The organism is Streptomyces sp. NPDC014734, from assembly GCF_043083325.1.
In the GTDB taxonomy this organism is placed as follows: Bacteria; Actinomycetota; Actinomycetes; order Streptomycetales; family Streptomycetaceae; genus Streptomyces.
The window spans coordinates 57,672-115,342 of the sequence record NZ_JBIBYN010000026.1; the positions used below are offsets into that span (position 1 = coordinate 57,672).

Consider the following 57,671-nt stretch of genomic DNA (forward strand, 5'->3'; position numbering starts at 1 on the left):
CTGGATCTTCCTCATCAACATCCCCATCTGCCTGATCGGCCTGGTGCTGGCGTGGCGGGGACTGCCGGAAAGCCCGGGACGGAGCAAGTCCGGACTCGACGTTCTCGGCCTGGTCCTCCTGTCCCCCGCACTCGCGGGCATGCTCTACGGACTCTCCCAGGTCGGCGCCAGGGGCGGCTTCGCACACGCCTCGGTGATCGTTCCGGTCGCGGCAGGCCTGATCCTGCTCGCCGCCTTCATCCGCCACGCGCTGCGCAGCGATGAACCGGTCGTCGACGTGCGGTTGTTCCAACTCCGTTCGTTCACCGGTTCCGGCGTGCTGCTCTTCATCTCCGGCCTGTCGCTGTACGGAGTGATGATGCTGCTGCCCCTGTACTACCAGCAGGTCGGCGGCCACTCGGCGCTCAAGACCGGCCTCCTCCTCGTCCCGCAGGGTGTCGGCAGCCTGCTCACCCGTGGCCCCGCCGGGCGCCTCACCGACAAGCTGGGGCCGCGCCCGGTCGTCCTGGTCGGCATGACGCTCACCGTGCTGGGCATCGCCGCGTACACCCAGGCGGCCCACAGCCCGAACTTCGTGGTTCTCAGCGCCTCTCTGGTCGTCCTCGGTGCCGGACTCGGCGCTGCCACGGTGTCCGTCATGACCGCGGCCTTCCAGGGTCTGCAGCCCGGCCAGATTCCGCACGCCAGCAGCGCGACGCGGATCCTGCAGCAGGTGGGCGGCTCCTTCGGTACCGCCGTGCTCGCCGTGATTCTGCAATGGCAGCTCTCCGGGCACACCCAGGACGCCGCCGGACGGGCCGCGGCGTTCGGGAACACCTTCTGGTGGGTGCTCGGCTTCGCCGCGGTCTCCGTCGCCCCCGCCATGCTTCTGCCGCACCGGGCGCGCAGGCCCCAGCCGCAGGGTGCGGTTCCGGCCGAGGCGACCGGCGAGTCCATGTCCAAGTAGCGCATCGTGCCCTTGTCGCTCGCGCAGGAGCCGACGCCTTCTCCGCGAGCGCCGAGAGCCCGTGCGGTTTCCGTCCGCGACCCGCCCCGGACGGAGAGCACCGGGCAGAAAGAGGCACCCGCCGGCCGCGGTGTCGTCGCTGCGACGCACAGGCGGGGCGGGCGGGTGCAGACATACGCGCGCGGGTGTTCCGCGGATGAAGGAGATCACCCGCGGAACACCCGCGCGAGGACTGGGCGCATCAACCGATCTGGCCGAGCATCGCGGCCAGCTGCCCAAGCGTCCCACCGGCGGCCGCGCCGCCGATGATGTTCGGGTAGTCGTACCACTCGACGATCTCCCCGTGGCAGACCCTCAGCACGCCGATCGAGGAATCCAGCTCGAACGCCTCACCGGTGACATTCGACTTGCCCTTGATCTTGAACTGCATGACGACGACCTCGGGGTCCTTGCCCTCGTGGAAGGTCGGGATCACTTCCTGGAGCTCCAGCGCGCTCGCGGCCTCGTTGGAAGCGACGGCCCGCATGTGCTCCATGATGGCGGCCCGCCCCTCGATTCGAGCCGGAGCTCCGGGCAGGGCGAACGGAGTGATGTATGCACTGTTCTCAGCGAACACATCAGGGGTTTCCTTCGTCAGCATTCCGGCGGAAATTCGCTCGGCGACTTCCCGAGCCGTCGCATGCTTGTGGAATTCGTTCACGAGAACTCTCCTGGTCCGTAGCGCCGCAGCGCTGCATGTCGGAACGGACCGAACGCCGGAAACGCAACCGGAACGATCAGCCCGGTTGAAATATACGGGGCGTGCGCCCCGGTAGTCAATATACGGACAGTCACCAGACGACCGGAAGCTCGTAGACCCCATAGGTGTTCGCATCGCCCTTGTAGGGCAATTCGTCCGCCGGTACCGCCAGGCGCAGAGTGGGAATGCGCCGGAAAAGGGTGGTCAGGGTGACCTCCAGCTCCATCTTGGCCAGGTTCTGGCCTATGCACTGGTGCGGGCCGTGTCCAAATGCCAGGTGCTGACGGACATCCCGGGTGATGTCCAGCCTCTCGGGTGCCTCGAAGGCCCCCGGATCCCAGTTCCCCGCGAGGGAGAGCGCCATTACTCCCTCGCCCGCCGGAATGGTCTCGCCACCGATTTCGATGTCGGCAAGCGCCACCCTGGAACCCGCCGTGTCGGAGATCGAGAAGTAGCGCAGCAGCTCGTCCACCGCCTGGGAGGCCAGCGAGGGATCGGCCGTGAGGGAGGCGAGTTGTCCGGGATTCTCCAGCAGTCCGATGACACCCAGCCCGATCATGTTGGCCGTTGTCTCGTAACCGGCGATGAGCAGCAGCGCCGCCAACGCCACCAGCTCCCCGTGCTCCAGTGTTCCCGCCTCGCGGTTCTTCACGATCAGCCTGCCGATCAGGTCGTCACCAGGCTCCTCCTCCTTCGTCGCGACCAGCTTGTCGAGGTACGACATGAGCTCGCCGTTGGCCTTCTGACGCTCCTCCAGGCTGCTGTTGTGATTGATCTGCACCTTGGTGCGGCTCTCGAAGAAGTCGCGGTCGGCGTAAGGGACACCCAACAGTTCGCACAGGGCGAGCGAGGGAACCGGAAGCGCCAGTGCCTGCACCAGATCCGCGCGAGAGCCCTGGGCGAGCATCTCGTCGACGCGAGCGTTCACTATTTGCTGGATGCGGGGCCGCAGCTTCTGCACCCGCTTGACGGTGAACTCAGGGATGATCAGCCGCCGCCGGGCGGTGTGCTCGGGCGGATCGAGACCGATCAGCGACTGGCTGAACCGGAAGAGCCCGCGCAGCGCCTCCGGGTCCTCGATCGGGTAGGGCAGCGGGAAGCCGGGGTGGGTGCGGTCGGAACTGATCCTCGGGTCGGCCAGTGCGCGGCGCGCCAGCTCATGACTGGTGATCAGCCAGACCGGCCGACCGGAAGGCAGCATGTGCCGGGCCACCGGACGCGCCTCGCGGAGCTGCTCGTACTCACCCGGCGGGCGCAGCGGGCAGGATCGAGCCATGGGGTAGGAGTGGATCTCGGTGGTCTCGACTTCGCTCATGGGTCATCCAATCGGTTCGCGATTCACCGGTACGGGCCGCGCGCCCTCCGGCAGCGGACGGGGGCCGTCGGCCGATGTCACGGGGAGCGCAGCGTGTCGAGGAGTTCGTGGTCACCGGTGACCACGGCATTGCTCGGCCGCCCCCACAGCGCCCGGTACACCGCGTCGGCGCCGCCGGTGACGGACGCGGACCGCTCATGGGGCTCGGCCGCGTCCACCACCTGGGGAACGGCGTCCGGCCGCACCCTGACGTGCCATGTCCGACCGGTGTCCGTCGCGCGGTACGTCACGCTTCCCGCGATGGTGATCGGATCCCGGCGCGGGACGAAGGCGGGGACCAGGAGGGTGAGGTATTCCTCGATGCCGTCCATCGCCAACTCGGTGTCGAACGACACCGATCCGAGCATCCCCCCGGTTTCCCCGCCCGCGCGCGCATGCTCGGCGTCCAGGCGGTGGACCGCCGTCTCGTGCGCCACCACCCTCAGCCAGAAGACAGCTGTCCTCGCCGCGGCGGGCGAGAAGACCCATGCCCGCGTCGCGGCCGGGTCGATTCCGTTCAGGCGGTCAAGTAGCTTGCCGCGGGCGGTGTCCCATGCCTCCAGCGCCGGGTCCCAGTCCTTCGGCGGCTGTCCGAAGTCGGGCATCGGGCCGTCCGGAGGACTGTCCATCCCCGTCGTCGCTGCCCCGTAGGCCCACGCCATGTGGCTGAGGATGTCGTTGCTCGTCCATCCGGGACAGGTGGCCACCGGCACACCGGGACCGACGTCGAGAAGAACACCGCGCAACGCCTCGGACTGCCGCTCGATCGCGTCGATGAGAGCATCATGTCGCATGGAGCACGCCTTCCTGTTCCTTGTGAGTGGGTCGGTGAGAACTCATGTGCCCGGGACCCCCGGTCGGGCCTCGCGCATCAGCAGAGCGCCGGCCGGACAGAGCGAGACGGCGGTCCTCGCCGCCCGCTCGTCGTCCTGTCCGGGCTGACGCAGGACCAGGACGAGCCCGTCGTCCTCGTCCTGGTCGAACAGCTTCGGTGCGGTCACCGCACACTGGCCGGCGCCCACACAGACATCCCTGTCGGCTTCGATCTCGATCATCCGCGGACTCCCGGTCTCCGGTCGGCCTTTCCGTTGCGCGCGCGCAGCAGCCGCAGCACCAGGCCGAGGGCGCCGCTGCGCGGATCGCGCACACCGTGCATGCGCAGGATGGACAGCAGCGCCCACATGCGCGTTTCCCTCACGTGCTGCGGCGATCCGTGCACGTCGTCGTGTTCGACCAGGTCCAGCCGTCGGGCATGCTCACGCAGCAGGCTCACGTCCCCGGCGGGGACGATCTCGTCACGCAGGCTTGCGCTGTACGCGATCGGCAGGTCCAGCGAGGCGATCAGGCCGGGGCTGAGGGCCCATGGGGCCAGGAGGCCGGGCAGCGCGTCCGCCGAGGTGGTGGTGAGGTGGGCGAGGGTGTCGACGGTGATCCGCGGCAGGTGCCGCTGCCGGCCGAGGCCGGTGAAGAAGGCGCTGACCGGGGCACCGGCCGTGACCACCCCCCGGATACGTGAATCCGCCGCCGCCGCACGCAGTGCCAGGTGCCCACTGAAGCTGAGGGCCATGGCGTATGTCGAGGACACCTGTGCCCGGCCTGCCACGGCGTCGAGGATCCGGGGCAGCATCCGCCAGCTGTCCTCGTCGTAGCGCAGACCGTTCTCACCGACCCCGGGCATCTCGGTGACCACACCCGCCATCTTGAAACGGGTGACGGCGGCGAGGGCCGGCGCCCACTGTTCCTTGGTGCTGACGATGCCGCCGCACATCAGCACCAGGGGGCGCGGCTCGGTGGCGGACAGACCACCGGCCCAGCACGTCACCCTGCCGCCCGGTTGGTCAAGTTCGAGTCGTTCGATCCGGTGGTCGGCAGCCCATTCGGAGAAGGTCCGCACACACTGGTCCTGCGCGTCCTGCCGGGCTGGACCGTCCACGTAGGGGAAGCGGGCCATGGTGTAGTGCCGTACGGCGTCCAGCAGTCGGCCACGCGCCCGCAGGCTCTCGGCCCGGCGCGTCCACTCCCCGGTCCAGTCTCCGGGCCCGACGCCCTCGTCGCCGGTGATGCCGTCGAGGATCTCCTGGTAGCCGGCGATGCGCTGGGCGCGGGCGTGCGTGCGTACGAAGTGCTTGAGCTCCAGGACGTCGTTCACCCGTCGCTCCCCTCCGCCACCGCCCGGCGGACGGCGGGAGCGACTCCGGTGAACGACTCAAGACGGTTCCGGAGATCGGTGAGGACGTCGGCGGCCTCGGCACCGTCGATCACCCTGTGGTCGAATGCCAGGTTCAGCCGCGTGACGGGGGCGATGGCGAGCTGCCCGCCGCGGGCCACGGGGCGCTCGGTGACACGCCCCAGTCCGAGAGTGACCGTGGTTCCTCCCACGGACTGGAATCCGTCGACCGCGCTGTGACCCAGCGAGCTGACGGCCAGGGTGCCCATCCGGCGAGCGCGAGCGCCCAGTGGGCGGGTCGCGGCCCTGAAGGCGGCCGCGCCGAGTGGCCATGGCAACCGTTGCAGGACCCGGGTTCCGCCGAACTCGCGCATGGCAGCCGGGTCACCGTCGCGGTAGCGGTCGACCTCGCGCTGAATGTCGTCCAGCGTGGCGGTGTGCACGCCCGGCACGATCGCGGAGAGCACGACCCGGTGCCCGCCGAGCCGTTTGTCGAGGGCGACCTTGGCGTCCACCGAACCGTACCGCGCCACTCTGGGCCGCAGGCGGCCCCGCAGCGCCGCGTTGGCCTCCGGATGATCGTGGAGCACCCGGCCGGCCGTGTGGAGCACGTACGTCACCCATGAATACCTCCGGCCCCGCTGTCGTGCTGCGGCACGGTGCTCCCGTACCGCGGTCATGTCCACTTCGGTGTCGAGGAAGACGGGTGAGAGTCCGCGGGCGTACTCAAGGAAGCGGAGCGTGTGGCGCCGTTCACGGGGCAGCGGTGTGGTGTCCGTCACTTCCCCTCCACCAACCTGTACAGGGAGCCCAGGTCGGGCGCCTGCAGAACGTCCGGGAAGGACAGGGCGCTGCCGGTCTCCCGTTCCAGTACGGCGATCAGCCGCAGCAGGTGGAGCGAGTCCCATTCCGGGACCTGGTCGAAGCCGACGTCCAGATGGCCGGCGGTGATGGGAAGGCCGATTTCGTCCCGGACTACCGCGACGAATTCATCCATGCTCTTCACAGCCGGGTGCTCCCTTCGAAATCCTCGGTGAGCCGCAGATGGTCCGGCGGGTCGGCGATCTCCGTCAGGTCGTGCCGGAAGACCGTCTCGGTGCCGTCGTCAAGGATCTGGACGAAGCCGGATCGCGGGTAGAAGCTCCGCACCTTGTCGTTCTTGGCCGTCGGCCGGTATGCCGCCTGCACGGCTCGGGCGCCGCCGGCGCGGGCGTGGCGCAGCACGGCCGACAAACAGGCGTTCTCGATACCCCGCGAGAACACCCGGCAGCTCAGCAGGAAGTTGTCGAGGTACGCGGTCTCGCCGTCGTGCCGGAGGAAGACGGCCCCGACGACTCCGTTGTCGCCGAAGCGGTCGCCCGCGTGGATCGCCAGGACGTGGTGGCCGGAGGCCGCGGCGAACTCGCTGACCTCCTGGGGCTGCAGGCGACGGTTCGTCAGGTTGAACTGGTTGGTGCGCAGGGTGATCTGGGAGACCCTGTTGTGGATTTCCTCCCCCGCCGCGGCCAGCCGCACATCGATCCGCAGCTCGCGCAGATAGTCCTCGATCGAGGAGAAGCTGTGCAGAAAGTCCTTCCGGGACAGCTCCTGGCGGTATTTCAGGGTCCGGGAATGGTCCTCCCGGGTCAGTTCCCGCACGTCGAACCAGCCGTCTCGCAGCAGTGTCCCGATGTGGTGCGCGGGATCCTCGCCGAGCTGCACCACCTCGGTATCGGGAAGTTCGCGTCCGACCAGGCCGCATTCGTAGGGGCTGTCGTCGGTGAACACGAAGCTGTCGGTGCCGAGGTTGAGTGCCGCGGCGAGGGCTTTGATGTTCTCGTGCTTGGGCTGCCAGTTCGCGGTGACCGAGACGAAGTCGTCCTCCCGCAGAACCATGTCCGGATGCTCCCGCAGCACCTGCTGGACCGGTTCGATGTCGTTCTTGCTGACCGCCGCCAGCAGCACTCCCTGCGAACCGATCTGCCTGACCACCTTCTGGAAGGCCTGGAACGCCCGGCCCCGGTACCCTGCCGCGACTTCGATGCCCTCCGGGCCGTCGTCGCCGAGCACACCGCCCCACAACGTCTCGTCCAGATCGACCACCAGGCACTTCTTCGTCCGTCCGGTGATCTGGCGGGCCAGGTGCCCGACCTCGCGGGCGTAGGCGCGCAGCAGGTCCGGGGACAGATGAGCCCCCGCGTACACGCTCAGCCGGGGATCGCGCACGGCGAGCCCCTCGGCGGCCGGCACGGTGAGGTCGAGGGCGACGACCGAGGAGTGGGTGTCGCCCAGGCGCAGCAGCCGGGCGGATGCCTCGTGCCACATCGCGGCGAGCCGGGAGCGGGAGCGGCTGGATACCAGCTGTGCCGTCATGTCCCGGAGCAGCGGCATGGTGTTGACGACCAGCGTGGCACCGCTGGTCTCCTGGAACGTCGATGCCAGCCGGTCCAGGAGTGCCAGTTTCCTCTCCAGCACCTGTTCGACGTCTTCGGGGCCCCACGGGACCGGCACCTCGTCGAAGACGACATACGGGTCGAGGACGCACAGCACGAGGTCCGGGGCGGCGCGGTACACGTCGCTTCCGGTGTCGGAGAGTTCGAATACGTAGGAGTCGAATTCGGTGAGGTGTGGGCGCAACAGCAGCCCGTGCCGGGCGAGTTCCGCGGTGAGCGGCGCGATCAGGGCCGAGAGCGTGCCGTGACCGGTGATCGCGACCGTCATGGTCGGCTGGTCCGCGTGGTGACGCAGTACCTCGTCCGGATCGAGCCGGGAGAGCAACTGCCCCACGGTGGCGAACTGTTCCTCGGGCACGTCCCGCAGGAGCGCCCGCACGCGAGGGTACTCGGCGGCGAGCCGCCCCTCGTGGTGGAGCTCCCTGATGATCTCGGCCGGGTTTCTTTGCGGTTCCGTCCGGTGGACGGTGGGGTCAGCCGTCGTCGGGGGGCCGGTGTCATTCATCGCTTCAGGCCATTTCCAGAGTGAAACCGGACTTGATCCACTTGCTGGACTCCACCGCCACGGCCACGGCGCGGTCGCCCGCCCCCATGCGGGGCAGCAACCGTTCCAGTTGGAAGAACGGCAGCGCGTTGGCAGTGTTGCCGGTCTCCGCGACGCAGCTGATCTCCTGGGCCCGCGGCAGCCCGAGGTGGCTGACGATGCGGTCCGTCATCCGGGCCGAGAGTTGCGGCGGCAGCAGCCAGGTGACGTCGGAGGCCCGCCAGCCCTGCCCGTCGAGGAGTTCCTTGAGCGCCTCGGCACTCAGCAGGGGGACGTTCTCCTCGATCGCCTTGAAGTCCTCGTGGAGCGCCGACCGCTTCTCCTGCCTGTCGCCCATCCCGAACCATTCGACGATCTGGCCGGGTGCCTTGCCGTGCCCGGCGCACCGGACGAGGACGCGGCGCAGCACGGGCGTGCCGGGTACCGGTTCGGCGGTCAGGACGGCGGCCCCCGCTCCGTCGCCGAAGAGAACGGTGTTGACCATCTCTCCGGGAGGAAGCTTGCCGAAGTCGAGGTCGAGGTCGATGTGTTTGGCGCACATCTCGCCCCCGATGACAAGAGCGGTGCGATGCCGTCCGGTCAGCAGCATCTGATGGGCGATGTCCAGGGCCTGCATGGCGCCGGTGCAGCCGGACTGGATCTGGTAGCCGGCCACTCCGTCGATGCCGAGCCGGTCGGCGACCACGTTGACGGTCGTCGGCAGCAGCGTGTCGGGCATCGAGGTGCCCATGATCAACAGGTCGATGTCACCGGGCGCGACGCCGGCCGCCTTCATCGCCTCTCTCCCCGCCTCCTCGGCGAGGTCGGCCAGGGAGAAACGCACCTCTCCGGTGTCCAGGTCCATGGACAGGTGCCGGGTGCGGGTACCGATGAACGTATCCACCCATTGCTCGAACACCCCGCTCGCGCGGAAGAACGTGCCCAGTCTCGCGTTGTCGACCGGCGGGCCGGGCAGCTTCGTGGCCACGGATCCGATGCGGATGTGTGGGACGGACATGGTGGTCCTTTCAGGGGCTTCCTCGGCCGGACAGCTGTCCGCACGGGTTGAGCGCCGCAGCCGTCGTCTCGGCTCCATCCTCGACAGTCCGGCAAAGTCGCGCTAAAGCCCGGCTTCGTCAACGGCCGGCCAGCACACGTCCGTCGTCGTCGGTCAGGATCGCCTGGTGCAGTTCGCGGAGCCGTCGGCAGGGTTCCAGTCCGAGGTCGTGCCGCAGCACGTCACGCGCCCGCTGGTAGATCCGCAGCGCGTCGGCACGGCGGCCGGTGCGGTGCAGCGCCGTCATGAGGCTTTCGTAGAACGCCTCGTGCAGCGGGTGCTCCGAGACCAGGGAGTACAGGAAGCCGATGAGCTCGTGGTCCCGGCCCAGTGCGAGGCTGGAGGCGACCATCATCTCGATGCACTCCAGGCGCAGCTCTTCGAGCCAGGTGACGAACCCGCTGACGATCCGGCCCTCCCCCACCCCGCCGAGCGCCGGGCCGCGCCACTGGCCGAGGGCCGCCTCGAAGCGGGCCACGGCCTCCTCGTGCTCCTGGGCCCGCACGAGGTCCCGTCCTTCACGAAAGAGCCGCTGGAAGACATGGAAGTCCAGCTCGTCGGACCCGAGATCCAGCAGGTAGCCGGGGGAACGGGTGACGATGGGACTGTTCCTTCGCCCGCGGGGCCCCAGAAAATTGCGCAGTTGCGAAATGTACACATGCAGGGCGGCGGTGGCCCGGCAGGGCGGGTTGTCGGCCCACAGCTCGTCCACCAGCTGATCCACGGACAGTACCTGCCCCGAGCGGATCAGCAGAGCGGCCAACAACGCTTCTTTCTTCCGTGCACTCAACGTGTGGCAACCGCCGGCGCGCACCACGCGTAACGATCCCAGGAGTTCGTATCGCACTCTTCCCCCTTGCCATTTGAATTCGCAGAAAGAATCGACCACCGTACTCGGCGCGCAAAATGACTGCACCGAGACTCGCAGGACACCTGCTGGAGCAGCAATAAGAGAAACCACCTACAGCCGACGTCCAGGCGTTCCACTTCGACGGCGCGGCACCCCGGAACCACCCGGCGGGGCACACCGGGAACGGACAGTGGGATATGCGCCCCGTACGGCGCGGCACAGTCCGGAGACCAGCACCTGACTCGACGTCGGGCCTCGCACCACGCCCTCCGATCCCACTCCGGATAGATCACAACGTGACGTAGATCACGAACACGCGGGTGTCAGTTTCGCCCCCTACGGCCAAGAATGACCGCACATAAAGCCGAATGAGAGAATCACCCCTCCCGATTCCCAGGCAAACCGCTCGCCCTCTTCAGAAAATCTTTAGCGTTGACGCTTAGCGTCAAAGACGCGCATTCCTTTGGGTGAATCCTCAGGAAACCGATCGCGAAGAGAACGGCGAGGGACGACATCATGACGAACACCGATAAGCCCAACGCCATACTGAAGGGCGGGCCTTCCCACTTTCCGGAGCACATGCGCATCCGCCACCTCACCGACCCGACGGAAAAGGTGAAGGTCCTGTTCGGCAACCGGTACGAGCACTTCGAAGCGACCTCGGAGACCACCGACCAGCCGGTCGACGGGCTGCAGGTCTTCGTCTGGGTCGATCACACCTACGTCGCCGAGTAGGGGCTGTCCGTAATCCGTGGTGGATCGGCGCGCGGCGTCGGATGCGGTGCGCCGCAAGGCGGAGGGGTATCCGCGTGCTGGAGTATGCGGACGTTCCGACGACGCCGCGAGGCGCCGTAGCTGCCGTCGCGCGCCCGCAAGGGATTACGTGACAGCCCTTGGGGCGGCCATCCGGCGGAGGGGGGGGGGGGGGGGGGGGGGGCGCCCGCGGCCCCCCCCCCCCCCCCCCCCCCCCCGCGTCCCGGTCCGGTGTCACTCCATGTCGCTGCCGCGGCCGAGCTCCTGGTCGATGAAGTCGAAGATCTCGTTCGCGCTCGCCGACCGGATGTGGCCGTCCACCTCGTCGGGCTGGTCCGACTCCTGGCGGCTCTCCCACCGCGTCCCCAGCGCCTTGAGTCGTCGCAGGACTTCCGAGCGGTCCGCCGGGCCGAAGTCGGCGGCGAGCAGCCGGGCCTCCAGCGCGTCCCACTCGGACAACAGCCGTTCCCTGGGCGACGCCTCGGGCGGGGCCAGCTCGTGGTGCAGGTATGCGGCAAGTGCGGCGACCGTAGGGTGATCGAAGATCAGCGTCGGAGGCAGTTGTCGGCCTGTCGTCGCGTTCAACCGGTTCCGCAGCTCGACACCGGTCAGTGAGTCGAAGCCCAGGTCCTTGAAGGCCCGTGCCGGGTCGATGGCCGCCGGGCTCCCGTGGGCCAGGACGACCGCGACCTCCTCCCGGACCAGGTCGAGCAGCGCGGCCGTCTGCTCTTCCCCGGACAACTGGGCCAGGCGCTCCGTCAGGAGCCGGCCGCCGTCCGCGGGTTCGACGGCCGCGGCGGCCCTGCGGGTCGAGGCGCGGACGAGTCGGCCGAACACCGCGGGGATGGTTCCGGCACCGGCCCGGGCCTGCAGGGCTGCGGTGTCGAACCGGGCGAGCACGGCGACCGGGAGCGGTCCGCGCAGTGCCTCGTCGAACAGGCCGAGCGCCTCTTCCGTGGCAAGCGGCGCCATACCGGCGCGGCTCATCCTGGCCCGCTCGGCCACACCCAGTTTGCCGGTCAGCGCGCTTTCCCGCTCCCACAGTCCCCAGGACATCGAGGTGGCCGGCAGCCCGTCGGCGTGACGGCGCGTGGCCAGGGCGTCGAGATACGCGTTGGCCGCGGCGTAGTTCGCCTGCCCCGGGTTGCCCAGGGTGCCAGCCAGCGAGGAGAACAGGACGAACGCGGAGAGCTGCGAGTCGCGGGTCAGCTCGTGCAGATTCCGGGCGGCGTCCACCTTGGGCCGCAGGACCGCCTCGACCTGTTCGGCCGTCAGCCCGTCGAGCCCGGCGTCGTCGGTGATTCCTGCCGCGTGCACGACGGCTGTCAGCGGATGCTCCCGGGACAGCGAGTCGAGCAGCGCCTTCAGCGCGTCGCGGTCGGCGGCGTCACAGGCGGCGATGGTCACCTGGGCACCGAACGCGGTGAGTTCGGCGGCGAGTTCGGCGGCTCCGGGAGCTTCGGGTCCCCTGCGGCTGGTGAGCACGAGGTGCCCGGCGCCGTACGCGGTGATCAGGTGGCGGGCGATCACCGCGCCGAGAGTGCCGGTACCACCGGTGATCAGTACAGTTCCGTGGCTGTCAAGCCCGGCGGGCACGGTCAGCACCACCTTGCCCACATGCCTGGCCTGCTGCACGTGCCGGAACGCCTCGGCGGCACGCTGGATCGGCCGGCAGGTGAGCGGCATCGGCCGGAACACCCCGCGCTCGAACAGGTCGAGCACCTCGGTGAGCATCTCGGCGATTCGGTCCGGATCGACGAGGGCGAGGTCGAACGCCTGGTAGGTGACGCCCGAGTGGTGCGCTGCGACCTCCTCCGGATCGCGGATGTCGGTCTTGCCCATCTCCGCGAACCGGCCGCCGCGCGGCAGCAGCCGGAGCGAGGCGTCGACGAACTCGCCGGCCAGCGAGTCGAGCACCACGTCCATGCCCTCGCCGCCGGTGGCGTCGAGGAAGCGCTGTTCGAATTCGAGCGTACGGGAGTTGGCGATATGGGCGTCGTCCAGTCCGCTCGCGCGCAGGACGTCCCACTTGGGCTCACTCGCGGTGCCGAAGACCTCCGCTCCCAGATGGTGGGCGATCTGGACCGCTGCCATGCCGACGCCGCCCGTCGCCGCGTGGATCAGGACCTTCTCGCCCGGCCCGAGCCCGGCCAGGTCGACCAGCCCGTGGTAGGCGGTGAGGTACACCGTGGGCACTGCCGCTGCCTGTTCGAACGACCAGCCGTCCGGGATCCGGGCTATCCGGCGCCGGTCACCGATCACCGTCGAGCCGAAGGACGGTGCCAGGAGGCCCATGACCCGGTCCCCCACCGCGAGGTCGGTCACCCCCGGCCCGGTCCCGATGACCACGCCCGCGCCCTCGCCGCCCATCACGGCCTCGCCCGGGTACATGTCCAGCGCGATCAGGACGTCGCGGAAGTTCAGCCCGGCGGCACGGACGGCGATGCGGACCTCGCCCTCGGCCAGCGGCCGTCCGGCATCGGTGTGTCCGGTCAGTGTCAGGTGCTCCAGGGTGCCGCGCACCGCGGCGTCCAGCCGCCAGTCCCCGGCAGTCGGCACGACGAGCTGTCCGCCGTCACCGGCCCGGTCCATCCGCGGCACCCGTGCCCGGCCGTCGCGCACGGCGACCTGGGACTCACCGGTGGCGAGAGCCAGCCGGACATCGTCTCCCTCGTCCGTTCCGCTGTCGGACGGGTCACGGTCCATGAGTACGAAGCGGTCCGGGTTCTCCGCCTGCGCGGTGCGCACGAGTCCCCACACCGCCGCGGCGGCGGCATCGGCGACGGCTTCGTCCGGCCCCGTGGCCACCGCCCCGGTGGTGAGAACGGCCAAGCGGGACGCGGCCCACCGATCGTCGGCGAGCCACCGGCGCACGAGAGCGAGCGCCCGGTGAACTGCCCGGTGGACCTGGTCCGCGGTGTTGTCGGTGTCCGGGTCCCGTGCTTCCTCGTCCCAGCGGATCACCACGGTCGGCGGTGTGCCGTCGTCGGCATCGAGCGAATCGGCGAGGGCGGACAGGTCGGCCCGGGGGGCAAACGCCCAACTGCCCGGTGCGGTGCCGGTCGTCGGCGACGGCATCCACTCCAGGTGGTACAGCGGCGGCCCGGCGGTCGTGGCCGGCCGCGGGCCGCCCACCGAGAAGGGGCGCAGCCGCAACGACTTCGCCTCAAGAACCGGAGCACCGGCGGGGTCGGTCACCGTGACGGCCACCGCGTTCTCGCCGACCGGGGACAGCGTCACCCGGACCGCGCCGGCGTCGGTGGCGTGCAGGGTGACACCGCTCCAGGAGAAGGGCAGCACGAGCTCGGGGACCGTGCCCGGTCCGGCACCGGAACGGAACAGCAACGCGTGCAGGCTCGCGTCCAGCACCGCCGGATGTATGCCAAACCCTTCGGTGTCCAGGCCCTCCGGCAGCGCCACCTCGGCGTACAGGTCGTCGCCGAGACGCCAGCAGCGCCGCAGTCCCCGGAATCCCGGCCCGTAGGCCAGGCCGATCCCGGCGAGCTCGTCGTACATGCCGGAGGTCTCCAGCAGGGTGGCGCCTTCCGGCGGCCAGGGTGCCGGGTCGGCCGGGGCCGGGGGGCGGCCGGTGGTTCCGGTGCGGCCCAGAAGGCCGGCCGCGTGCCGGATCCATGGCCGCCCCCCTGCGTCCGGGGCCTGTGCCCCGTCCGAGGCGCGGGTGTGCAGGCCGACCGGCCGCCGTCCGAGTTCATCGGGGGCGCCGACCACGAACTGAACGTGGATCTCCTTGTCCTGCGGCAGCACCAGCGGCTCTTCCAGGGTGAGTTCCTCGATCCGGTCGCAGTCGGCGTGCCGGCACGCCTCCAGCGCGAGGTCGACGAACGCGGTCGCCGGCAGCATGACGGTGCCGCCGACGGCGTGATCGGCGAGCCAGGGGTGGGTCCGGACGGACAGGTTCCCGGTGAGCACGAGCGTCCCGTCACCGGCGATGTCGAGGGCGGCGCCGAGCAGCGGGTGGGAGGCCGGGTTCTGGCCGAGTCCGGTCGCGTCCACGACACCGGCGGGGGCGTCGAGCCAGTAGCGCTGCCGTTGGAACGGATATGCGGGCAGCTCGACGTGGTGCCGTCCGGTACCGAACAGCGGGGTCCAGTCCACCGCGGTGCCCCGCGTGTACAGCCCGGCCACGGCCAGGAGCACTCCTTGCGGAGCGGCCACGCCTCGGCGTGCGGTGGCGATCTGCGCGGCGTCCGTTTCCGCGGTCAGGCTCTCCGCGACCATCGGGGTGAGCACCGCGTCCGGCCCCAGTTCGAGGTGGTTCACCACGCTCTGGGACTCCAGCTCGCGCACACAGTCGGCGAACCGGACGGCCTCGCGCACATGCCGCACCCAGTGGTCCGCGGAGGACAGTGCGGTGACCTCGGTCTTGCCGGTGAGAGCGGAGACGACCGGGATCCGCGCCTCGGCGTAGTCCAGTCCCGCCGCCACGTCCCGGAAGCGTTCGAGCATCGGATCCATCAGCGGTGAGTGGAACGCGTGGCTCACCGCCAGCCGCTTGGTCCTGCGGCCCTTGGCGCGAAAGTGTTCGGCGATCGCGGTGGTCACGGTCTCCTCCCCGGAGATCACGACCGAGTCGGGACCATTGACCGCCGCGATTCCGGCTGTCCGACGGTGTGCCTCCAGCAGTGGCAGCACCTCCTCCTCGGTGGCTCGCACGGAGAACATCGCCCCGTCCCCCGGCAGTTCCTGCATGAGCCTGCCGCGAGCGGCCACCAGTGCCGCCGCGTCGGGAAGCGACAGCACCCCGGCCACGTGCGCCGCGGTCAGTTCACCGATGGAGTGCCCCGCCAGCCGGTCCGGGACGACTCCGAAGCTCTCCAGCAGCCGGAACAGAGCGGTGCCGTACGCGAAGAGCGCGGGCTGGGTGCAGTCGGTCCGGTGCAGCAGCGCCGCCTGTGGTGTCCCGGGAGCGGCGAACATGATCTCCCGGAGCGGATGGTCCAGGTAGGGGTCGATCTGGGCGCACACCTCGTCCAGCGCGGCGGCGAACACCGGGAAGGCCCGGTAGAGGTCGCGTCCCATACCGGGTTGCTGCGAGCCCTGTCCGGTGAACAGGAACGCGGTCCGGCCGGCCGGTCCCGGCCTGCCGGTCACCACGGCGGGCGACGGCCGCCCCTCGGCCAGGGCCGTGAGTCCGGCCCGGAAGTCGTCCGGGCCGCCGACGATCACCGCACGGTGGTCGAAGGCGGTGCGCGTGGTGAGCAGCGCGTGGCCGACGTCGGCGGCGTCCAGCCCCCACGCCGACGCCGTGATCAGCTGTCCGGCGCGGGCCCTGAGCGCGGCTTCGGTCCTGCCGGACAGCAGCCAGGGCAGCACCTCGCAGGCCGGCGCCGATGCCGCGTCCGGGTCCGGTTCCGCCCCGGGGCGGGCCGCCGGCGGCGCCTCCTCGACGATCACATGCGCGTTGGTACCGCTGAGCCCGAACGACGACACGGCGGCACGGCGCGGGGTGTCCCCGGTCCACGGCCGTTCCTCGGTGAGGAGGCCGACCGCCCCCTGTTCCCAGTCGACGTGGGTCGACGGTTCGTCGACGTGCAGTGTCGCGGGCATGATTCCGTGGCGCATCGCCTCGACGGTCTTGATGACACCGGCGACACCGGCCGCCGCCTGGGTGTGCCCGATGTTGGACTTGACGGAACCGAGCCACAGCGGGCGGTCGACGGCACGACCGCGGCCGTAGGTGGCCAGCAGTGCCTGCGCCTCGATCGGGTCGCCCAGCGTGGTGCCGGTGCCGTGCGCCTCCACCATGTCGATGTCCGTGGCGGACAACCGGGCGTCGGCGAGAGCCTGTCGGATCACCTGTTGCTGCGACGGGCCGTTGGGCGCGGTGAGCTGGCTGCTCGTGCCGTCCTGGTTGACCGCCGAGCCGCGCAGCACTGCCAGCACCCGGTGGCCCGCGGCCCGCGCGTCCGAGAGACGTTCGAGCAGCAGCATGCCCGCGCCCTCCGACCAGATCGCGCCGTCGGCCGCTTCGGCGAAGGAGCGGCAACGCCCGGTGGCGGACAGCCCGCGCTGACGGCTGAACTCGATGAACGGCTGCGGGGTGGCCATCACGGTGGCTCCGCCGGCCAGCGCCAGCGAACACTGCCCGGAGCGCAGCGCACCGATCGCCAGATGCATTGTGACCAGGGAGGACGAACAGGCTGTGTCGACCGTGACGGCGGGGCCGCGGAGGCCGAGGGTGTAGGAGACGCGCCCGGAGGCAATGCTCCCGGCGCTGCCCGTGCCGAGGAGTCCCTCGAACTCGGCGGGCGCCGGCCTCGCCCGTGAGGCGTAGTCGTCGTACATGATCCCGGCGAACACCCCGGTGTCGCTCTCGTGCAGGGTGGCCGGGTCGATTCCGGCCCGTTCGATCGCCTCCCATGAGGTCTCCAGCAGCAGCCGCTGCTGCGGGTCGGTGGCCAGCGCCTCACGCGGACTCATCCCGAAGAACTCGGGGTCGAAGTCGGCGGCGTCGTGGAGGAATCCGCCTTCCGTCGCGTACGTGGTACCGGGGTTGTCTGGATCGGGGTCGTACAGGCGGTCCAGGGCCCAGCCCCGGTCGGACGGGAAGGCGCCGATCGCGTCGACTCCCCCCGCGACCAACTGCCACAGCTCGTCCGGGGTCCGCACCCCGCCCGGGTAACGGCACGCCGTCCCGATGATCGCGATCGGCTCGTGGGACTGCTCCTCGGCATCGTTCAACTTCTGCCGCACCTGCCTGAGTTCGGTCGTGGCCCGCCTCAGGTAGTCACGGAGCTTGTCTTCGGTGGAATTCACATCCGCCCCCCAGGGGTCTTCCGGTACGGTCGCTCGGTGGTCGTGGTGCCCACTGGTCAGGAACTCCCCAGTTCGTCGTCGAGCACGGTGAAGAGCTCGTCGTCGGACGCGTTCGTGAGATCGCCGCCGACCTCGTCGGTGTCGGTGTCCCGGCCCCGCCGCCAGGTCCGCAGCAGTGCTTCCAGCCGGAGATCGATCGTGCCGCTCTCCGCGCCGCCGGACGGCAGTGCCGCGAGCGCCGCCTCGATACGGTCGAGGTCGGCCAGTACGCCCGTCGGCGCCTGCGTTCCGTCGGGTGCCAGCCTGCTTCCGAGATGGTCGGCGAGTGCGCTGACCGTGGGATGGTCGAACAGGACCGTGCTGGGCAGCCGCAGCCCTGTGATCCTTGACAGTCGGTTGCGGAGCTCGACCGCGGTGAGCGAGTCGAAGCCGATTTCGAGCAGCCCGCGCCGTGTCTCCAGGCTCTCGGGACTGGGGTGCGCGAGCACGAGCGCGGCTTGGCGCCGTACCAGGTCGAGCAGGGTCTCGCGCCGTTCCTTCTCCGGCATGCCCGCCAGCCGCTCGGCCAGTTGGCCGGGGCCGAGCGGCGCCGGCCCCTTCCCGGCGGCTCGCCGGTGGCTCGTTCCGCCGACGAGACCCTGGAGGAGTCCCGACAGGGTGCCGTCACCGGCACGGGCGGACTGTGCCGTGAGGTCGAACCGGGCCGCCAGCACGGCTGGTTCGGTCGCTCCCAGCGCGGCGTCGAAGAGTGCCAGCCCTTCCTGCGTGGGCATGGGGGCGATCCCGCTCCGGGCCAGCCGGTTTCGGCCCGCCTGTCCCAGTCGCTCGGTCATGTCGCTGGTCTCGGCCCACAGTCCCCAGGCCAGCGACACCGCGGGCAGCCCCTGGTCCCGCCGGAACGCGGCGAACCCGTCCAGGAAGGCGTTGGCCGCCGCGTAGTTGGCCTGGCCCGCGCTGCCCAGGGTGCCGGCGGCCGAGGAGAACAGCACGAACGCGTCGAGCCCGGCCTCACGGGTCTGCTCGTGCAGGTTCCAGGCCGCGTCGGCCTTGGGCCGCAGAACGGTGTCGATGCGCTCCGGGGTGAGTGTCTCCAGCGTGCCGTCGTCGATGACCCCCGCCGCGTGGATCACCGCGGTCAGCGGATGCCCTGCCGGAACCGATGCGAGCAGTCGGGCCAGTGCGGCAGGGTCGGCGATGTCACAGGCCTGCGCGGTGACGTGGGCGCCGAGCGCGGTGAGCTCACCCACCAGGTCGGCGAGGCCCGGCGCGGCGGTACCGCGTCGGCTCGCCAGCAGCAGATGCCGCACCCCGTGCGCGGTGACGAGGTGTCGGGCCACCAGGCCGCCGAGGGTGCCGCCCGCTCCGGTGACCAGCACCGTGCCGTCCGGGGAGAGACGGGCTCCGGTCACGTCGGTGGTGCGGACGGGTTCCAGCCGTGGCCGGTGGACCGCTCCGGCGCGAATAGCCGACTCAGGTTCGCCGGTGGCCAGGGCGGCCGCGAGGCCGCGCGGGTCGGTGCCGTACTCGTCGGTGTCGATGAGCGCCAGGCGTCCCGGGTACTCCCGCTGTGCCGCACGTACCAGGCCCCAGACAGCCCTCGTGGCCGGGTCGACCCGATCGCCGGCGGCCACGGCCACCGCCCCTGAGGTGAGCACGACCAGCCGCGCGGTCATGAACCGTTCGTCGTCCAGCCACGCGCGCAGGCAGGTGAGCGTTCGATGGGTGACCGTGCGGGTCCGGCCGGGCAGCGGCTCGGCACCGCCGCCTTCCGGATGCGGTTCGACGGGCAGGATCACCTGGCCGGGCAGCGGCGCGCCGCGGTCGACCGCGAGCGCGAGCCCGGCCAGGTCCGCGAAGCCGTCCGCCCCCGGCACGGCGAGGCCTCCGAGCGTGGCACATCGGGTGTCGACAGCGGCTTCCGGGACCGCGACGGCGGCCCAGGTGACCGCGGTGAGAGGGGCGGGGCGAGGCCGGGCACCGGCCAGTTGCCCGGCCTCGACCGGCCGGGTGACCACGGACTCGACCGACAGCACCGGTGCGCCCGTGTGGTCGGCGAGCGTCACCGACCAGGCGTCGGGCCCGGACCTGCGCAGGCGGACCCGTGCGCCTGCCGCACCGACGGCGTGCAGCGTCAGACCGTTCCAGGAGAACGGCATCCGCAGTTGCCCGCCCTCCTCGCCCAACGTCCGCAGTGCGGCCACGTGCAGGGCGGTGTCGAGCAGGGCGGGATGGATGCCGAAGCCCTGGCCGTCGGTGTCCCCGGTGCCCATGACGTCCTCGGGGAGCGCGACCTCGGCGTACAGGTCGTCGCCGTGCCGCCAGGCGGCTCGCAGCCCCTGGAAGGCCGGTCCGTAGCCGATTCCGTATCCGCGGAACGCGTCGTACGGGTCGTCCAGGTCCACCGGGACGGCGCCGGGCGGCGGCCAGGCGGCGAGAACGGCGGTGGGTTCGCTCCCCGCCGGCGCGGTGAGTGTTCCGGACGCGTGCCGGGTCCAGCCGTCCGTGCCGGCGTCGGACCTGGAGTGCATGGTGACCGGACGGCTTCCCTGGTCGTCGGCCTCCCCGACGGTGACCCGCAGGTGCAGTGCACCGGCGGCGGGCAGGACCAGCGGCGCTTCCAGGGTGAGGTCCTCGACGCCGGCGCAGCCGACGTGGTCGGCGGCGTGCAGGGCGAGTTCCGCGAACGCGGCGCCGGGCAGCAGCACCGAGCCCAGTACCGCGTGGTCGGCGAGCCAGGGACTGGTGTCCAGCGACAACCGGCCGGTGAACACCACGCCCCGCTCGTCGGCGAGTTCGACCGCGGCACCGAGCAGCGGGTGGGGGCTGTCGCTCTGGCCGAGGCCCGCGGCATTCTGGTCCCTCGGTGCGTCGAGCCAGTAGCGACGCCGGTCGAAGGCGTACGTCGGCAGGCCGGCGAGCCGGACCGTTCGGCCCCCGGACAGCCTCGACCAGTCCACCGCGACACCGTGGACATGGGCCTCGGCGGCCGACAGCAGGAAGCGTTCGAGTCCGCCGTGCCCGCGGCGCAGCGTGCCGAGCACGACGCCGCTTCCGGCGCCGTCGCCGGCCGCTTCCCAGGTGTCACCGATACCGGAGGCGAGGACCGGGTGCGGGCCCATCTCGATGAAGGCACGGTGCCCGTCGGCCATCAACGCCCTCACCACCGGTTCCAACTGCACGGTGCCACGCAGGTTGTCGTACCAGTAGCGGGCGTCGAGCGTCGTGGTGTCCTCGATGCGTCCGCCCGTGACGGTGGAGTGGAACGGCACGTCGGACGGGCCCGCGGTGGTGCCGTCGAGCGCCTCCACGAGTTCGTCCCGGATCACCTCGACGTGCGGGGTGTGGGAGGCGTACTCCATGGCGATCCGGCGAGCGGGGATGCTGGTGGCCGCGCAGTGGGCGAGGAGTTCGTCCAACGCCGCCAGCTCACCGGCCACCACGGTCATGGCCGGGCCGTTGAGAGCGGCGAGGTGGATCCTGCCCTCCCAGGCGGACATCAGCTCAAGGGTCTCCGAAAGGGGCAACGGGACGGAGACCATGCCGCCGGAACCGGTCAGCCGTGCCGCGATCCTGCCGCGCAGGGCGACCACCCGGGCGGCTTCGTCGAGCGACAGGGCACCGGCCACGCAGGCGGCGGCGATCTCCCCCTGGGAGGTGCCGATCACCGCGTCGGGCTCGACGCCCAGCGAGCGCCACAGCTCGGCCAGCGACACCATCACCGCGAACAGAGTGGGCTGCACCACGTCCACCCGGTCGATGCCCGGCGCGCCGTCCGCGCCGCACACGACGTCGAGGAGTGACCAGTCGGTGTACGGGGCGAGCGCGTCGGCGCATTCACGCATGCGTCGCGCGAACGTCGGGGACTCGGTCAGCAGCGCCGCGGCCATCCCGGGCCACTGCCCGCCCTGTCCGGGAAAGACGAACACGGTCTTGCCCGGTGTCTCCTCCGTGGTGCCCCGGACGGTGTGGGCGCTGTCCTCGCCCGCGGCGATCGCCGCCACGGCGTCGAGGAGCCCGGCGCGGTCGGCCGCCACTGCCGCGGCCCGGTGCTCGAAAGTGCCGCGCCCGGTGGCCAGGGCGTGGGAGACGTCGGCCGGGGAGAGCGCCGCGCGAGCGCTCACGTACTCGTGCAGCCGTGCCGCCTGGGCCCGCAGCGCCGAGTCGGTCCGGGCCGACAGCACCCAGGGCACCGGATCCGCCGCGGCCGGCTCCGGGTCCGGATCAGCAGCCGGTCCCACAGCCACCGGCACCGCCTCCACCGGCGCCTGTTCCAGGACAAGATGAGCGTTGGTCCCGCTGATCCCGAAGGAGGACACCGCGGCCCGCCTCGGACGCCCGCCGTCCGGCCACTCGACCGGCTCCGTCAGCAACGACACCGCACCCGCCGACCAGTCCACATGCGACGACGGCTCATCCACGTGCAACGTCCGCGGCAACACCCCGTGCCGCATCGCCTCCACCATCTTGATCACACCGGCCACCCCCGCGGCAGCCTGCGTATGACCGATATTCGACTTCACCGACCCCAACCACAACGGACGCCCCTGCGACCGCCCCTGCCCATACGTCGCCAACAACGCCTGAGCCTCGATCGGATCACCCAGCCGCGTCCCCGTCCCATGCCCCTCCACCACATCCACATCCACCCCGGCCAACCCCGCGTTCGCCAGAGCCTGCCGGATCACCCGCTCCTGCGAAGGACCGTTCGGCGCGGTGAGACCATTGCTCGCACCGTCCTGGTTCACCGCCGAACCGCGGATGACGGCCAGGATCTCGTGGCCGCGGGCTCGTGCGTCGGAGAGGCGTTCGAGGAGCACCATGCCGACGCCCTCGGCCCAGGCCGCGCCGTCCGCGTCGGCGGAGAAAGACTTGCACCGCCCGTCCGGCGACAACCCGCGCTGCCGGCTGAACTCCACGAAAGCGGCCGGGGTGGCCATCACCGTCACACCGCCGGCGAGTGCCAGGTCGCACTCACCGCTCCGCAGGGCCTGAGCTGCCAGGTGCATGCCCACCAGCGAGGACGAGCACGCCGTGTCCACCGTCACCGCGGGACCCTCGAACCCGAAGCTGTACGCCACCCGCCCCGACGCCACACTGCCCGCGCTGCCGCTGACGAGGAATCCTTCGAGGTCCTTCGGGATCTGCCGGACCCGCGAGGCGTAGTCGTTGTACATGACCCCGGTGAAGACGCCGGTCGCGGTGGACCGCAGGGTGCCGGGGTCGATTCCGGCGCGTTCGATGGCCTCCCAGCCCGTCTCCAGCAGCAGCCGCTGCTGCGGGTCGGTCGCCAGCGCCTCACGCGGACTCATCCCGAAGAAACCGGGATCGAAGTCGGCGGCGTCGTACAGGAAGCCGCCCTCCCGCACATAACTCGTACCACTGCGCTCGGGATCAGGATCGTAGAGCCCCTCCAGATCCCAGCCCCGGTCCTGCGGAAAACCACCGATGGCATCCGCCTCCGACTCCACCAGCCGCCACAACCCCTCCGGATCACGCACACCCCCCGGATAACGGCACGCCATACCGACGATCGCGATCGGCTCGTCGGGCACGGCGGCGGTTGCCGGACCCGCCGGAACGGGGCCGCTGTCGGCACCGAGCAGGCGGGTGCGCAGATAGCCGGCCAGGGCGGCCGGGGTGGGCTGGTCGAAGATGAGCGTGGCCGGCAGGCGCAGTCCGATCCGGGTGCTCAGCCGGTTGCGCAGTTCGACGGCCGTCAGCGAGTCGAAGCCGAGGTCCTTGAAGGCCAGTCGGGCATCGACCGTCGCCGCGTCCGCGTGTGCCAGTACGGCGGCCACGTCGGCACGAACGAGATCCGTCAGCAGTCGTTCCTGTTCGGACTCGGACAGTCCGGACAGCCGGTCCCGCAGCGGTCCGCCGGACGGCCCGGCGGCGGTCCGGCGGCCCGGTACCCGGGCGAGCCGGCGCAGCACCGGGGCCAGGGTGCCGTCGGCGGCACGGGCGCGGAGCGCGACCGTGTCGAACCGGGCGGCGACCAGGGCCGGATCCATGGTGCGGTCGGCCCGTTTCGACAGGGCCGCGTCGAGCAGGGCCAGCCCGTCGTCGGAGGCCATGGCGGCGATCCCGGCCCGGCCCAGCCGGGCTTGGCCGGTCGCGCCGAGCCCCTCGGTCATGCCGCTGGCCTCGGCCCACAGGCCCCAGGCCAGCGACACCGCGGGAAGGCCCTGGTCCCGCCGGATCGCGGCGAGCGCGTCGAGGAAGGCGTTGGCTGCCGCGTAGTTGGCCTGCCCGGGGTTACCGGTGACTCCGGCGAGCGAGGAGAACAGTACGAAGGCCGACAGCTCACGGTCGCGGGTGAGGTCGTGCAGGTGCCATGCGCTGTCGGCCTTGGCCCGCAGTACCGGTGTCAGCCGCTCGGGGCTCAACGCGTCGAGGGTGCCGTCGTCCAGCACTCCGGCCGTGTGCACGACGGCGGTCAGCGGGCGGTCCTCCGGAATGCGGTCCAGCAGCGCCGCGAGCGCCTCCCGATCGGCGGTGTCGCACGCCGTCACGGTGACGTGGGTGCCGAGCGCGGTGAGATCCGCGGCGAGAGCGTCCGCGCCCGGTGCGGCATCACCACGCCGGCTGACCAGCAGCAGGTCGCTCACGCCGTACGCGGTGACCAGATGACGGGCGACCAGCCCGCCGAGCACTCCGGTCCCGCCGGTCACCAGCACCGTGCCGCCGGGTGCGAACGGCGGCACGGTGGCACCGCCCGGGGTATCGGGGCCGACGTCCGACGGGGCGGATTCCGCGGCCTCCGCCGGCACCAACGCGGGTACGAGGAACTTTCCCTGGCGCAGGGCGAGTTCGGATTCTCCGGTGGCGAGGGCGACCCCGGCGACAGCCGTCAGGGCATCGCCTTCCAGCAGGGCGTCCGGCTCTGCGTCGAGCAGGACGAACCGGTCGGGGTTCTCCGCCTGCGCGGTGCGGACGAGGCCCCGGACCGCCGCCGCCGCGGGGTCGCTCACCGATTCGCCGCCCCGGACCCGGACGGCCCCGCGGGTGACGACGATCAGCCGTGCCCCGGGCAGCTGTTCGGCGGGCCAGTCCCGCACCACCGCGAGCACCCTGCCGACCAGTGCGTGTACCCGCTCGACCGCGTCGGAACCGTGGGCAGAAGCGTCGGCAGGGGCGGGACAGGCGAGGACGACGGCATCCGGCGTCTCCCCCGTTTCGGCGGCCTCGGCGACAAGTGCGGCGAGGCCTCGGGCGTCGTCGGATTCCGTGGTGGTGGTGCCGGAGCCCCCGTCGTCACCGAGCACGGCTGTCCGTGCCTGGCCGGACGCCGCGGATCGCTCCACACCACCGGCTTCTTCCCAGGCCAGGCGGTACAGCGCCCCGCCTGCGGCGCCGGTGAGCCGCTCGGGGGAGAAGGGCCGCAGGGACAGCGAGTCCACCGAGACCACCCGGCCGCCGACGGGATCGGTCGCGGTGAGACGCACCCCTCCGGTTCCGTCGGGCGACAGTCGTACCCGCAGCTCCACGGCGCCGGTGGAGTGCACGGTGGTACCGCTCCAGGCGAACGGCAGCCGCAGAACGCTCCGTTCGCCGTCGTCGCCGCCCCCTACGATGCCCAGTGCCACGGGATGCAGGGCGGCGTCGAGGAGTGCCGGGTGCAGGCCGAATCCGTCGGTGGAGGTGTCGGGGGACAGCCGCACCTCGGCGTATACGTCGTCACCGTCCCGCCAGGCGGCCTGGAGGCCCTGGAAGACCGGGCCGTAGTCGTAGCCGCGCAGCGCCAGGCGCTCGTAGCCGTCGTCGAGGCCGACGGCCGTGGCGCCCGGAGGCGGCCAGGCAGCCGCCCAGTCCGTGGGGTGGCCCCCGTCGTGCTCCTCGGCAGGCGTCAGGGCGCCTGTCGCGTGCCGGGACCACGGCGCGTCGGGGTCCGCGGACGCCGGACGCGAGTACACCGTGACGCGCCGCCGGCCGGTGTCGTCGAGCGCTCCGACGGTCACTTGCACCGCGACCGCCGCCCGCCGGGGCAGCACGAGAGGACTTTCGAGCGTGAGGTCCTCGATCCGTGTGCAGCCGACCCGGGCTCCGGCCGCGCTCGCCAGCTCCATGAACCCGGTGCCCGGCAGCAGGACGGTCCCGGTGACGGCGTGATCGGTCAGCCAGGGCTGTGAGTGCTCGGAGAGCAGCCCGGAAAACACCAGCCCCTGCCCGTCGCCCAGTTCCACGGTGGCCCCGAGCAGTGCGTGGCCGGTGTTGCGCAGCCCGGCCGAGGCCACATCGCCCACGCTCTGCGGTACGTCGAGCCAGTAGCGCTCACGCTGGAAGGCGTAGGTGGGCAGGTCCACGGTGCGCGGCGGGTGCGCCGCGACGACTTCCGGCCAGTCGACCGCCGCACCGTGCACGTGGGCTTCGGCGAGCGACGTGAGGAACCGGCCCATGCCTCCGTCGTCACGGCGTAGCGTCCCGATGGCGGCCGCCGCTGTCGTCTCCTCGCCGTCGAGGGTTTCCTGGATGCCGGTGACGAGTACCGGGTGCGCGCTGACCTCGACGAACAGTGTGCCGCCCAGTTCCCGCACGGCTGCGGTGGCGAGATCGAACCTGACGGTGCCGCGCAGGTTCCGGTACCAGTAGCCGGCGTCCAGTCCGGCGGTGTCGATCGCCGCCCCGGTGACGGTGGAGAGGAAGGGAATCGTCGTCGAACGGGGAGTGACGGGCGCCAGCACGTCCAGGATCTCGTCACGGATCGTCTCGACCTGTGCCGAGTGGGAAGCGTAATCGACCGCGATCATTCTGGCCCGGTGCCCGGCGGCCGTCAGCTCGTCGCGCAGCTCCTCCAGCGCCGTACCGTCCCCGGAGACGACCGCGGACCGCGCGCCGTTGACAGCGGCGATCGAGAGCCGGTCCTCCCGTCCGCTCAGGAAGGCGTCGAGTTCATCGGCGGGCAGGGCCACGGACATCATGCCGCCGCGTCCCGCGAGAGCGCCGATGGCCTTGCTGCGCAGGGCGACCACCCGGGCGCCGTCGTCGAGCGAGAGAGCGCCGGTGACCGTGGCGGCGGCGATCTCGCCCTGTGAGTGGCCTGTCACGGCGGCCGGTTCGACGCCGTGCGCCTGCCAGAGGGCGGCCAGGGAGACCATCATGGCCCACAGCGCGGGCTGGACGACGTCCACCCGTTCCAGGCCGGGAGCGTTCTCGGCTCCGAGCAGGACGTCGTTGAGCGACCAGTCCGTGTACGGGGCGAGTGCCTCGGCGCACTCCCCCATGCGCGCGGCGAACACCGGGGAGGAGTCGAGCAGTTCCCGGGCCATCCCGGCCCACTGCGACCCCTGGCCGGGGAAGACGAACACCGGTTTGGCGTGCCCGGTGGCAGCGCCGGTGACGAGGGCGGCCGCCGCCTCTCCCCCGGCGAGCGCTTCCAGTCCGCCGAACAGTGCGGCCGGGTCCTGCGGGACCAGGACCGCGCGGTGCTCGAAACGCGCCCGCGCGGTCACCAGGGAGTGCGCGGTGTCGACGAGATCCTGGTCGGGATGGTCCGCGAGGTGGTCGAGCAGCCGTGCCGCCTGGGCCCGCAGCGCCGGCTCGGTCCGGGCCGACAGCACCCAGGGCACCGGGCCGCTCTTCAACGGCGCGTCCTCGCGGGACCCGTCCCGGTCCCGCACGGAATCCGGCGCCGTCACCTCCGCGGGAGCCTGCTCCAGAATCACGTGCGCGTTGGTCCCGCTGATCCCGAAGGAGGACACCGCGGCCCGCCTCGGACGCCCGCCGTCCGGCCACTCGACCGGCTCCGTCAGCAACGACACCGCACCCGCCGACCAGTCCACATGCGACGACGGCTCATCCACATGCAACGTCCGCGGCAACACCCCGTGCCGCATCGCCTCCACCATCTTGATCACACCGGCCACCCCCGCGGCAGCCTGCGTATGACCGATGTTCGACTTCACCGACCCCAACCACAACGGACGCCCCTGCGACCGCCCCTGCCCATACGTCGCCAACAACGCCTGAGCCTCGATCGGATCACCCAGCCGCGTCCCCGTCCCATGCCCCTCCACCACATCCACATCCACCCCGGACAACCCCGCGTTCGCCAGAGCCTGCCGGATCACCCGCTGCTGCGAAGGACCGTTCGGCGCGGTGAGACCGTTGCTCGCACCGTCCTGGTTCACCGCCGAACCCCGCACCACCGCCAGCACCCGATGACCGAGACGACGCGCGTCGGACAACCGCTCCACCAGCAGCAGGCCGGCTCCCTCGCCCCAGCCGGTGCCGTCGGCGGCGTCGGCGAACGGCTTGCACCGGCCGTCGGGAGCAAGGCCGCGCTGGCGGCTGAACTCGATGAAGGTGGCGGGGGTCGACATCACGGCCACGCCGCCGACGAGGGCGAGTGAGCACTCGCCCGAACGCAGTGCCTGCGCCGCCAGGTGCAGCGCCACCAACGACGAGGAACACGCCGTGTCCACCGTCACCGCGGGCCCCTCGAACCCGAGGCTGTACGCCACCCGCCCCGACGCCACACTTGCCTGGTTCCCGGCCAGCAGCAGCCCCTCGAAGCCCTCCGGTGCCCGGTGCAGGCGTGAGCCGTAGTCGTTGTACATGACGCCCGTGAAGACCCCTGTGCGGCTGCCTCGCAGGTCGGCCGGGTCGATCCCGGCCGCCTCGACTGCCTCCCACGCCGTCTCCAGCAGCAGCCGCTGCTGCGGGTCGGTCGCCAGCGCCTCACGCGGACTCATCCCGAAGAAACCGGGATCGAAGTCGGCGGCGTCGTACAGGAAGCCGCCCTGCCGGGTGGTCGTGCGCCCTGTCGCGTCGGGGTCCGGGTCGTACAGCTCGTCCGTGTTCCAGCCCCGGTCGGTGGGGAAGTCCCCGACGACGTCGGCGTCTTCGGACACCACCCGCCACAGATCCTGCGGAGAGCGCACGCCGCCGGGGAAGCGGCAGCTGATCCCCACGATGACGATCGGGTCGTCGTCCGCCGCGACGGCCGTGGCCGGGACCGCGGTCCGGTCCGTCCGGCCGCCACCGGTCAGTTCACCGTGCAGATGGGCGACGAGGGCGCCGGAGGTCGGGTGGTCGAACAGGAGAGTGGCGGGGAGGGACAGTCCGGTCGCCGCGACGAGCCGGTTGCGCAGTTCGACGGCTGTCAGCGAGTCGAAGCCGAGTTCCTTGAACGCCCGTCCCGGGTCGATCGTGCCGGCGTCCGCGTGGCTGAGGACGATGGCCACCTGAGCGCGTACGAGGTCGAGCAGTTCCCGCTCCCGGTCGGCCTCGGGCAGCGCGGCCAACCGGTCCGCCCAGGAGGAGGCACGGCCCGGGGCCTCGGCGGCCCGCCGGGCGGGTGGGCGCACCAGACCGCGGAACACCGGTGTCAGCGTCCCGTCCCCGGACCGGGCTCGCAGTGCGGCGAGGTCGAGCCGCACGGGCAGCAGCTGTGCGGCCCCTGCCGCGAGGGCCGTGTCGAACAGGGAGAGCGCGTCCTGCGAGGCCAGTGGCGCCACGCCGGCGCGGCCCATCCTGGCCACGTCGACGGCGTCCATGGCACGGGTCATCGCGCTGGCTTCGGCCCACAGACCCCAGCCGAGGGAAACGGCGGGCAGTCCGAGGAAGCGACGGTGGTGGGCCAGGGCGTCCAGGAAGGCGTTGGCGGCGGCGTAGCCGGCCTGGCCGCCGTTGCCGGTGGTCGCGACGACGGAGGAGAAGAGGACGAAGGCCGACAGGTCCATGTCCTCGGTGAGTTCGTGCAGGTGCCAGGCCGCGTCGGCCTTGGGCCGCAGCACGGCGTCCAGCCGCTCCGCGGACAGCGATTCCACCGTGCCGTCGTCCAGCACCCCCGCCGCATGGATCACCGCCGACAGCGGACGATCCGGATCGACCCGGGAGAGCAGCCGGGCGACATCCTCACGCACCGCGACATCGCACGACACGAAGGTGACGTCCGCGCCCTGGGCCCGGAGATCGGACTCCAGCCGGAGCGCGCCCTCGGCCCGGCGCCCGCTGCGGCTGGCGAGGAGCAGATGTCGTACCCCGTGGACGCCGACGAGGTGCCGGACGAGCAGGCCGCCGAGCGTGCCGGTGGCACCCGTGACCAGGACGGTGCCGCCGGAATCGAGGCCGGATACGGCGTCCTCGGTACCGGCTGCCGGTGTCCTGGTGAGGCGGGGTACGAGGACCGCGCCTTCGCGCAGGGCCAGTTGCGACTCGTCGCGGAAGGGGGCCGCTGCCAGTGCGCCCCGAGTCGTGGAACCGTCGGTGTCCAGCAGTACCAGGCGGTTCGGGTGCTCGATCTGCGCCGATCGCAGCAGTCCCCACACGGTGGCCGCCGCCGGGTCGCATGCGGATTCCTCCCCGCCGGCCGCGACCGCCCCGGCCGTGGCGACGACCAGGACCGCGGACTCCGTGCGCGGTTCGGCGAGCCATGCCCGTACGAGTCGCAGGGCCTGCCGGGCCGCGTCGTGGGCAAGGTCGGCCGTCCCGCGGACGGTTGCCGGAGGGGGCTCGGACGGTGCGGTGCGGGTGAGGTCGGCGAACACCGTGTCCGGCACGGGCTCATCGGTCGCCCCGTCGGCGAACAGCGCCGGCAGGTCGGGGTACGCCGACACGCCCTCGCCGTGCAGGACGGCGGCCAGGTGGCCTTCGCCGACGACGGCCCAGGTGCCGGACGGGTCGGGTGCGCCGGACGCCACCGGCTGTGCCCAGGCCAGCCCGTACAGCCCGGCACCGGAGCGGAGCGCGCCCGGCCGGTCGCCGCGCCAGGTCCTCAGCGTCAGCGACTCCACGGAGGCGACGGGAGAGCCGGTGGGGTCCGTCAGGGTCAGCGCTACCGAGTCCGGTCCGGTCCTGCGGACGCGCACCCGCGAGGCCGTGGCGCCGACGGCGTGCAGCCGCACACCCGACCAGGAGAACGGAAGGCGCAGCTCGTCGGCTCCCAGGACCACCGGGTGCAGCGCGGCGTCCAGCAGCGCGGGGTGCAGGCCGAAGCGGCCGGCTTCGGCTCGCTGTTCCTCGGCGAGCCCGACCTCGGCGTACGTCTCGTCCCCGAGCTGCCAGAGCGCCCGCAGCCCCTGGAAGGCGGTCCCGTACGCGTAGCCGCGGTCTGCGAGGCGTCCGTAGCAGTCGTCCAGGTCCACCGCTCGCGCGCCCGGAGGCGGCCATGCCCCGAACTCCTGGGGACTGTCCGGGCCCCCGGCGGCGAGCAGGCCGGTGGCGTGTCGGGTCCATGGCGCGTCGTCGTCCTCGGCGGGCCGGGAGTGGATGCCGACGGCGCGGAGGCCCGAGCCGTCCGGACCGCCGATCCGCACCTGGAGCGCGACGGTTCCGTGGTCGGTGAACGCCAGTGGCGCCTCCAGGGTGAGGTCGTCCAGCCGCTCGTACCCCACGTGGTTGCCGGCCGTCAGGGCGAGTTCGACGAAGGCGGTGCCCGGCAGCAGCACCGTTTCGAGCACCGCGTGGTCGGCCAGCCAGGGGTGGGTGTGCAGGGACAGCCGGGTGGTGAGCAACAGTCCGTCCCCGTCGGCAAGTTCCACCTCGGCACCGAGCAGGGGATGGTCCACGTCGGCCAGGCCCAGGCTGGCCGCGTCGGCGGAGACGGGAGGGTTCACCCAGTAGCGCCGCCGCTGGAACGGGTAGGTGGGCAGGTCGAGCGGGCGCGGCGGGACGCCGCCGGGCAGACCGCCGAAGAAGGCCTCCCAGTCCACGGCGGTGCCCCGGACGACGGCCTGCGCGAACGAGAGGGAGAGCCTGCGCATACCGCCGTCGTCGCGGCGGAGCGAGCCGATGGCGCCGTCGGCGAGACCCATGCCGTCCAAGGTCTCGGCGACGCCCACGGTGAGCACGGGGTGGGGGCTGACCTCGACGAACACCAGGTGCCCGTCGGCGGCGAGAGCACGGGTCGCCTGCTCGAACCGGACCGGGTTGCGCAGGTTCTCGTACCAGTAGTCGCCGTCCAGTTCGTTGGTGTCGATGCGCGTGCCGCGCAGTGTGGAGTAGAAGGCGATCTCCGACCGCCGGGGGGCCAGCCCGGACAGGTCGGCGGCGAGCCGGTCCCGCAGAGCCTCCATGTGGGGGGTGTGGGAGGCGTAGTCCACCGGGACGCGGCGGGCGCGGACGCCCTCGGTCTCGCAGGCGGCGAGCAGTTCGTCCAGCGCACCGGGGTCGCCCGCGACAACGGTCGAGCCGGGGCCGTTGACGGCGGCGATGTGGATCCGCCCGGCCCATGCTTCGAGCCGCCGCTCCACCTCGGCCCCGGACAGCGGCACGGAGACCATGCCGCCGGTCCCCGCCAGGGACACGAGGGCCCGGCTGCGCAGGGCGACGACACGGGCGGCGTCCTCCAGGGACAGGGCACCGGCGACGTACGCTGCGGCGATCTCGCCCTGGGAGTGGCCGATCACCGCGTCGGGCTTCACCCCCAGCGAACGCCAGAGATCCGCGAGACATACCATCACCGCCCACAGAGCGGGCTGGACGACGTCCACCCGGTCGTACCCGGGCGCTCCGCCATCGCCTCGCAGCACCGCGGTCAGCGACCAGTCCGTGTACGGTGCGAGCGCCTGCTCGCAGGCGTCGACACGTGCCGCGAACACTGCCGAGGAGTCGAGCAGTTCCCGGGCCATCCCGGTCCACTGCGACCCCTGGCCGGGGAAGACGAACACGGTCTTGCCGCCGCGGGCCCCGGTGCCCGTGACGACGTCCGCGGCGGGTTCGCCCGCCGCCAGGGCCGCGAGCCCGGCGAGTACGGCGTCACGGTTCTTGCCGAGGACGGCGGCTCGGTGTTCGAACACCGAGCGGGTGGTGGCGAGCGAGTGGGCGATGTCGTACGGCGCGGCGTCGGGCCGGCGCTCCATCAGGGAGCGCAGGGCGGCGGCCCGGTCGCGCAGTGCCTGCTCGGTCCTGGCGGTGAGCAGCAGCGGCACGGTGTCGTGCTCACCGGCCCCGGTGGCGGGCCGTCGGGCCTCCGGTGCTGCCGGTTCTTCCGGCGCCTCCTCGATGATCACGTGTGCGTTGGTCCCGCTGATGCCGAAGGAGGAGACACCGGCCCTGCGGCGGCGGTCGCCCGCGGGCCATTCCACCGCGCCGGTGAGGAGCTCCACGCCTCCGGAGGACCAGTCCACGTGCGGGGACGGCTCGTCGATGTGCAGTGTGGGCGGCAGGAGGCCGTGCCGCAGCGCCATGACCATCTTGATGACTCCGCCGACGCCGGCCGCCGCCTGGGCGTGACCGATGTTCGACTTCAGCGAGCCGAGGCGCAGTGGCCGGCCCTCGGCGCGGTCGCGTCCGTACGTGGCGAGCAGCGCGCCCGCCTCGATGGGGTCGCCGAGGGTGGTGCCGGTGCCGTGTGCCTCGACCGCGTCGACGTCGGACGCGGCTATGCCCGCGTTGGCCAGGGCCTGGCGGATGACGCGTTCCTGCGAGGGCCCGTTGGGGGCGGTGAGTCCGTTGCTCGCACCGTCCTGGTTGACGGCCGAACCGCGCAGTACCGCATGGATCCGGTGCCCGTTGCGCCGGGCGTCGGACAGTCTTTCCAGCAGCAGGAGCCCGGCGCCCTCGGCCCAGCCCGTGCCGTCCGCACCTGCCGCGAACGCCTTGCACCGGCCGTCCCGGGACAGCCCTCGTTGCCTGCTGAACTCGATGAACATGCCCGGAGTGGCCATCACGGCGACGCCTCCGGCAAGCGCCAGGCCGCACTCCCCCTGTCGCAGCGCCTGCATCGCCAGGTGCAGGGCGACGAGCGACGAGGAGCAGGCGGTGTCGACGGTGACGGCCGGCCCCTCCAAGCCGAAGAGGTACGAAATCCTTCCGGATGCGACGCTCGTGGTGCTGCCGGTGAGCAGATAGCCGTCCGAGCCCTCGGCGGCCTCGTGGAGGCGAGGCCCGTAGTCCTGTGCCATGGCGCCGACGAAGACACCGACCTGTCGGCCGCGCAGGGCGGCCGGGTCGAGCCCGGCTCGTTCGAAGGCTTCCCAGGCGTTCTCCAGCAGCAGTCGCTGCTGGGGGTCCATCGCCGCCGCTTCGCGCGGGTTGATGGCGAAGAAGTCGGGATCGAACCGGTCGGCGTCGTGCAGGAAGCCGCCGCGCCGGGTGTACGTGGTGCCGGGGCGGCCCGAGTCGGGGTCGTGGAGCGCTTCGACGTCCCAGCCGCGGTTGAGCGGGAAGTCCGAGGTGGCGTCGGTTCCCTCGGCCACCAGACGCCACAGGTCCTCGGGGGTGCGGACGTCGCCGGGGTAGCGGCAGCTCATGGAGACGATCGCGATGGGTTCGTCGGCCGCGATGGCCCGCGTGGTGGCGAGGACCGCGCCCGGGTCGACCGTTCCGGACAGTTCGCGGCGCAGGTGGGCGGCGAGCCGGGCGGGGGTGGGGTGGTTGAACAGCAGGGCTGAGGGCAGCCGGAGCCCCGTCACCTCGGCCAGCTGATTGCGCAGTTCGACGGAGCTCAACGAATCGAAGCCGAGTTCGTTGAAGGTGGTGGTGACCTCAACGGTGTCGGTCCCTGCGTGGCCGAGAACGATCGCCACCGAGGTGCGGACGATGTCGGTCAGCATCCGTTCCCGGTCGGCCTCGGGAAGCCCGGCGAGCCGTTGGGCGAGCGGCGGCTGGTCCTCGGCGCCGGTCCACTCCGTCTCCTGCGGAGAGGAGGCCACCGTCGCGGGCCCGGCGGGCGCGGCGGCGGCGGAGCCGATCCAGTAGCGGCGGCGCTGGAAGGCGTAGGTCGGCAGCGGGACGGGGCGCGCCGCCGCTCCGAAGAAGCCGCGCCAGTCGACGGTGGCACCGTGTACGGACAGTCCGGCGACGGCGGACACGGCTCCCTGTGTCTCGGCCCCGTCCCGCAGACCGGGAAGGAACGCGCATCCGGCGGCGTCCCCCGCACCGGCCCCGTGCTCGTCCCCGCCGTTTTCGATGGCCTCCCGTGCCATCGCGGTGAGGACACCACCGGAGCCGAGTTCCAGGAACACCCGGGCGCCCAGGGTGTGCGCCGTCGTGACGGCATCGGCGAACCGCACCGTGCCCCGTACGTGCTCGACCCAGTACTCGGCCGAGGACCACCGGTCGTCGCCGACGGCCGTCCCGGTGACCGTCGACACGGCTGCCAGCGACGGAGCGCGGAGGTCCAGGGTTTCGACGACCGCGCGGAACTCGTCGATCATCGGTTCCATGAGCGGCGAGTGGAAGGCGTGGCTGACCCGCAGCCGTTTGGTCCTGCGGCCCATCGCGCGAAACCGTTCGGCGACCTCACGGGCCTCGTCCTCGGCGCCCGACAGCACCACCGCGCGTGGCCCGTTGACGGCGGCGATGCCCAGCCGCTCCCGGCCCTCCAGGAGGGGCAGCACCTCGTCCTCGGTGGCCTGGACGGCGATCATGGCCCCGTCCGGTGGCAACGCCTGCATGAGCCGGCCGCGGGTCGCCATCAGTGTCGCCGCGTCCGCGAGGGTGAGCACCCCGGCCACGTGGGCGGCCGCGACCTCACCGATCGAGTGTCCGGCGAGCAGGTCCGGCCGCACCCCCCAGGACTCCAGCAGGCGGTACAGGGCCACTTGCAGGGCGAACAGGGCGGGCTGGGTGAAAGCGGTCTCATCGAGCAGCGCCGCCTCGGGGGATCCCTCGGCCGCCCACATGACGTCCCGCAGGGGCCGGGGCAGATGGCGGTCGAGTGCGGCGCACACCTCGTCGAAGGCCCGCGCGAACACGTCGAAATCCTGGTGGAGTTCCTTGCCCATGCCCAGCCGCTGCGCGCCCTGCCCGGGGAAGAGAAGGGCCACCCGGTTGTCGGTGACGTCGCCGGAGAGCTCACCACGCAGCACGCCCGGAGCGCGACGCCCTTCCGCCACGGCGCTCAGGGCAGCCAGCAGGTCCGGGCGTTCACGGCCGACGAGTGCCGCCCGGTGCCGCAGGGATGTGCGGGTGGTGGCCAGTGAGAACCCGATGTCGGCGAGGTCCAGTTCGGGGTGGTCGCGCAGGTGGGCATGGAGCTTCGCGGCCTGTGCCCGCACCGCCTGCCGGGTGCGGCCGGAGACCGTCCAGGGCACGGCGGCGGGTGCCGGCGGAGTGGTGCGCTCCGTGTGACCGGGCATCGGCGCCGGACGCGGCGGTTCGGTGACCACGACGTGGCAGTTGGTGCCGCCCATGCCGAAGGAGCTGATCCCGGCGATCAGTTCGCGGTCCTCCCGCGGCCAGGGACCCAACGCGGCCTGGACGCGGAGACGGAGGGCCTCCATCGGGATGTCCGGGTTGGGGGTGGAGTAGTTGAGGCTCGGCGGGAGCTGCCGGTGGCTGATGCTCAATGCCACCTTGAGCAGTCCGACGATTCCTGCGGCGCCCTCCAGGTGACCGACATTGGTCTTCGCCGAGCCGACCAGCAGCGGGTCGTCGCCGCTGCGGCGGGCACCCAGCACGGCGCCGAGTGCCGACGCCTCGATCGGGTCGCCCACCCGGGTTCCGGTGCCGTGGAGTTCCACGTACTGGACGGCACCGGGGTCGGTGCCCGCCCGCAGGTACGCGGATCGCAGCGCCTCCTGCTGGCCCTCGGTGCCGGGTACGGTCAGCCCCTCGGTGCCGCCGTCGTTGTTGACCGCGCTGCCGGTGAGGAGACAGTGGATGCGGTCGCCGTCGGCGAGTGCGCGCGCGAGCGGCTTGAGCAGCACGGCGCAGCCGCCCTCGCCCCGTACGTAGCCGTTGGCCCGCGCGTCGAAGGTGAAGCACCGTCCGTCCGGGGACAGTCCGCCGAACTTGAGAGCGCCCATGGTGCTCTCCGGCAGGATGTTGAGGTTCACCCCGCCCGCGATGGCCACGGTGGACTCGCCTCGCCGAAGGCTCTCGCATGCCATGTGCACCGCGACCAGGGACGACGACTGTCCGGTGTCCACGGTGAGACTGGGGCCGTGCAGCCCGAAGGTGTACGAGACCCGGTTGGCGATGATGCTGCGATGCGATCCGGTGACGGTGTGGCGGCCGATCGCGCCGATCCCCTGGCGGGACATCAGGGTGGCGTAGTCGTCCCAGATGGCGCCGACGAAAACACTCGTCCGGCTCCCCCGGAGCGCGGCGGGCACGACCCCGGCGTCCTCCAGCGCCTCCCAGCTCAGTTCCAGCATCAGGCGCTGCTGCGGGTCCATGGTGACGGCCTCGCGCGGGGCGATGCCGAAGAAACCGGGGTCGAACCGGTCCACCTGGTCGAGGAACCCGCCGTGCCGCAGGGGGAGTTCTTCGCTCTCCCAGCGGTCCTCCGGGGCTTCGGCAATGGCGTCGCCGCCGTCGCGAAGCAGACGCCAGAACTCCTCAGGCGTGGATGCCTTCGGAAGTCGGCACGCCAGGCCGACCACGGCGATGGGCTCGTCCACGGCCTGGCGCGAGGGGGAAGGGGAAGTGAAGGAAGCCGTCACCGTTGTCTCTTTCTGATCAGAAAGGGCGTCGTCGTACCCGGGTTGTCGAGCCTCGAAGTCGTGGTCAGGCGCCGCGGGCCGGTTCCGGGGCCTCTCGCAGCAGCGCGGCGATCCGGTCCGCGAACGCCGTGCGCGATTCCCGGAGGAAGAAGAAGTGGCCGCCGGGGAAACGGTGCACCCGGCAGCTCACCGAGGAACGGCCGGTCCACGCGAGCGCGTCGCGTTCGTGGACCAGGGGGTCGGCCGTGCCGTGGAAGACGTCGATCGGGCACGACAGGGGTTCGGCCGCCGTGGTGTCACGGCTCGCGCAGAGCCGTAGGTCCCCCCGGTTCAGCGCCACAGCGGATCGCAGCCAGTCGGGGTACCGCAGCAGTTCCGGCGACAGGCCGCCGATGTCGAGCATGCTGCGCACCAGGTGCTCGTCCGACTCCATGTGCTGCGCGGCGAACGCGGGAGGCAGATGGGGCGCCCGGCACGCGCCGGCGATCAGCCGGACGGGGGGCGGGGCTCCACGGGTCTGCCGCCGTGCGATGAGGTCGTGCGCGACGAGGGCGCCCATGCTGTGGCCGTAGCAGGCATACGGGCCGGTGAGGTACGGGTCGAGGTGCTCGTCGAGTTCGGCCACCAGATCGGCCATCGACTTGGGCATCGGATGCCGCAGCCGGGTTTCCCTACCGGGCAGTTGGACGGCCACGACCTCGATGCGCGGGGCGAGCGCGCCGCGCAGTGCGGAGAATGCCGCGGCGCTGCCGCCGCTGTGGTGGAAACAGAACAGCCGCGGCCGGGCACCGCCGGTGGGACTGGACGTCAGGTACGGAGTCCCCGGAGCCGGATGGGCCGGACCGGGCATCACGCCTTGCTGTTCCCTCACTGCGCCTCCCCGAAGAGCGTTCCGCGCCATGGTCGGCAACGCTGGTTAATCGGGTCTAAGGCGGACCTTGCACGGCGGCTCTCCGCCGCCCCGTCGGGCGGTCGGCGGACGGACACGACGGGGTGCGACGGGGCACTGCGGCCGGAAGGGCCGACGGGCTCCGCTCCCGTGAACGCGGCCCCGGGCCGGGGCCGCGTTCACGGGAGCGGAGCCCGGGGCGGTGCGGGATGACGGGGCGTGACGGCCCGGCCGCCACGCCCCGTCGCCCTCAGAGCCTGTCGGGTGGCCTCAGACCGGGCGGCCACGTCCCGGCACGCGCGCTTCCGGCGTTGCCGGGATGACCGAGCGGCTCCGCCGCCGGGCCCTCCCGGTGCCTGGGCATCGCACGCACCATGCCGCGTCCGCCTTCCGGTCGAAGGTCACCCGGCAGGCTCTCAGCCGGCCTTCGCGGCCTTCGCGGCCTTCCCCTTCTCCAGCGACTGGGCGGCCCGCCCGGAGGAGTGGTAGAGGGCAGCCAACAGGGCGCCGACAGCGGTCAGACCGAGTGCCGCTTCCGGATGGGCCGGGATGTCCGCGAAATACAGCAGCACCCCCGAGATGACGAGTCCCACCCACCCGGCCACGGCATTGCGGACCGGACTGTTGCCGAAGGCCATCGGGAAGCTTTCGTGCGCGACGCCCTTGACGAAGTGAGGCAGGGAGTTCACCCCCATCAGTCCGCCGAGGAAGCCGAGAATGATCGCCAGTAACATGCAGCACTTTCCCTTCACATGAGTCAACACGCGTTGACTCAAATACGCTAGCACCTGCTCCGAATTGGTTCAACGCCTGTAGACTGAATGCGTGGCAACTTCACGCACCGAGCAGCGCCGGCAGACCGAACAGCGCATCCTCTCCGCGGCACGGCGGCTCTTCTCCGAGCGCGGCTACGAACGCACCACCATTCGTGCCGTGGCGACCGAGGCCGCGGCGGATCCCGGCCTCGTCATGCGGTACTTCGAGAGCAAGGAGGGCCTGTTCTCCCAGGTCGCCCGGATCGACATGGACGCGGAGGCCTCGATCGACGGCAGCCCGGCCGAGGTCGCCGACACCCTGCTCGCCTCCCTGCGCGACAAGCTCGTGACGGAGCCGGAGGCCGCCCTGGCGCTGCTGCGCTCCATGCTCACGCATCCCGAGGCGAGCCGCGAGGTTCACGCGTACGTGTCCGCGCAGCAGCGGCGGATGACCGAGGCCCTCCCGCAGGACAACGCCGCGCTACGGGCCGATCTGCTCGGGGCGGTCATGCTCGGCACGCTCATCGGCCGCTACCTGATCCGTATGGAAGCCCTCCAGGACGCTCCGGCGGAAGAGATCTCCGCGCTGCTGTCGCCCTGTTTCCAGGCCCTGGCCGGAGGGGCGCCGAAGGACGTCCACGCAACGGAGCCGGATGAACAAGCCCCTGCGGGGTGACGGCTGTCCGCCGTGTTCCGCCCCGCAGCAGCGCCCCGTCGATCACGTCCCCCGTCGATCACGCCCCTCGGCCGAGGCCCTGCCGCGTCCGTCCCCGGCCTCGCCCGTCAGCGCGACTGGCCCAGCTGCGCCACCAGGCCCGCGGCCAGTTCGGCCGGCGTGGGCCGTTCGAGCACCATCTGGGGGGTGACATCGATTCCGGTGTCGTCGCGCAGCCCGTTGCACAGCTCCAGGACGGTCAGTGAGGTGAAGCCGAGCTCCAGGAAGTTCTGTGCGGCGTCCAGCTCACCCGGCGCGGTGGCCAGTACGGCCGCGGCGTGGACGAGGACGAGGTCGAGCAGAATCCGTCCCCGGTCCTCGTCCGGCGCCGCCGCGAGTCTCGCGCGAAGCCCCCTCGTGTCACCGCCATCGGCCCCGGCGCCGACGCACGCGCCGCCGCGGGCGGTCCTGAGCAGATCCGCGAGGACCGGGAGTTCCGGCCCCTCATAGGCGTCCCAGTCGGCATCGGCGACGACGAGGCCGGTCCGACCGGTCCGCAGCGGCAGCCGCCCCAGCAGTGCCCCGGGATTCTGCGGGCGCAGCCACGTCCCGTCGGCGGGCTCGTCGGCCCACGGGCCCCACGCGACCAGGGATCCGGGCAGCCCGTCCCGGCATCGGGCACGTATCAGCGCCTCACCGAAGGCGGCGGCCGGCCCGGTGGCGGCCCCGTCGCCGGGTGCGCCGACGAGGTCGTTCAGCGTCACGAGCACCGCGAAGGCCTCCAAGTCCACCGCGCGCGTGTGCTCGTGCAGCGCTCGCATGGCGGCGATCGCCGCCGGCCCCCGGTCCGGGTCTTCGTCCGCGGGTCCGCCGGGAACCACCACGACCGCGGTCAGCGGGCGTTCGGCGGGCAGTCGGGAGATCAGCGCGGGCAGCTCGCCGTCGGCCACGTCGGTCAACGTCACCCGGCAGTCCGGGCCGACGGCCTCGCGTACGGCGGGGGCGCTCGCGTCGCCGGTGAGCACGAGTTCGCCGACCCCTTCGCGGGCGAGCCAGCGCGCGACCTCGGCCCCGAGCCCGCCCGGGTGCGTTCCCCCGTGCAGCAGAACCGTGCCGTGCGGGCGCCACCCGCCGGCCGCGGGCTCCTCCACCGGCGACGACGTCACCAGGCGGCGGGCGAACGGGCCGGACTGCCGTATCGCCACCTCCCGTTCACCGCTCGCCCCGCAGAGCACCGCGGCGAGCACGGTGCCGGTCCGGGAGTCGCACACCGGGGGCAGGTCCACCAGTCCCCCGCCCTTGAGGGCCGGGGCGCCGCTCAGTCCCCACAGGAGAGCCTGGGCGAGGTCGGTGTCCTCATCCGTGTGTCCGGCGGGCACCGCCTCACGGGTCAACAGCCACGCGGGCGCCTCGATCCCCGCCTCTTCCAGTACGGACAACACGCGGACGGCGGTGCGCAGGGCGCCCGCGCCGTCCGGGCCGACGGCATCGCGGTCGACCGCGGGCAGCAGCAACACCCCGGCCGGACCGGGAGCGTCCGGGCCCGGTCCACGGCTCGGAGCGGCGGCGGGCCCGCCGTCGCCGGCGAGTTCCCCGGGGGTGACCACGACCGGCGTGGCGCCGCACCGGGCCAGGGCGTCGGTCACCACGGCGGCGAGCTTCTCGTCGGTCCCCCCGTCGGGGACGACGACCAGCCAGTCGCCGTGCAGCACCGGTGCCGCCGGCTCCGGAACCGGCCGCCAGGCGACGCGGTACCAGGAGCGTCGCCGCCTGCGCCAGGAGCCGAGCGCGGGGCCGATCTCCCGCAGCGAGGCGTACCCTTCCCGCGTCAAGCCCAGCTCGGCGCCCAGGGCGGCCCAGTCGTCGCCCTCGACCGCCTGCCAGAACCGCGCGTCCTCCTCGTCGGTACCGAGGGCGGGCGCGTCGAGCCAGTACCGCCGGCGCTGGAAGGGATAGCCGGGCAGGTCGACGCGGCGGTGCGCGTCGGCGGGCAGCAGCGCCTTCCAGTCGACGGAGCGGCCCCGCGCGTGCAGCCGGGCGGCAGCGGTGGTGACCGCGGCCACCTCGGGCCGATCGCGCTTCAGCGCGGCGACCGCCACGGTGTCGGGCGCGTGAGCCAGGGACTCGCCGGTGAGCGGCGTCAGCACGGCGTCGGGGCCGAGTTCGACGAAGGTGCGTACACCCTGGTCGTACAAGGACATGACGCCGTCGGCGAACCGCACCGGCTCCCGGACGTGGCGCACCCAGTGCTCCGGGTCGCACAGTTCCTTCTCGTCGGCGAGCGCACCGGTCACATGGGAGACCACCGGCAGCAGGGGCGCGCGGAACGACAGCCCCTGGGCAACCGACCGGAACTCCGCCAGCATCGGATCCATCAAGGGCGAATGGAAGGCGTGGCTCGTCCGCAGTCGGCGTGTCCTGCGCCCCTGCCCCGTCAATACCCGCTCCAGCTCCCCGAGCGCCTCCCGGTCGCCGGAGACGACCAGGGACGTGGGCCCGTTGATCGCGGCGAACCCGATCCGGTCCTCCCGGCCCGCCAGCAACGGCGATACGGCCTCCTGCGGAGCCTGGACCGCGAGCATCGCCCCGGTCCCGGGCAACGCCTGCATCAGCCTCCCCCGTGCCGCCACCAGGGCACAGGCGTCCGCCAACGACAACACCCCCGCCACATGCGCCGCCGTCAGCTCACCCACGGAATGCCCGCCGACGAAATCGGGCGCCACCCCCCACTCCTCGAACAACCGGAAGAGCCCCACTCCCACCGCGAACAGTCCCGGCTGCGCGTACTCCGTACGCTCCAGCAGACCGCTGTCCTCGTGCCACAGCGCGTCCCGCAACCCGACGCATCCCTGCGCCCGGAAACCGTCCACCACCTCCTCGCACGCTTCCGCGAACACGGGAAAGCGCTCGGCCAGCTCCCGTCCCATCCCCCGGCGTTGGCTCCCCTGCCCGGTGAACAACATCGCGAGCCGACCGCCGGGCGCCGCCGTACCGCGTACGACCGAGGCCGACGGCCGCCCCTCCGCCAGGGCGGCCAGGCCGGTCAGGAACGTGTCCGTGTCCTCGCCGACGACCACGGCCCGGTGCGGGAAGGACGCGCGGGCGGCCAGGGAATGAGCGATGTCGACGGGGCGCGGCTCGGGATCCCGGTGGACGTACGAGGCAAGAGCCGCGGCCTGGGCGTGCAGGGCCTGCTCGGTGCGGGCGGACAGCACCCAGGGCACCGCGCCCGGCTCCTCGGGGCCCGACGCCGCTTCCGGCGCGGGCCCGGGCGTCTGCTCGGGGGCCTGCTCCAGGATGAGGTGGGCGTTGGTGCCGCTGATCCCGAAGGAGGACACCGCCGCCCGGCGGGGGCGCCCGGTCTCCGGCCACATGACGGGTTCGGTCAGCAGCGAGACCGCGCCGCTGCTCCAGTCGACGTGCGGGGAGGGCTTGTCGATGTGCAGGCTGGGAGGCAGTACGCCCCGTTCCATCGCCATGACCATCTTGATCACTCCGGCCACACCGGCGGCGGCCTGGGTGTGGCCGATGTTCGACTTCACCGACCCCAGCCACAACGGCCGGTCCGCCGGGCGGTCGCGCCCGTAGGTGGCGAGCAGCGCCTGCGCCTCGATCGGGTCGCCGAGCGTCGTTCCCGTGCCGTGCGCGTCGACGGCGTCCACCTGGTCCGCGCCGATCCGCGCGTCGGCGAGGGCTCGGCGGATCACACGTTCCTGCGCGGGGCCGTTGGGTGCGGTCAGGCCGTTGCTGGCCCCGTCGGAGTTCACCGCGGAACCACGGAGCACCGCGAGCACCCGGTGCCCCTTGCGACGCGCGTCCGACAATCGCTCCAGCAGCACCATGCCCACCCCCTCGGCCCAGCCGGTGCCGTCGGCGGCCGCGGCGAACGGTTTGCAGCGGCCGTCCGGGGACAGCCCGCGCTGTCGGCTGAACTCCACGAAGACCCCGGGCGAGGCCATCACGGTGACCCCGCCCGCCAGCGCCAGTGCGCAGTCGCCCTTGCGCAGCGCGTCCGCGGCCAGATGCATGCCGACCAGCGAGGATGAGCAGGCCGTGTCCACGGTGACCGCGGGGCCCTCGAAACCGAAGGTGTAGGCGATGCGGCCGGAGGCGACACTGCCCGCGCTCCCGGTGCCGACGAATCCCTCGTGTTCGGCGGGCACACTCGAAAGCCGCGTCGCGTAGTCCCCGTACATAACGCCGACGAACACCCCGGTGTCGCTGCCCCGTACGGTGGTGGGGGCGAGACCGGCCCGTTCGAATGTCTCCCAGGTCGTCTCCAGCAGCAGCCGCTGCTGCGGGTCGATCGAGAGGGCCTCGCGCGGGCTGATGCCGAAGAAGCCCGCGTCGAACTCGGCGGCGTCGTAGAGGAAGCCGCCATGGCGGGTGTAGCTGGTCGCCGTCCGGTCGGGGTCCGGATCGTAGAGGGCGCCGAGATCCCAGCCACGGTCTGCCGGGAACTCCCCGATCGCGTCCTGGCCCTCGGACACGAGCCGCCACAGGTCCTCCGGGGAGCGCACACCACCGGGGTACCGGCACGCCATGCCGATGACGGCGATCGGTTCGGTGCGCGCGTCGCTGAGCACCTCGTTCTGCCGCCGCAGCCTCTCTGTCTCCTTCACGGAGGCCCGGAGCGCCTCCACCAGTCTCTCGGGGGATGTCGTCACAGCAGCCTCGCTCGGGATCGTCAGTGTGTGGTGTCGGATTCGCCAAGTACCAGGCCGATCAAGGTGTCGGCGTCCATGCTGTCCACGGCCCCGGTGTCGCCCGGGTCCGCGGGCTGCTGCGCCCCTGCCGCGGAGTCCGCGAGTTGCCACAACACGTCGACCAGGCCCGCGTCCCGGAATCGGGCGTACGGGATGGCCGCCAGGGCGGTGCGCAGCCGGGCCTCGTCGGCGTCCGCACCGCTGTCGGCCACGAGCCGCGTCCACAGGTGATCACCGAGCGCGACGGGAGTCGGCCGGTCGAAGACGAGGGTGGCGGGCAGGCTCAGCCCGGTCTCGGCGCCGAGACGGTTGCGCAGTTCGACGGCGGTGAGGGAGTCGAAGCCGAGTTCCTGGAAAGGACGCCCGGGATCGAGAAGTTCGTGCGAGGGGTGCCCGAGCACGGCGGCAACGGTGGTCAGGATCCGCTCCAGCAGAAGTTCCCGCTGCTCCGGCTCCGGCAGCGCGGCGAGCCGCCGCGTCAGCCGGGCGGTCGCCGACGCGCCGTCACCGGCGGTGGCCGGCGCCGCCGGGAGGAGGCTCTGCGCGATCGGTGGCAACGCGCCCCGCTCCGCCTGTGCCCGCAGCGCCGGTACGTCGAATCTGGCGGGCACCGTCACCGGTTCGTCGAGCGCGAGGGCGGCGTCGAACAGGGCAAGGGCCTCGCCGACGCCCATCGACGCGAGCCCGCTGCGGACCAGGCGGGCCCGGCCGTCCGCCCCCAGCCTGGCGGCTATCCCCTCCCCGGCGTCCCACAGGCCCCAGGCCAGCGACAGCGCGGGCAGCCCGAGGCCGCGCCGGTGAGCGGCCAGACCGTCCAGGAAGGCGTTGGCGGCGGCGTAGTTGGCCTGACCGGGACTTCCGAAGGTTCCGGCCGCGGAAGAGAACAGCACGAAGGCGGAGAGGTCGAGGCCGGCCGTCAACTGGTGCAGGTGCCGGGCGGCGTCCGCCTTCGGCCGGAACACCCGGTCGAACCGCTCCGGGGTCAACGACTCGATCAGGCCGTCGTCCACCACACCGGCGGCATGCACGACCGCGCGCAACGGGAAGTCGGCGGGGACGGCGTCCAGCATCCGCGCGAGTGCCGCGCGGTCGGCGCAGTCGCAGGCCACCACGGTGACGTCGGCGCCCGCGGCCCTCAGCTCCCCGGCCAGTTCGTCGGCGCCCGGCGCGTCGGGGCCCCGTCGGCTGGCCAGCAGCAGTCGGCGTACTCCGTGTGCGGCGACCAGGTGGCGGACCACGTCCGGTCCGATTCCGCCGGTCGCGCCGGTGACCAGCACCGTGCCGTCGCCGTCGAAGCCGGTGCGGGTTCCCTCGCCGGACGCGGTCGCACGGGTCAGGCGGGGGACGAACACCTTGTCGCCGCGGATGGCGGCCTGGGATTCGCCGCAGCCGAGGGCCCGGTCCAGGAGAGCTTCGTCGTCGGCATCGATCAGAGCGAACTTCCCGGGGCACTCCAGTTGCGCGCTGCGCACGAGCCCCCAGACCGAGGCGGCGGCCACGTCATCGACCGCTTCTTTGCCGACCGGTACGGCGCGTCGGGTCAGGAACACCAGCCGGGAACCGGCGAAACGGTCGTCGTCGATCCACCTGCGTGCCAGACCGGCGGCCTCGTGTGCGACCGTACCCGCGTCCCGCGAGGCGTTCTCGCCCGAGCCGTCTCCACCGATCCGCACGACGACGACGGGTGGTACGGAGACCAGGGAGACCGCTGCCGCCGCAGTGTCCACGACCACCCGGTCCTCCGGTGCGGGTGGCTCGGCGTGCGGTGCCGCCGGGTGCCATGTGACGCCGTACAAGGAGTGCGAGACGTCGCCGCCGGCCCTGCGCAGCTGATCGTGGGTGACGGGCCGCAGGGCAAGGGCGTCGACCGTGGCGACCGGCAGGCCGTCGGCGTCCGTCATGCCGAGCGCGGCTCCCGTGGCGCCGGAGGGGAGCATCCGTACCCGCAGGGCCCGGGGGCCGGGTGCCGACGCGTGCAGGGTCACTCCGCTCCAGGAGAACGGGAGCACCACCCCGTCCGGCGCGTCGGAGGCGTCGGCCGCACCGAGGGCGAGGACGTGGAGCGCGGAGTCGAACAGGGCCGGGTGGATCCCGAATCCCGAGGTGTCCACGGTGTCCGGCAGGGTGATTTCCGCGTACAGCTCCTCTCCGAGTCGCCAGGCGGCGGACAGGCCGCGGAAGGAATGACCGTACGCGATCCCGCGGTCGGCGAGGTGGGCGTAGAGGTCTGCGACGGGCAGGGGGTCCGCACCGGTCGGGGGCCAGGGAGCGGGGTCCGGTGCGGGGAGGGAAGCCGGTGCGGGGGCGAGGGTGCCGTGGGCGTGCCGGCTCCACGCCGTCCCGGTCGGGTCCTCCGATTCCGGGCGGGAGTGGACGCTCACGCCCCGCGTCCCGTCCTCGCCCGGCGCGCCCACCACGACCTGGAGCGCCACCGTCCCCTCCCGGGGTACCACCAGTGGTGATTCCAGGGTGAGTTCGGCGAGATGAGGGCAGTGCGCGTGACGTCCGGCTTCGAGGGCGAATTCGGCAAGGGCGGCCCCGGGCAGCAGCGCGGTGCCCCATACCGTGTGGTCGGACAGCCAGGGCGCCCCACGCAGCGACAGTCCCCCGGTGAGGACCATGCCCTGCCCGTCGGCGAGTGTGACGGCGGCGCCGAGAACCGGATGGCTGGTCCCGGTCTGTCCGGGGCCCGGTCCGGCCTGTGCGGCGGGGGCGTCCAACCAGTAGCGCTCGCGCTGGAACGGGTAGGTGGGGAGGTCCGCCAGCGGCGACCGGTTGCCGAAGAACACCGTCCAGTCGACCGGCACACCCGCCGTGTGGGCGTGTGCCAGGGCCTGGGTCACGGACTCCGTCTCGGCCCGGTCACGGCGTAGGGCCGGGACGGCGACGGCCGTCTCCTGGGCGAGGGTCTCGCGGACCATCGCGGTGAGTACGGCGTCGGGGCCGAGTTCGAGGAAGGTGCGGACCCCCTGCTCGTGCAGGGTGGTGACGCCGTCGGCGAAGCGCACCGGTTGCCGGACGTGCTGTACCCAGTATTCGGGTGTGCACACTTCCTCGTCATCGGCGAGCGCGCCCGTGACGTTGGAAACCATCGGCAACAGCGGTGCCCGGAAGGACAGTTGCTCCACAACGGTCCGGAACTCGTCCAGCATCGGATCCATCAGGGGCGAGTGGAAGGCGTGGCTCGTGCGCAGTCGGTGGGTTCGGCGTCCTTGCCCTGTCAGGACTTTTTCGAGTTCCGCGACGGCTTCGTGGTGACCGGAGACGACCAGCGAGGTGGGCCCGTTGACGGCGGCGACCGCGAGGCAATCCTCCCGGCCCGCCAGGAGGGGGAGGACGTCCTGTTCCGGGGCCTGGACGGCGAGCATGGCACCGTCTTCCGGCAACGCCTGCATGAGCCGACCGCGCGCGGCGACGAGCGTGCAGGCGTCGGTGAGGGACAGCACTCCCGCCACATGCGCCGCAGTGATTTCTCCGACCGAGTGGCCTCCCACGTGGTCGGGTACAACCCCCCAGGACTCGAAGAGCCGGAACAGCCCCACCTCGATGGCGAAGAGCCCCGGCTGGGTGAATTCGGTGCGGTCCAGCAGCCCGCCCTCCGTCTCCCACAGCGCGTCCCGCAGTCCGGCGCGTCCACTCGCCTCAAAACCCGCCAGCACCTCGTCCACGGCGTCCGCGAACACCGGGAAGCGTTCGGCCAGCTCCCTTCCCGTTCCCGGTCGCTGGCTGCCCTGCCCGGTGAACAGCACCGCCGTCCGCCCATCGGTGACAGCCTCTTCCCGGACCAGCCCGGCCGCGGGCCGCCCGTCGGCGAGCGCGGCCAGCGCTTCGGAGAAGCGCTCCGGTTCGGCGGCGGTGATCGCTGCGCGATGCGCGAAAGCGGTACGGCCGCTGGCCAGGGTCACCGCGATGTCCAACGGGTCCTGGCACGGATCCGACCCGATCCGTTCGCGCAGCCGCGCCGCACCGGCCCGCAACGCCCGCTCCGTCCTGGCGGAGAGCACCCAGGGCACCACCTGCGGCCCGTCGCGGTGTTCTTCCCGCGGCGGTTCGGCGGGAGCCCCTTCGAGGATGAGGTGGGCGTTGGTGCCGCTGATCCCGAAGGAGGACACCGCCGCCCGGCGGGGGCGCCCGGTCTCCGGCCACGCGACGGCCTCGGTCAGCAGCGAGACCGCCCCGCTGCTCCAGTCCACCCGGGAAGTCGGCTGCTGGACGTGGAGTGTCCGGGGCAGTGTTCCGTGCCGCATGGCCTCGACCATCTTGATCACTCCGGCCACACCGGCGGCGGCCTGAGTGTGGCCGATGTTCGACTTCACCGACCCCAGCCACAACGGCAGGTCCGCCGGGCGGTCGCGCCCGTAGGTGGCGAGCAGCGCCTGCGCCTCGATCGGGTCGCCGAGCGTCGTCCCCGTGCCGTGCGCCTCCACCGCGTCGATATCGGCCGCCGACAGCGCCGCGTTGGCGAGCGCCTGCCGGATCACACGTTGCTGGGAGGGGCCGTTGGGCGCGGTCAGGCCGTTGCTGGCCCCGTCGGAGTTCACCGCGGAACCACGGAGCACCGCGAGCACCCGGTGCCCCTTGCGACGCGCGTCCGACAGCCGCTCCAGCACCACCATGCCCACCCCCTCGGACCACGCGGCTCCATCCGCGCCGTCGCCGAAGGACTTGCAGCGGCCGTCCGGGGACAGCCCGCGCTGCCGGCTGAACTCCACGAACACGGTGGGTGTCGCCATGACGGTGACCCCGCCCGCCACCGCGAGCGAGCATTCGCCGCCGCGCAGCGCCTGCGCCGCCAGGTGCAGCGACACCAACGAGGACGAGCAGGCGGTGTCCACGGTGACCGCGGGCCCCTCGAAGCCGAAGGTGTAGGCGACCCGGCCGGAGGCGATGCTGCCCGCGCTGCCGGTGCCGAGAAAGCCCTCGTACTCCGGCGGGACGGGCCGGATCCGTGTGGCGTAGTCGTCGTACATGACCCCGGCGAAGACTCCGGTACCGCTGCCACGCAGCGAGGCGGGGTCCATACCGGCCCGTTCGATCGCCTCCCAGGTGGCCTCCAGGAGCAGCCGCTGCTGCGGGTCGGTGGCCAGCGCCTCACGCGGACTCATCCCGAAGAACTCGGGGTCGAAGTGGTCGGCGTCGTGCAGGAATCCGCCGTGCCGGGTGTAGACGCTGCCGGTCTGCCCGGGGTCGGGGTCGTAGAGCCCGTCGAGGTCCCATCCGCGGTCGGCGGGGAACTCGCCGATGGCGTCCACACCCTCTTCCGTCAGTCTCCACAGGTCTTCCGGGGAGCTCACACCGCCGGGGTACCGGCACGCCATGCCGACGATCGCGACCGGCTCTCCGGCGTCGGCGGGTGCGGCTGCCGGTCCACCGGCTCCGGCCCGCCCCGGCCGGTCGCCGAGCAGCTCGGGCAGCAGGTACGCCGCGATCGCGGTCACCGTGGGGTGGTCGAAGACAAGGGTGGCGGGCAGGTTCAGCCCGGTGGTGGCACGCAGCCGGTTGCGCAGTTCCACCGCGGTCAGCGAGTCGAAGCCGAGATCCTTCAGGGCCCGGTCCGCGTCCACGCTGTCGGCCGATTCGTATCCCAGCACGGCAGCGACCTGACCGCGTACGAGTCCGGCCAGCACCCGTTCCCGCCGCGCGGCGGGGGCGGCGGCGACCTGCGCGCCCCACCCCGACGCGCCGAGGGCGGACGTGTTCCGCGCGACGGCCGGGAGCAACCCGCGGACCAGGGGCGGCAGGAGGCCCTGGTCCGCCAGCTCCCGTACGACGGAGAGGTCGAGGCGGGCCGGCACCAGGACCGGTTCGCCGGTGCCCAGGCAGGCGTCGAACAACGCGAGTCCCTCGTCGGTCGACAGCGGGACGAGGCCGCCGCGCGTCAGCCTGGCGCGGCCCCGGGTTCCGAGGTGTTCCGTCATCGCGCTGTCCAGATCCCACAGGCCCCAGGCCAGGGACACCGCGGGCAGCCCCAGGTCACGGCGGTGGTGGGCGAGCGCGTCGAGGAAGGCGTTCGCCGCCGCGTACGGAGCCTGCCCCGCGGATCCGAAGACGCCCGCCGCCGAGGAGAAGAGGATGAAGGCGGACAGGTCGAGTCCGGCCGTCAGTTCGTGCAGGTTCCAGACCGCGTCGGTCTTCGGACGGAGCACGCGGGTGACCTGCTCGTCCGTCACCGTCTCCAGCACGGCGTCCTCCGTGACGCCGGCCGCGTGCACGACCGCCCGCAGCGGGAACGCTGCCGGGATCCTCGCGAGCAGCGCGGCGAGCGCCTCGCGGTCGGCGGTGTCACAACTCTCGACGGTCACCGCGGCGCCCTGTTCCGTCAGGTCGTCGACCAGTTCGTCGACACCCTCGGCCGCCGCGCCCCCGCGGCTCACCAGGAGCAGGCGGCGCACCCCGTGTGCGGCGACCAGGTGCCGGGCCACGAGCGAACCGACTCCGCCGGTGCCCCCGGTCACCAGCACCGTCCCTCCGGCGGCAACGGTGCCCAGGGACCCGCTGTCGGTCGGCGCGGTGCGGCGGGTTGCCCGGGGGACGAAGACGGCGCCGTCGCGGATCGCGGCCTGAGGCTCTTCGCAGCCGAGTGCCGTCGCCACGGCACGGCCCACGTCACCGGCCCCGCTCCGGCCCGTGCCCGTCTCCGTGGACGTGTCCACGTCCACGTCCACCAGACCGAACCGGCCCGGATGTTCCGACTGGGCACCACGCACCAGCCCCCACAGCGCCGCACCCACGAGGTCCGCCACGGGCTCGCCCCGGACCGTCACGGCTCCCCGGGTCACCACTACCAGGCGTGAGTCCGTGAAGCGCGGTTCCGCGAGCCACCATCGCAGCAGCTCCACCGCCTCACCCACCGCGGCCCCGGCCGCCCGTCCCGCGTCCCCCTGTTCCCCGCCACCGAGCCGTACGGCGACGACACCGGGCGTGTGGTCCCGCTCCAGCGCGCGGACGGCGTCGCCGCCGTCGACGAGCACCGGGCAGTCGGGAGCATGCGCCGTCCCGGTGGCAGGAACCCAGTCCACCGACAGCAGTGACCGGGACACGTCGCGGAGTCCGGCGGCCGGAAGGGCACGGGTGTGCAGAGAGTCCACGGTGGCCACCGGCACACCGTCGGCGTCCGCGACAGTGACGGCGAGGGCGCCGTCGCCCACGGGTGCGACCCGCACCCGCAGCGCGGTCGACGCCGCACGGTGCAGTGTCACCCCACTCCACGCGAAGGGCAGCCGCACGGCACCGGTGTCCCCCGACAAAGCCTCCAGGGCGGGCAGATGAAGGGCCGCGTCGAGCAGTGCGGGGTGGACGCCGAACCCGGTGACGTCCGCCGGTTCCTCCAGCGCCACCTCGGCGAACAGTTCCTCGTCCCGCCGCCACGCGGCACGCAGCCCCTGAAACGCCGGACCGTAGGACAGTCCGTGGTCCGCCAGCAGGTCGTAGGAGTTGAGCAGTTCGATGGGCTCGGCGCCCGCGGGCGGCCACTCCTCCGGGGCCGCCACGGGGTCTGCCACCGCCCCTGCCGTCAGCGATCCGGTGGCGTGGCAGGTCCATACCGCGTCCTGCCCCTCCCCGCCGTCGGGCCGGGCGTGCACGGACACCGTACGGGTGCCGTCCGCGTCCGGCGCCCCGACGACGACCTGTGTCGCGACCGCGCCTTCCTCGGGGATCTCCAGCGGGGACTGGAGCGTGAGGTCGGTGATCCGCTCGCACCCCGCGTGCCGTCCGGCCCGGAGCACGAGTTCGACGAAGCCGGTGCCGGGGAACAGTACGGTGCCCGCCACGGCGTGGTCGGCGAGCCAGGGATGGGAGTGCCTCGCCAGCCTTCCGGTGAGCACCAGCCCTCGCCCGTCGGCGAGTTCGACGGCGGCGCCGAGCAACGGATGGGCCGTGGCAGCCTGTCCGAGACCGATCGCGTCGGTGGGCGCTCCGGACTCCTCCAGCCAGAACCGCTCCCCCCTGAAGGGATAGGTGGGCAGATCGACCGGCCGCGCCGCGGCCGCCGTGAAGGCGGCCGGCCGGTCGACGGCGGCCCCTTGGACGTGCAGCTCGGCCACGGCGGTGAGGAACCGGCCGACGTCCCCGTGTCCGCGGCGCAGCGTGCCGACGGCGACTCCCTCCTGCGTACCGGTGGCCTCCAGCACCTCCTGGACCGCGACCGTGAGCACCGGGTGCGGGCTGACCTCGATGAACGTCGTGCAGCCGCGGGCGGCCAGCGCGCGTACGGCCGGCTCGAACCGAACGGTGTTGCGCAGGTTCCGGTACCAGTAGTCGGCGTCGAGCCCGGTCGTGTCGGACATGAGCTCGCCGGTGAGCGTCGAGTGGAACGGGATGCGGGACGCCTGCGGCGAGAGGGTGCCGATGGCCTCGTCGAGCCGTTCTCGGATCGCCTCGACGTGGGGGGTGTGGGAGGCGTAGTCGACGGATATCCGGCGCGCCCGGATCCCGTCGGACCCGCAGTGTGCGAGGAGTTCGTCGAGCGCGGACACCTCCCCCGCAACGATGGTCGCGCCCGGACCGTTGACCGCGGCCACGTGGAGCCGTCCTGCCCAGCGCTCGATGAGTCTCCCGGCGGGTTCGGCCGCCAGCGGCAGCGAGACCATGCCGCCGGTTCCGGCGAGTTCCCCCAGCACCTTGCTGCGTCGCGCCACGACCATGGCCGCGTCGCGCAGGCTGAGCGCTCCCGCGACGCACGCGGCGGCGATCTCGCCCTGCGAGTGGCCGATGACGGCCGCGGGCTCGATGCCCGCCGACTGCCAGAGCGCGGCGAGCGAGACCATCACGGCGAACAGCGCGGGCTGCACGACGTCGACCCGTTCGAGATCGGGCGCGCCGGGGGCCTCGTCCAGGACGTCGAGCAGCGACCAGTCGGTGTACGGGGCGAGGGCGTCGGCGCATTCACGCATCCGTCGGTCGAACACCTCGGAGGTACCGAGCAGTTCTCGCGCCATGCCTGCCCACTGCGATCCCTGTCCGGGGAACACGAAGACGGGCTTGCCCCGCGGCGCGGCGACTCCCTCGACGAGACCCGGTGCGGGCCTGCCCGCCGCCAGCGCGCGGACTCCCTCCAGAAGTCCGTCCCGGTCTTCCGCCACGACGACGGCACGGTGCTCGAAGAGCGTCCGGGTGGTGACCAGCGCGTGTCCGACATCCGCCGCGCGCAGGGCCGGGGCGGAGCTCACGCGGGCGTCCAGCCGCGTGGCCTGCTCCCGCAGTTCGTCGGCGGTACGGCCGGAGAGGACCCAGCCCACGGCACCGTCGTCGGGCGCCTCCACGGTCCCGGGCTCGGGCGCCTGCTGGGCGGCCTCCTCCAGGATGACGTGCGCGTTCGTACCGCTCATGCCGAACGACGAGACACCCGCATGCCGTGGCCGGCCGTCCGGCTCGGGCCACGGCCGGGCCTCGGTGAGCAGCGAGACCGCCCCGGCGTCCCAGTCCACGTGGCCGGAGGGCCGGTCGACGTGCAGCGTCGCGGGCAGCACCCGGTGCCGCATGGCCTGGACCATCTTGATGACACTGGCCACCCCCGCGGCGGCCTGGGTATGACCGATGTTGGACTTCACCGAACCGAGCCACAGGGGCCGGTCCGGATCGCGGTCGCGGCCGTACGTGGCCATCAGCGCCCGTGCCTCGATCGGATCGCCGAGTGTGGTACCGGTCCCGTGGCCGTCCACCACGTCCACATCGGCCGGACCGAGCCCCGCGCCGGCCAGCGCCTGGCGGATGACTCGTTCCTGTGACGGTCCGTTGGGCGCGGTGAGCCCGTTGCTCGCACCGTCCTGGTTCACGGCGCTGCCGCGCAGGAGCGCCAGTACCGGGTGCCCGTTGCGGCGCGCGTCCGAAAGCCGCTCCAGCAACAGCATGCCGGCGCCCTCGCCCCAGCCGGTGCCGTCCGCCGCGTCGGCGAACGAGCGGCAGCGGCCGTCGGGCGACAGGCCGCGCTGGCGGCTGAACTCCACGAACTCCGCCGGGGTGGCCATGACTGTCGCCCCGCCCGCCAGCGCGAGATCGCACTCCCCCTGGCGCAGGGCCTGGGCCGCCAGATGCATGGCGACCAACGACGACGAGCAAGCGGTGTCGACGGAGATCGCCGGCCCCTCCAGACCGAGGCAGTAGGAGATCCGGCCCGAGGCGACGCTTGTCGTGTTCCCCGAGCCCAGGTATCCCTCCAGATCCGCCGGCTTGCGAGCCACACGAGCGACGTAGTCGTTGTAGAAGACCCCGGCGAATACGCCGGTCCGGCTGCCGCGCAGCGAACCGGGTTCGATTCCCGACCTTTCGATCGCCTCCCAGGACACTTCGAGCAGCAGCCGCTGCTGCGGATCCATGGCGAGCGCCTCGCGCGGGTTGATCCCGAAGAAGTCGGCATCGAATCTGTCCGCGTCGTACAGGAAGCTGCCGTCGCGTACGTAGGACGTGCCGGGAGTGTCCGCCGTCGGCTCGTACAGTCCGTCGAGGTCCCAGCCCCGGTTGGCGGGAAACCCTCCGACCGTGTCGGCACGGGTTTCCACCAGGTGCCACAGATCCTCGGGCGAACGCACCGCTCCCGGGTACCGGCATGCCATGGCGACGATGGCGATCGGCTCCCGCTCCGCCGACTCGGCCTCGTCCAGGCGTTGCCGGGTCCGGTGCAGCTCGGCGGTCACCCATTTGAGATAGTCGGTGAGTTTCTGTTCGTTCGTCATCGCGCCTCTGCTTCCTGACGAGTTCTGGCGAGCGGGCAGCGGTGCCGTGGGCGGAGCGGGACAGCGGCGCCATCGGCCGGCCGACACGCCATGGTCGGCGAGGGCCTTAAAGCGACGCTAAACACACGTATGGCCCCGCCACCGCACTCCTGCCGACCGAGCGGTTCGGCTCCGTTCCGGCCGCTGTCGGCACAAGTGCCCACAACGACGCGAGACGGTGAAGGCCACCGAAGGAGGTGGTCTTCACCGTCTCGCGGTGTGGGTGGATCGCTCAGTCGATCGCCTGGGGAGAACGGAAGAAACAGCCCGGGTCGTACTGTTTCTTGACGGCCGACACACGCGGGTAGTTCTCGGCGAAGTACTCCTGTCGCCAGTTGGTGAGTGCCGGGTCGGGGTAATTCTGGTAGGTCTCACCGTTCGCATAGGGATCGGCGGCGTCGAAGACCTTGCCGGTCCACGCCTCGGCGGCGGCGCGCTGCTCCTCCGTCGGTTCGCCGGAGGGGATGACATTCGCGTAGATCATGATGTACTCGGTGTCACGGTGCACATATGCCGTGTCGGTGCGGCCCGGCTCGTTGGCCTTGCCGCCGAGCGCGCCGCAGCTGACGCTGCGGGTGTGGCCGGCCTGGCGGTCGGCGTCGAACGCGGCCAGCACCTCCTCGACCCCGGCCGTCGGCAACGTCCGGCCGAACATGCGGCTGCGGGCCCTCAGATAGCTGCCCCGGGGAAGCAGTGCCTCGGGGTTGTCCCCCACTCGGTGGCACTCCTCCGCGCTCTTGTCGGAGCATCCGTACCAATACATCATCGCGTCGCCGTAGGGGAGGTCCTGGACCTGTCGGCTCGCCGGGGGCCGGCCGACCGCGGACACCAGTTCGTCGAGCATGCTGCCCGCGCCCTGCTCGGGGCCCGACCAGCCGCCGGTGACCGAGACGATCGGGACCGCACCCGGGGAGGCGTCCGGGAGCGCGATGCTCAGCGATCCGCCACCCAGTTCCGGCGGTGCGGCAGCGAACCAGTCCTGCCAGGCCGTCATGACCTCGGGTGCGTCGTCCCAGGCCCACGACAACTGGTAGTTCACCATGTTCGTGACCTCGGCGGGGCGTACCTCGAACTTGGTGACGACGCCGAAGTTGCCGCCGCCTCCGCCCCTCAGCGCCCAGTACAGTTCGGGCTCGCTGTCCTCGGAGGCCGTGACGACCCGGCCGTCGGCCAGGACCACTTCTGCGGAGACCAGCCGGTCGCATGCCATGCCGTACTTGCGGGTCAGGAGACCGAACCCGCCACCCTGGAGGAATCCGCCCAGTGCGACCGTCGGGCAGGAACCTCCCGGAAGACCGAGCCCCCTGGGTGTCAGAGCGGTCAGTACGTCGATCTGCTGGGTACCGGCGCCGACCGTCACCGTCGACGCGCCGACGGTCACCTGGTTCAGTCGGGACACGTCCACGACAAGCCCGGTGGAGGACGAGTAGCCGGTGGAACTGTGTCCGCCGCTGCGCACCGCCGCCGGGATCCCGTGCTGCTGGGCGAACGCGACACAGGTACGAACGTCCTCCACCGAAGCACAGTAGGCGACACCCGCCGGTGCGATGGTGTCGTACTGCTTGAAGTGCAGTTCCTTGGCCTGCGCGTAGCCGGCGTCGGCCGGCAGCACCAAGGCCCCGCTCAGTTTGTTCCGTAACTCGGCCCAGATATCGGTGCCGCGAGCCGCGGCCATTCCAGTCCCCCCGAATGCCGCGAGCGCAGCGGCGGCTCCGACGCCGCCGCGCAGGACATTCCTCCTGCTGATTCCCATGGTCTCCTCAAATCACTTCCCTGAAACGACGGAACCCCGCCGCCACCTCAGTGGTACATCACCCATCGAGTCGCGTACAAGGAAATCTCCCCAACGGCGGGACGCGTGAAGCCCGGCTTAAGCCGGGCTTCAGACTTCCGGGCGAGAATGGAGAATGAGGGCCTGTCCGGTGAGCGTTTTGCGACTTCGTGCCGATGCGCGGTGAAGAACGAGGAAAGCTTTCGCGATGTCGGTGTGCGGTCGGCGCCCGCGGCGAGGCCCGGGCTCATTTCCCTCTTGTTCGAGAGGTGTGAGACGCGAGGCCCCGGGGACTCGGCATCGGCCGGTCGCACCGGGGTCGCGGAACACCGGATGCCCGTACGTCGATGAGCCGCAGCGCCGTCACGTCCACGTGCCACGACCTCGTGAGCGAGCTCACGGCGCCACGGGGCCGCCGTCCAGGAGATCGGTGACGGAGCGCAGCAGGCACACGAAGTCGCTGACATGTCCGGTCAGTTGATCGCGGCTGTAGAGCTCCGCGTTGCCGTGGAAGGAGATGCCCAGCCCCTGGCCGTCAAGCCGGTCGTAGACGTTGATCGACAGGTCCTCCACGGGGCCGGCGCACGGGGAGTGCACGACGGAGGAATGCCCCGCGTAGTCCCCGCCGTAGGTGAAGGACATGATGTTGACGTCGGGACCGAACTGCCTTCGTCCCCTGGGCAGTTCCGTCAGCTCCCGCATCAGATGCTCCTGCGGGTAGCGCTGATGCCGCAGGGCCTCTTCCAGGGACCGCGAGGTCTGTTCCACGACGGCGGCGAAGTCCATTTCCGGGCCGAGGAGGAGGCGCAGCGGCACCACATTGGTCAGCATCGCCGGTACCCGCCGCGGCAGAGGTTCCGTACGGGCGGTCACCGGCAGGCCGACGACCAGCTCACGGATGCCGGTAGCGCGATGCAGTTGCACGGCGACCGCCGCGATGACCACCTCCGGCCAGGTGACATCGAGGCGGCGCGCCGCGGCGCGCAGGGCGTGGACGTCCGCGGGGGCGAGGTGGCCGCTCTCGCGGAAGGAGGCTCGGCTGCGGGTCGGCCGCCAGTCGGTGAGGCTCACCACTTCGGTCTGGCCCGCCAGTTGTGACAGCCAGTACCGGCGGTCCTGCTCGTATTCCTCGGAGCTCTGATAGGCGGCGTCGGCCTCGATGACCTGTTCCAGGGTGCCCGGTGGCCGCGACCGCCGGGGGCGCCCGGTGGCCAGGGCGGTGTAGACATCGGCGACGTGGGAGGCGATGAGGGA

The 57,671-nt window shown here is 72.0% G+C and carries 20 protein-coding genes and 1 pseudogene (2 of these 21 cut by a window edge); 3 read left to right on the forward strand and 18 right to left on the reverse strand.

What is annotated here, in order from left to right; genetic code table 11:
- Positions 1 to 946, forward strand: partial view of a DHA2 family efflux MFS transporter permease subunit gene (locus ACF1CT_RS31545; RefSeq protein ID WP_391787406.1) — the 3' portion only. The gene continues 509 nt to the left of window position 1, outside the view; the window shows 946 of its 1,455 coding nt (coding positions 510-1,455); its start codon lies beyond the left edge, outside the window; the stop codon is at positions 944 to 946.
- A 241-nt stretch (positions 947 to 1,187) separates the two neighbouring features.
- On the opposite strand, the gene ACF1CT_RS31550 is transcribed toward ACF1CT_RS31545, so the two are convergent.
- The 10 genes from ACF1CT_RS31550 to ACF1CT_RS31595 form a co-directional block, all read right to left on the reverse strand.
- Positions 1,188 to 1,646: a nuclear transport factor 2 family protein gene (locus ACF1CT_RS31550; RefSeq protein ID WP_391787407.1), complete on the reverse strand. Its 459-nt coding sequence runs from the start codon at positions 1,644 to 1,646 to the stop codon at positions 1,188 to 1,190.
- 130 nt (positions 1,647 to 1,776) lie between these two features.
- Positions 1,777 to 3,000, reverse strand: a complete 1,224-nt coding sequence (locus ACF1CT_RS31555) for a cytochrome P450 (protein WP_391787408.1) — start codon at positions 2,998 to 3,000, stop codon at positions 1,777 to 1,779.
- Positions 3,001 to 3,077: 77 nt separating this feature from the next.
- The gene (locus ACF1CT_RS31560; RefSeq protein WP_391787409.1) at positions 3,078 to 3,833 is read right to left on the reverse strand and encodes a maleylpyruvate isomerase N-terminal domain-containing protein; all 756 of its coding nucleotides are present in this window, start codon (positions 3,831 to 3,833) and stop codon (positions 3,078 to 3,080) included.
- Between the two features lie 42 nt (positions 3,834 to 3,875).
- Positions 3,876 to 4,094: a ferredoxin gene (locus tag ACF1CT_RS31565; RefSeq protein WP_391787410.1), complete on the reverse strand. Its 219-nt coding sequence runs from the start codon at positions 4,092 to 4,094 to the stop codon at positions 3,876 to 3,878.
- Positions 4,091 to 5,188, reverse strand: a complete 1,098-nt coding sequence (locus ACF1CT_RS31570) for an alpha/beta hydrolase (RefSeq protein WP_391787411.1) — start codon at positions 5,186 to 5,188, stop codon at positions 4,091 to 4,093. The genes ACF1CT_RS31565 and ACF1CT_RS31570 overlap by 4 nt, the downstream gene beginning before the upstream one ends.
- Positions 5,185 to 5,988 carry a 2-oxo acid dehydrogenase subunit E2 gene (locus ACF1CT_RS31575; protein WP_391787412.1) on the reverse strand — a complete coding sequence of 268 codons (804 nt, stop codon included), beginning with the start codon at positions 5,986 to 5,988 and terminating at the stop codon, positions 5,185 to 5,187. Before ACF1CT_RS31575 ends, ACF1CT_RS31570 begins: the two co-directional genes overlap by 4 nt.
- Positions 5,985 to 6,203 (reverse strand): acyl carrier protein, encoded by a 219-nt coding sequence (locus ACF1CT_RS31580; protein WP_391787435.1) that lies wholly within the window; start codon positions 6,201 to 6,203, stop codon positions 5,985 to 5,987. Before ACF1CT_RS31580 ends, ACF1CT_RS31575 begins: the two co-directional genes overlap by 4 nt.
- Before the next feature lie 5 nt (positions 6,204 to 6,208).
- Positions 6,209 to 8,143, reverse strand: coding sequence for an HAD-IIIC family phosphatase (locus ACF1CT_RS31585; protein ID WP_391787413.1), 1,935 nt, complete (start codon positions 8,141 to 8,143; stop codon positions 6,209 to 6,211).
- Positions 8,144 to 8,147: 4 nt separating this feature from the next.
- The gene (locus ACF1CT_RS31590) at positions 8,148 to 9,179 is read right to left on the reverse strand and encodes a 3-oxoacyl-ACP synthase III family protein (RefSeq protein ID WP_391787414.1); all 1,032 of its coding nucleotides are present in this window, start codon (positions 9,177 to 9,179) and stop codon (positions 8,148 to 8,150) included.
- 118 nt (positions 9,180 to 9,297) lie between these two features.
- Positions 9,298 to 10,134 (reverse strand): BTAD domain-containing putative transcriptional regulator, encoded by an 837-nt coding sequence (locus tag ACF1CT_RS31595; RefSeq protein ID WP_391787415.1) that lies wholly within the window; start codon positions 10,132 to 10,134, stop codon positions 9,298 to 9,300.
- 450 nt (positions 10,135 to 10,584) lie between these two features.
- Here ACF1CT_RS31595 and ACF1CT_RS31600 point away from each other — a divergent pair, with 450 nt between their 5' ends.
- A complete protein-coding gene (locus tag ACF1CT_RS31600; protein WP_391787416.1) occupies positions 10,585 to 10,803 on the forward strand; it encodes a DUF5988 family protein in 219 nt (72 codons plus the stop codon).
- A gap of 252 nt (positions 10,804 to 11,055) precedes the next feature.
- Here the strand turns inward: ACF1CT_RS31600 and ACF1CT_RS31605 are convergent, their stop codons facing one another.
- The 4 genes from ACF1CT_RS31605 to ACF1CT_RS31620 form a co-directional block, all read right to left on the reverse strand.
- Positions 11,056 to 17,763 carry an SDR family NAD(P)-dependent oxidoreductase gene (locus ACF1CT_RS31605; protein ID WP_391787436.1) on the reverse strand — a complete coding sequence of 2,236 codons (6,708 nt, stop codon included), beginning with the start codon at positions 17,761 to 17,763 and terminating at the stop codon, positions 11,056 to 11,058.
- Positions 17,655 to 36,887: a type I polyketide synthase gene (locus tag ACF1CT_RS31610; protein WP_391787417.1), complete on the reverse strand. Its 19,233-nt coding sequence runs from the start codon at positions 36,885 to 36,887 to the stop codon at positions 17,655 to 17,657. The genes ACF1CT_RS31605 and ACF1CT_RS31610 overlap by 109 nt, the downstream gene beginning before the upstream one ends.
- 106 nt (positions 36,888 to 36,993) lie before the next feature.
- Positions 36,994 to 37,800 (reverse strand): thioesterase II family protein, encoded by an 807-nt coding sequence (locus ACF1CT_RS31615; protein WP_391787418.1) that lies wholly within the window; start codon positions 37,798 to 37,800, stop codon positions 36,994 to 36,996.
- Between the two features lie 434 nt (positions 37,801 to 38,234).
- Entirely contained in the window at positions 38,235 to 38,552 is a 318-nt protein-coding gene (locus ACF1CT_RS31620; RefSeq protein ID WP_391787419.1) for a hypothetical protein, read from the reverse strand.
- Positions 38,553 to 38,643: 91 nt separating this feature from the next.
- Between ACF1CT_RS31620 and ACF1CT_RS31625 the strand changes: the two genes are divergently transcribed.
- Positions 38,644 to 39,249, forward strand: coding sequence for a TetR/AcrR family transcriptional regulator (locus ACF1CT_RS31625; RefSeq protein ID WP_391787420.1), 606 nt, complete (start codon positions 38,644 to 38,646; stop codon positions 39,247 to 39,249).
- 152 nt (positions 39,250 to 39,401) lie between these two features.
- Here ACF1CT_RS31625 and ACF1CT_RS31630 read toward each other — a convergent pair.
- The 4 genes and pseudogenes from ACF1CT_RS31630 to ACF1CT_RS31645 form a co-directional block, all read right to left on the reverse strand.
- Positions 39,402 to 43,886, reverse strand: a pseudogene (locus ACF1CT_RS31630) (type I polyketide synthase); the annotation flags it as partial.
- Positions 43,887 to 43,915: 29 nt separating this feature from the next.
- Entirely contained in the window at positions 43,916 to 54,607 is a 10,692-nt protein-coding gene (locus ACF1CT_RS31635) for a type I polyketide synthase (RefSeq protein ID WP_391787421.1), read from the reverse strand.
- 271 nt (positions 54,608 to 54,878) lie between these two features.
- Positions 54,879 to 56,321 carry an FAD-binding oxidoreductase gene (locus ACF1CT_RS31640; RefSeq protein WP_391787422.1) on the reverse strand — a complete coding sequence of 481 codons (1,443 nt, stop codon included), beginning with the start codon at positions 56,319 to 56,321 and terminating at the stop codon, positions 54,879 to 54,881.
- 492 nt (positions 56,322 to 56,813) lie between these two features.
- A protein-coding gene (locus ACF1CT_RS31645) for a condensation domain-containing protein (RefSeq protein WP_391787423.1) crosses the window boundary here: on the reverse strand, positions 56,814 to 57,671 show its 3' portion. The gene runs 432 nt beyond the window's last position; the window shows 858 of its 1,290 coding nt (coding positions 433-1,290); the start codon falls outside the window, past its right edge — the gene reads right to left on this strand; the stop codon is at positions 56,814 to 56,816.

What these genes read in the sequence shown, in the direction of transcription:
- ACF1CT_RS31555 (WP_391787408.1), bottom strand. Translation starts at nt 3,000, where the DNA reads ATGAGCGAAGTCGAGACCACCGAGATCCACTCCTACCCCATGGCTCGA.
- ACF1CT_RS31560 (WP_391787409.1), bottom strand. Translation starts at nt 3,833, where the DNA reads ATGCGACATGATGCTCTCATCGACGCGATCGAGCGGCAGTCCGAGGCG.
- ACF1CT_RS31565 (WP_391787410.1), bottom strand. Translation starts at nt 4,094, where the DNA reads ATGATCGAGATCGAAGCCGACAGGGATGTCTGTGTGGGCGCCGGCCAG.
- ACF1CT_RS31580 (WP_391787435.1), bottom strand. Translation starts at nt 6,203, where the DNA reads ATGGATGAATTCGTCGCGGTAGTCCGGGACGAAATCGGCCTTCCCATC.
- ACF1CT_RS31585 (WP_391787413.1), bottom strand. Translation starts at nt 8,143, where the DNA reads ATGAATGACACCGGCCCCCCGACGACGGCTGACCCCACCGTCCACCGG.
- ACF1CT_RS31590 (WP_391787414.1), bottom strand. Translation starts at nt 9,179, where the DNA reads ATGTCCGTCCCACACATCCGCATCGGATCCGTGGCCACGAAGCTGCCC.
- ACF1CT_RS31600 (WP_391787416.1), top strand. Translation starts at nt 10,585, where the DNA reads ATGACGAACACCGATAAGCCCAACGCCATACTGAAGGGCGGGCCTTCC.
- ACF1CT_RS31620 (WP_391787419.1), bottom strand. Translation starts at nt 38,552, where the DNA reads ATGTTACTGGCGATCATTCTCGGCTTCCTCGGCGGACTGATGGGGGTG.
- ACF1CT_RS31635 (WP_391787421.1), bottom strand. Translation starts at nt 54,607, where the DNA reads ATGACGAACGAACAGAAACTCACCGACTATCTCAAATGGGTGACCGCC.
- ACF1CT_RS31640 (WP_391787422.1), bottom strand. Translation starts at nt 56,321, where the DNA reads ATGGCCGCGGCTCGCGGCACCGATATCTGGGCCGAGTTACGGAACAAA.